Source organism: Ruminococcus sp. RTP21204st1_B2_RTP21204_210225 (assembly GCF_040914135.1).
In the GTDB taxonomy this organism is placed as follows: Bacteria; Bacillota; Clostridia; order Oscillospirales; family Ruminococcaceae; genus Hominimerdicola; species Hominimerdicola aceti.
Genome location: NZ_JBCPGA010000006.1, coordinates 57,672 through 115,342 on the forward strand (window position 1 = coordinate 57,672; position 57,671 = coordinate 115,342).

50 protein-coding genes and 2 pseudogenes (2 of these 52 cut by a window edge) are annotated in these 57,671 nt (G+C 43.0%); 17 read left to right on the forward strand and 35 right to left on the reverse strand.

Annotation, left to right across the window (positions count from 1 at the left end; all coding sequences use genetic code 11):
• A pseudogene (locus AB5123_RS03880) lies at positions 1 to 250 on the reverse strand (type I restriction-modification system subunit M) (it extends 2,249 nt beyond the left edge of the window).
• A gap of 117 nt (positions 251 to 367) precedes the next feature.
• Between AB5123_RS03880 and AB5123_RS03885 the strand changes: the two are divergent.
• The 3 genes and pseudogenes from AB5123_RS03885 to AB5123_RS03895 all read left to right on the forward strand — a co-directional run.
• Positions 368 to 931 (forward strand): annotated as a pseudogene (locus tag AB5123_RS03885) (restriction endonuclease subunit S); the annotation flags it as partial.
• A gap of 101 nt (positions 932 to 1,032) precedes the next feature.
• Complete coding sequence (locus AB5123_RS03890; RefSeq protein WP_022126699.1) at positions 1,033 to 3,402, forward strand: type I restriction endonuclease subunit R; 2,370 nt, start codon at positions 1,033 to 1,035, stop codon at positions 3,400 to 3,402.
• Positions 3,350 to 4,183 (forward strand): type I site-specific deoxyribonuclease HsdR family protein, encoded by an 834-nt coding sequence (locus tag AB5123_RS03895; protein ID WP_022126698.1) that lies wholly within the window; start codon positions 3,350 to 3,352, stop codon positions 4,181 to 4,183. Before AB5123_RS03890 ends, AB5123_RS03895 begins: the two co-directional genes overlap by 53 nt.
• Before the next feature lie 31 nt (positions 4,184 to 4,214).
• Here the strand turns inward: AB5123_RS03895 and AB5123_RS03900 are convergent, their stop codons facing one another.
• A complete protein-coding gene (locus tag AB5123_RS03900; protein WP_337812274.1) occupies positions 4,215 to 4,703 on the reverse strand; it encodes a restriction endonuclease subunit S in 489 nt (162 codons plus the stop codon).
• Positions 4,704 to 4,763: 60 nt separating this feature from the next.
• On the opposite strand from AB5123_RS03900, the gene AB5123_RS03905 reads away from it, so the two are divergent.
• The 10 genes from AB5123_RS03905 to AB5123_RS03950 all read left to right on the forward strand — a co-directional run bounded on the left by AB5123_RS03905 (position 4,764) and on the right by AB5123_RS03950 (position 12,499).
• A complete protein-coding gene (locus AB5123_RS03905) occupies positions 4,764 to 5,696 on the forward strand; it encodes a site-specific integrase (protein ID WP_022126623.1) in 933 nt (310 codons plus the stop codon).
• A 651-nt stretch (positions 5,697 to 6,347) separates the two neighbouring features.
• A complete protein-coding gene (locus tag AB5123_RS03910) occupies positions 6,348 to 7,073 on the forward strand; it encodes a DUF6076 domain-containing protein (protein WP_158455044.1) in 726 nt (241 codons plus the stop codon).
• 25 nt (positions 7,074 to 7,098) lie between these two features.
• Positions 7,099 to 7,632 carry an RNA polymerase sigma factor gene (locus AB5123_RS03915; RefSeq protein WP_022127444.1) on the forward strand — a complete coding sequence of 178 codons (534 nt, stop codon included), beginning with the start codon at positions 7,099 to 7,101 and terminating at the stop codon, positions 7,630 to 7,632.
• On the forward strand, positions 7,625 to 8,302 hold the full coding sequence (locus tag AB5123_RS03920) for a DUF4367 domain-containing protein (RefSeq protein WP_022127445.1): 678 nt from the start codon (positions 7,625 to 7,627) through the stop codon (positions 8,300 to 8,302). The genes AB5123_RS03915 and AB5123_RS03920 overlap by 8 nt, the downstream gene beginning before the upstream one ends.
• A 95-nt stretch (positions 8,303 to 8,397) precedes the next feature.
• Positions 8,398 to 8,823: a hypothetical protein gene (locus AB5123_RS03925; RefSeq protein ID WP_267301966.1), complete on the forward strand. Its 426-nt coding sequence runs from the start codon at positions 8,398 to 8,400 to the stop codon at positions 8,821 to 8,823.
• Positions 8,824 to 8,991: 168 nt separating this feature from the next.
• A complete protein-coding gene (locus AB5123_RS03930; RefSeq protein WP_022127447.1) occupies positions 8,992 to 9,396 on the forward strand; it encodes a hypothetical protein in 405 nt (134 codons plus the stop codon).
• Positions 9,397 to 9,465: 69 nt separating this feature from the next.
• A complete protein-coding gene (locus AB5123_RS03935) occupies positions 9,466 to 10,356 on the forward strand; it encodes a hypothetical protein (RefSeq protein WP_022127448.1) in 891 nt (296 codons plus the stop codon).
• A gap of 11 nt (positions 10,357 to 10,367) precedes the next feature.
• Positions 10,368 to 11,123 carry a DUF2705 family protein gene (locus AB5123_RS03940; protein WP_022127449.1) on the forward strand — a complete coding sequence of 252 codons (756 nt, stop codon included), beginning with the start codon at positions 10,368 to 10,370 and terminating at the stop codon, positions 11,121 to 11,123.
• A gap of 10 nt (positions 11,124 to 11,133) precedes the next feature.
• Positions 11,134 to 11,769: an ABC transporter ATP-binding protein gene (locus tag AB5123_RS03945; RefSeq protein WP_022127450.1), complete on the forward strand. Its 636-nt coding sequence runs from the start codon at positions 11,134 to 11,136 to the stop codon at positions 11,767 to 11,769.
• A 1-nt stretch (position 11,770) separates the two neighbouring features.
• The gene (locus tag AB5123_RS03950) at positions 11,771 to 12,499 is read left to right on the forward strand and encodes a hypothetical protein (protein ID WP_022127451.1); all 729 of its coding nucleotides are present in this window, start codon (positions 11,771 to 11,773) and stop codon (positions 12,497 to 12,499) included.
• A 645-nt stretch (positions 12,500 to 13,144) separates the two neighbouring features.
• On the opposite strand, the gene AB5123_RS03955 is transcribed toward AB5123_RS03950, so the two are convergent.
• Together AB5123_RS03955 and AB5123_RS03960 are read right to left on the reverse strand one after the other, a co-directional pair.
• Positions 13,145 to 14,122 carry a reverse transcriptase family protein gene (locus AB5123_RS03955; RefSeq protein ID WP_289148068.1) on the reverse strand — a complete coding sequence of 326 codons (978 nt, stop codon included), beginning with the start codon at positions 14,120 to 14,122 and terminating at the stop codon, positions 13,145 to 13,147.
• A 464-nt stretch (positions 14,123 to 14,586) separates the two neighbouring features.
• Positions 14,587 to 15,648, reverse strand: a complete 1,062-nt coding sequence (locus tag AB5123_RS03960; protein ID WP_368364539.1) for a hypothetical protein — start codon at positions 15,646 to 15,648, stop codon at positions 14,587 to 14,589.
• A gap of 457 nt (positions 15,649 to 16,105) precedes the next feature.
• On the opposite strand from AB5123_RS03960, the gene AB5123_RS03965 reads away from it, so the two are divergent.
• Together AB5123_RS03965 and AB5123_RS03970 are read left to right on the forward strand one after the other, a co-directional pair.
• Positions 16,106 to 17,434: an AAA family ATPase gene (locus AB5123_RS03965; RefSeq protein WP_347504075.1), complete on the forward strand. Its 1,329-nt coding sequence runs from the start codon at positions 16,106 to 16,108 to the stop codon at positions 17,432 to 17,434.
• Positions 17,382 to 17,966: an AAA family ATPase gene (locus tag AB5123_RS03970; RefSeq protein WP_256322272.1), complete on the forward strand. Its 585-nt coding sequence runs from the start codon at positions 17,382 to 17,384 to the stop codon at positions 17,964 to 17,966. Before AB5123_RS03965 ends, AB5123_RS03970 begins: the two co-directional genes overlap by 53 nt.
• Before the next feature lie 218 nt (positions 17,967 to 18,184).
• Here the strand turns inward: AB5123_RS03970 and AB5123_RS03975 are convergent, their stop codons facing one another.
• The 8 genes from AB5123_RS03975 to cls all read right to left on the reverse strand — a co-directional run bounded on the left by AB5123_RS03975 (position 18,185) and on the right by cls (position 26,628).
• Entirely contained in the window at positions 18,185 to 18,847 is a 663-nt protein-coding gene (locus AB5123_RS03975) for an ABC transporter ATP-binding protein (RefSeq protein WP_022288376.1), read from the reverse strand.
• Between the two features lie 13 nt (positions 18,848 to 18,860).
• A complete protein-coding gene (locus AB5123_RS03980; protein WP_302414072.1) occupies positions 18,861 to 20,138 on the reverse strand; it encodes a hypothetical protein in 1,278 nt (425 codons plus the stop codon).
• A 1-nt stretch (position 20,139) separates the two neighbouring features.
• Positions 20,140 to 21,351 carry an ABC transporter permease gene (locus AB5123_RS03985; protein WP_278645711.1) on the reverse strand — a complete coding sequence of 404 codons (1,212 nt, stop codon included), beginning with the start codon at positions 21,349 to 21,351 and terminating at the stop codon, positions 20,140 to 20,142.
• Between the two features lie 15 nt (positions 21,352 to 21,366).
• Complete coding sequence (locus tag AB5123_RS03990) at positions 21,367 to 21,576, reverse strand: hypothetical protein (RefSeq protein ID WP_117904097.1); 210 nt, start codon at positions 21,574 to 21,576, stop codon at positions 21,367 to 21,369.
• A gap of 39 nt (positions 21,577 to 21,615) precedes the next feature.
• Complete coding sequence (locus AB5123_RS03995) at positions 21,616 to 22,287, reverse strand: DUF4367 domain-containing protein (RefSeq protein ID WP_270759428.1); 672 nt, start codon at positions 22,285 to 22,287, stop codon at positions 21,616 to 21,618.
• A complete protein-coding gene (locus AB5123_RS04000) occupies positions 22,280 to 22,816 on the reverse strand; it encodes an RNA polymerase sigma factor (protein WP_022288371.1) in 537 nt (178 codons plus the stop codon). The genes AB5123_RS03995 and AB5123_RS04000 overlap by 8 nt, the downstream gene beginning before the upstream one ends.
• Positions 22,817 to 23,376: 560 nt before the next feature.
• Positions 23,377 to 24,807 carry a magnesium transporter gene (mgtE, locus tag AB5123_RS04005; RefSeq protein ID WP_337812380.1) on the reverse strand — a complete coding sequence of 477 codons (1,431 nt, stop codon included), beginning with the start codon at positions 24,805 to 24,807 and terminating at the stop codon, positions 23,377 to 23,379.
• A 291-nt stretch (positions 24,808 to 25,098) separates the two neighbouring features.
• A complete protein-coding gene (gene cls / locus AB5123_RS04010; RefSeq protein WP_368364540.1) occupies positions 25,099 to 26,628 on the reverse strand; it encodes a cardiolipin synthase in 1,530 nt (509 codons plus the stop codon).
• A gap of 227 nt (positions 26,629 to 26,855) precedes the next feature.
• Here cls and bsh point away from each other — a divergent pair, with 227 nt between their 5' ends.
• Positions 26,856 to 27,830, forward strand: coding sequence for a choloylglycine hydrolase (gene bsh / locus AB5123_RS04015; RefSeq protein WP_337811950.1), 975 nt, complete (start codon positions 26,856 to 26,858; stop codon positions 27,828 to 27,830).
• A gap of 37 nt (positions 27,831 to 27,867) precedes the next feature.
• Here the strand turns inward: bsh and AB5123_RS04020 are convergent, their stop codons facing one another.
• Entirely contained in the window at positions 27,868 to 31,353 is a 3,486-nt protein-coding gene (locus tag AB5123_RS04020) for a sugar-binding domain-containing protein (protein WP_347503510.1), read from the reverse strand.
• 10 nt (positions 31,354 to 31,363) lie between these two features.
• Complete coding sequence (locus AB5123_RS04025; RefSeq protein WP_368364541.1) at positions 31,364 to 34,366, reverse strand: glycoside hydrolase family 2 TIM barrel-domain containing protein; 3,003 nt, start codon at positions 34,364 to 34,366, stop codon at positions 31,364 to 31,366.
• Positions 34,367 to 34,481: 115 nt separating this feature from the next.
• Between AB5123_RS04025 and AB5123_RS04030 the strand changes: the two genes are divergently transcribed.
• The gene (locus tag AB5123_RS04030) at positions 34,482 to 35,291 is read left to right on the forward strand and encodes an AraC family transcriptional regulator (protein WP_337811953.1); all 810 of its coding nucleotides are present in this window, start codon (positions 34,482 to 34,484) and stop codon (positions 35,289 to 35,291) included.
• Positions 35,292 to 35,342: 51 nt separating this feature from the next.
• Here the strand turns inward: AB5123_RS04030 and AB5123_RS04035 are convergent, their stop codons facing one another.
• The 21 genes from AB5123_RS04035 to AB5123_RS04135 form a co-directional block, all read right to left on the reverse strand.
• The gene (locus AB5123_RS04035; RefSeq protein WP_022288363.1) at positions 35,343 to 35,621 is read right to left on the reverse strand and encodes a zinc-ribbon domain containing protein; all 279 of its coding nucleotides are present in this window, start codon (positions 35,619 to 35,621) and stop codon (positions 35,343 to 35,345) included.
• Between the two features lie 96 nt (positions 35,622 to 35,717).
• Positions 35,718 to 36,278, reverse strand: a complete 561-nt coding sequence (locus AB5123_RS04040) for a sigma-70 family RNA polymerase sigma factor (RefSeq protein ID WP_046440300.1) — start codon at positions 36,276 to 36,278, stop codon at positions 35,718 to 35,720.
• 236 nt (positions 36,279 to 36,514) lie between these two features.
• Entirely contained in the window at positions 36,515 to 37,072 is a 558-nt protein-coding gene (locus AB5123_RS04045; protein ID WP_046440302.1) for a FumA C-terminus/TtdB family hydratase beta subunit, read from the reverse strand.
• A gap of 9 nt (positions 37,073 to 37,081) precedes the next feature.
• Positions 37,082 to 38,071, reverse strand: coding sequence for a hypothetical protein (locus AB5123_RS04050; RefSeq protein ID WP_022288360.1), 990 nt, complete (start codon positions 38,069 to 38,071; stop codon positions 37,082 to 37,084).
• Between the two features lie 319 nt (positions 38,072 to 38,390).
• Positions 38,391 to 39,521 (reverse strand): cell division protein FtsZ, encoded by a 1,131-nt coding sequence (gene ftsZ / locus AB5123_RS04055; protein ID WP_022288359.1) that lies wholly within the window; start codon positions 39,519 to 39,521, stop codon positions 38,391 to 38,393.
• Between the two features lie 255 nt (positions 39,522 to 39,776).
• Entirely contained in the window at positions 39,777 to 40,880 is a 1,104-nt protein-coding gene (locus AB5123_RS04060; protein ID WP_347512603.1) for an FtsQ-type POTRA domain-containing protein, read from the reverse strand.
• Positions 40,881 to 40,898: 18 nt separating this feature from the next.
• A complete protein-coding gene (gene murA, locus AB5123_RS04065) occupies positions 40,899 to 42,158 on the reverse strand; it encodes a UDP-N-acetylglucosamine 1-carboxyvinyltransferase (protein WP_038670541.1) in 1,260 nt (419 codons plus the stop codon).
• Positions 42,159 to 42,219: 61 nt separating this feature from the next.
• A complete protein-coding gene (locus AB5123_RS04070) occupies positions 42,220 to 43,125 on the reverse strand; it encodes a hypothetical protein (protein ID WP_368364542.1) in 906 nt (301 codons plus the stop codon).
• Positions 43,126 to 43,153: 28 nt separating this feature from the next.
• The gene (gene murG / locus AB5123_RS04075; RefSeq protein WP_117892253.1) at positions 43,154 to 44,281 is read right to left on the reverse strand and encodes an undecaprenyldiphospho-muramoylpentapeptide beta-N-acetylglucosaminyltransferase; all 1,128 of its coding nucleotides are present in this window, start codon (positions 44,279 to 44,281) and stop codon (positions 43,154 to 43,156) included.
• Between the two features lie 15 nt (positions 44,282 to 44,296).
• A complete protein-coding gene (locus AB5123_RS04080) occupies positions 44,297 to 45,523 on the reverse strand; it encodes an FtsW/RodA/SpoVE family cell cycle protein (RefSeq protein WP_117892250.1) in 1,227 nt (408 codons plus the stop codon).
• A gap of 24 nt (positions 45,524 to 45,547) precedes the next feature.
• On the reverse strand, positions 45,548 to 46,591 hold the full coding sequence (locus tag AB5123_RS04085) for a hypothetical protein (RefSeq protein ID WP_195220533.1): 1,044 nt from the start codon (positions 46,589 to 46,591) through the stop codon (positions 45,548 to 45,550).
• On the reverse strand, positions 46,588 to 47,949 hold the full coding sequence (murF, locus tag AB5123_RS04090) for a UDP-N-acetylmuramoyl-tripeptide--D-alanyl-D-alanine ligase (RefSeq protein ID WP_022288352.1): 1,362 nt from the start codon (positions 47,947 to 47,949) through the stop codon (positions 46,588 to 46,590). Before murF ends, AB5123_RS04085 begins: the two co-directional genes overlap by 4 nt.
• 131 nt (positions 47,950 to 48,080) lie before the next feature.
• On the reverse strand, positions 48,081 to 49,529 hold the full coding sequence (locus tag AB5123_RS04095; protein ID WP_117859042.1) for a UDP-N-acetylmuramoyl-L-alanyl-D-glutamate--2,6-diaminopimelate ligase: 1,449 nt from the start codon (positions 49,527 to 49,529) through the stop codon (positions 48,081 to 48,083).
• A 25-nt stretch (positions 49,530 to 49,554) separates the two neighbouring features.
• Positions 49,555 to 51,888, reverse strand: coding sequence for a penicillin-binding transpeptidase domain-containing protein (locus AB5123_RS04100; protein ID WP_368364543.1), 2,334 nt, complete (start codon positions 51,886 to 51,888; stop codon positions 49,555 to 49,557).
• Positions 51,889 to 52,043: 155 nt separating this feature from the next.
• Entirely contained in the window at positions 52,044 to 52,520 is a 477-nt protein-coding gene (locus AB5123_RS04105; RefSeq protein ID WP_022288349.1) for a cell division protein FtsL, read from the reverse strand.
• A gap of 73 nt (positions 52,521 to 52,593) precedes the next feature.
• Positions 52,594 to 53,529 (reverse strand): 16S rRNA (cytosine(1402)-N(4))-methyltransferase RsmH, encoded by a 936-nt coding sequence (gene rsmH / locus AB5123_RS04110; protein ID WP_022288348.1) that lies wholly within the window; start codon positions 53,527 to 53,529, stop codon positions 52,594 to 52,596.
• Positions 53,529 to 53,948 carry a division/cell wall cluster transcriptional repressor MraZ gene (mraZ, locus tag AB5123_RS04115; RefSeq protein WP_256320806.1) on the reverse strand — a complete coding sequence of 140 codons (420 nt, stop codon included), beginning with the start codon at positions 53,946 to 53,948 and terminating at the stop codon, positions 53,529 to 53,531. The genes rsmH and mraZ overlap by 1 nt, the downstream gene beginning before the upstream one ends.
• 772 nt (positions 53,949 to 54,720) lie before the next feature.
• Entirely contained in the window at positions 54,721 to 55,251 is a 531-nt protein-coding gene (locus AB5123_RS04120) for an inorganic diphosphatase (RefSeq protein WP_117924157.1), read from the reverse strand.
• 19 nt (positions 55,252 to 55,270) lie between these two features.
• Complete coding sequence (locus AB5123_RS04125; RefSeq protein WP_022288345.1) at positions 55,271 to 55,834, reverse strand: hypothetical protein; 564 nt, start codon at positions 55,832 to 55,834, stop codon at positions 55,271 to 55,273.
• A 183-nt stretch (positions 55,835 to 56,017) separates the two neighbouring features.
• On the reverse strand, positions 56,018 to 56,263 hold the full coding sequence (locus AB5123_RS04130) for an acyl carrier protein (protein WP_022288344.1): 246 nt from the start codon (positions 56,261 to 56,263) through the stop codon (positions 56,018 to 56,020).
• A protein-coding gene (locus AB5123_RS04135) for an HAD-IIIC family phosphatase (RefSeq protein ID WP_368364544.1) crosses the window boundary here: on the reverse strand, positions 56,256 to 57,671 show its 3' portion. It continues 384 nt past the right edge of the window; only the last 1,416 of its 1,800 coding nucleotides appear in the window; its start codon lies beyond the right edge, outside the window; its stop codon occupies positions 56,256 to 56,258. Before AB5123_RS04135 ends, AB5123_RS04130 begins: the two co-directional genes overlap by 8 nt.

The window sequence follows — 57,671 nt, forward strand, 5'->3', positions numbered from 1 at the left end:
TGTTGGAAACATCGAAATCTTTGCCTTTTTTCAGCCAAGTTGAAAAAAGATTTTCATATGAAATAAAATAGCCTATATTCTTCTTGCACTGTTCGACAATGTCGGTATCTTCCTCAACGAGTTCGGACAGATCTGCATCTTCCCAGTCATTCTTTTTCAGATACTCAACTTCCTTATCGGAAAGAAATTTATAAAAAATAAAGCCAAGAATATAGTCCTTGTACTCATTCGCCTCAATTTTGGAGCGCATTTTATTTGCTTACTCCCATATTTTGTTTGCAAGTTGCTGTTTATTCATAGTTTCCTCCTAAATATATATTTTTAAGTGTTTTTATAGCCGTGCTTATTAGCTGACGCTTGGGAACAGCGTAAGTTGGGCGAGATTTCAGAATCATTTGAATATGGTCTAAACGCTGCCGCCACTGAATATGACGGCAAGCATAAATATATACGAATTACAGACATAGATGATTCGACACATCTATTCTTGCAAGATGATCTCACATCACCCGACATAGACTTTTCAACCGCAGATGATTATTTACTGCAAGAGGGCGATGTTCTATTTGCAAGAACCGGAGCGAGTGTAGGAAAAACCTATATTTATCGCCGTTCTGACGGTGATTTGTATTTTGCAGGCTTCCTTATCCGAGCAAAAATCAAAAGCGATTATGATGCGGATTTTGTGTTTCAGAATACTTTGACAGACAGTTATGATAGCTATATTCGTATCACTTCTCAGCGTTCCGGACAGCCTGGTGTCAATGCTCAGGAGTATGCTAATTTTGCATTATCTGTTCCAAGTCTTGCTGAACAGAAGAAAATCGGAGCTTATTTCTCTCATCTCGACTCCCTTATCACCCTTCATCAGCGTAAGCTTGAAAAACTTAAAAATATCAAAAAATCTTGCCTTGAAAAGATGTTTGTGTAAGGAAAATCGATTAAATTGAAGATGCATACGACAATATTGATCGCATGATAGAAAATAAAAAAGAAAAGCAGTAATTATGCTGCATAAGGGAGTGACTACTAATGGGATTTGACAGTGAGACAGCGTTTGAAAGTGCCTTGATAAAATGTCTTGTGGAAGAAAAGGGCTGGAAAGACGGCGTAATAAAATATCCTACCGAAAAAGATTTGCTTGATAACTGGGCAAAAATCATCTTTGAAAACAACAGAGATATTGACCGTTTGGGCGATTTCCCGATGACAGATGGTGAAATGGCACAGATTATGGGGCAGATAGCCAAGCTTCGCACGCCTTTGAATCTAAACGGATTTATTAATGGCGGAACTGTGCAGATTATCCGTGACAACGAAAATGACACGCACAATTTCAAGAAGACGATATCGCTCAAAATCTTTGACCGCAATGAAATAGCCGCAGGCAGAACTCGTTATCAGATTGCACAGCAGCCGAAATTCAAGGCGAAGAACAGCATTTATCCCAATCGCCGCGGCGATTTCTGTCTGCTGATTAACGGAATGCCTGTCATTCACGTTGAACTGAAAAAAAGCAACGTACCTGTCAGTGAAGCACAGTATCAGATTCGTAAATATCTCTACGAAGGTGTGTTTACGGGGCTGTTTTCACTTGTGCAGGTGTTTGTTGCAATGAATCCCGAAGAATGTACCTATTTTGCCAACCCAGGAAGTGATGATAAGTTCAGAAAAACTTTCTGCTTTCATTGGGCAGATAAATATAACAATCCGATTAATGATTGGAATATGATTGCCGAGCGGCTTTTGTCAATTCCTATGGCGCACGAGATGATAGGTTTCTATACGGTTGCAGATCAGACCGACAACACACTTAAAGTTATGAGAAGCTATCAGTATTATGCTGCAAGTAAGATTTCCCGTCGTGTCAGTGAGATGAAGTGGGACGATAAAAGCATTTACGGCGGTTATGTATGGCACACAACCGGTTCGGGTAAGACCATGACAAGTTTCAAATCCGCACAGCTTATTGCAAATTCCAAGGATGCCGACAAGGTAGTTTTCCTTATGGACAGAATTGAACTTGGAATGCAGTCGCTGCGTGAATACAGAGGTTTTGCCGATGAAACAGATGACGTTCAGTCAACTGAAAATACTGAAGTGCTGATTTCCAAGCTGAAAAGTGATAATGTAGGCGACACTCTGATTGTAACCTCTATTCAGAAAATGAGCCGTATCAAGGCAGAAGACGGAATAAACAATGATGATATTGAAAAAATTAATAACAAGCGTATTGTTTTCATCGTTGACGAGTGCCACAGAAGTGTATTCGGCCGTATGCTTTCATCTATAAAATACACATTCCCACGCGCGATTTTCATAGGTTTTTCGGGCACTCCGATTCTTGAAATCAACAAGAAAAAGGATTCCACCACAGCTGATGTATTCGGCGATGAACTTGAGGGCACAAGGTATACGGTTGCCGACGGTATGCGTGACGGCAATGTCCTCGGATTTGACAGCGTTCCTCAGCCTACATATAAAGACAAAGACCTGCGAAAAGCGGTTGCACTTGAAAAGGCAAAAGCACAGGATGAAACCGAAGTCTTTGCCAATGACAGCAAGAAAAAAATTTATATGCATTGGATGTATGACGTACCTATGGGAGAACAGCTTGATGATGACGGCGATTCGCTAGAAAGTATCGAGGGATGTCTTACAGATGCACAGTATAACCGTGATGAACACAGAAAAGCAGTAATTGATGATATTCTAGATAATTGGGTGAGCCAGAGCCACAACGGAAAGTTTCATGCAATACTCGCAACAAGCAGCATCCCCGAGGCAATCAAGTATTACAAATTGTTTGCCCAGCGTGACTGCGGTTTGAAAACAACTGCCGTTTTTGATCCCAGCGATGGAAACAACGAAAGCTCTATCGAAAAAATTGATGGTATAGCCCAGATGCTCGAAGACTATAACAGTCTATTCGGTACGTGCTTTAATATCTCGGGATACGCCTCATTTAAGCGTGACGTGTGTGCAAGATTGGCACATAAAACACCCTATACCGCTGTAGAAAATGAGCCGTCTAAGTGTCTTGACATTCTCATTGTTGTAGATCAGATGCTTACGGGTTACGATTCCAAGTGGCTTAACACGTTGTATATGGATAAGTTTTATAAGTGGTCAAATATCGAAATGATTATTCAGGCATTTTCGAGAACAAACCGTGTGTTCAATGATGATAAGCCCCATGGAATCATTCGTTACTATCGCAGACCATACACTATGAAAAATATTATAGAATATGCTTTCGAGCAATATTCGGGACAAAAGCCTTACGGCATTTTCGTAGCAAAGCTCATACAAAATCTTGAAAATATGAATGCTGCTTTTTCGGATATCAATGATATATTCAAGATTGCAGGAATCCCTGATTTTTTCAAGACTTCCCGATGATGTGACGGAGAAAAGAAAGTTTTCAAAACTGTTTAAGGAGCTCAACAAATTCCTTGAATCGGCAAGGGTTCAGGGCTTTGTTTGGGAGAAACGTGACTATGAATTTGAAGACGATAACGGAAACAAGGACATTGTAACGCTTTTATTTGATGAGAACATTTATAACATTCTTCTGAGGCGTTACAAAGAGCTGCGCACGGGTGGATCGGGCGGTTCCGACGATGAGCCGTATGATATTGAACCTTATCTGATGTCGCTTTCTACGGATAAAATTGATGCCGAATATATGAATTCCCGTTTCAGAAAGTATATCAAGATGATGGGTGACGGCACTGATGAACAAACACGAAATGTCATGTTAAACGAGCTGCATAAATCATTTGCCAACCTATCGCAAGATCAGCAGAAGTATGCCAACATTCTTTTGAAGGATATTCAGAATGCTGAGCTTGTTATTGATGATGACAAAACAATTCTTGATTACATCACCGAATATCAGTCAAGAGCAAAAAGTGACCAGTTCTGTAATTTTGCAAGAAACCTGGGCATTAACGAAACTGCTTTGAAGAAGTTCATGTCATTGCACGTTACGGAAGAGGATATAAATGCTTTCGGTAGATATGATAAGCTTGTTGAGCAGGTTAATATTGATGTGGCAAAAGAATATTTCGAGAAAGCAGAGAAAACCGAAATCCCCAAGCGAAAGGTTCGCTCAAAGCTGGATAAACTTTTAAGAGAGTTCATCCTGAGCGGCGGCTTTGAAATTTCAACTAATGAATAATAACATAATGTGAGCCGTATGGAGTCAAGATTCATTCTTGGCTCCTGTTTTTTTGCTTACGCTGATGAAGGGTGATAAGGCGGTCGAGGTGGGTGAAATACTGCCCGATTTTTCGTTGTTCAGTTAGTGACGGACTTTTTACATCGGTTGAATTTATATTGATTTTTGATAAACTTGGCACGCCCGTTGATTCATCTTTCTTTTTCCAATCAATATTTTGAAAAATTCCAAACACAAAATTAATGTCATACGTTTCTTTTGGAATGCAGTAAAATAACGTATCTACTGTCCAAAATGGAGCTTTTAAAACATAAGGATTATCAATAGTTCCTTTACGACCAATTCCAACTGCGTCCTTTTTATATGAAAGTGCTTTATCGACACTAATCATATATCCACCCGTTCCATAAACAGGAATATCGCCCTCGTTCAAATCTTTGTAATCCATTCCATTGCCTACAATAATCACCTCCCCCAACTCACGCTGTTCCCAAGCGTCAGTAAATTTGTTTGCAATTATTCATTCAATTAATAAAACCAGTTAAAAACGGCTATAAGCCGAAATAATAGGAGGTATAAAATGTTAAAGTCAATCACCAAGGACGCCTTATTCCATGAATATTATGCACAGTGGATAAGAGTTTACAAGGAGGGAGCAATACGCAAGGTCACGATGGACAAGTATCTTATGACGCAGTCCTGGCTTAAGCGTTTAGCACCCGATTTAAAGGTGCATGAACTCTCGAGAATCACATATCAGCAGTTGATAAATGATTATGCGGTTTACCACGAGAAACAGACTACGATGGATTTTCATCATCAGCTGAAATGTGCAATACTTGACGCGGTGGATGAGGGTTTAATCGAGCGTGATCCGACGCGCAAAGTAATTATTAAAGGCAGACCGCCCAAAGCAAAGAAGGTAAAGTACCTTAATCAGTTTGAATTGCATACACTGCTTAACACTCTTAATCTTGAGCCTGAAATTAATTGGGACTGGTTTATTCTTCTTGTTGCCAAGACAGGAATGCGTTTTTCGGAAGCGCTTGCACTTACTCCCAAAGATTTTGATTTTCCGCGTCAGACACTATCTGTCAGCAAGACATGGAATTATAAAGGTGACGGCGGTTTTCTGCCTACCAAAAATCAGTCATCCGTACGTAAGATACAGATGGACTGGATGACGGTAATTCAGTTCTCTAGATTGGTTAAGAAGTTGCCCGGAGACGAACCGATATTTGTCAAATGCGGCTCGAAAATATACAATTCAACAGTCAATGACATTTTGGAAAGACACTGTAAAAAAGCTAATGTACCTGTTATTTCGGTACACGGACTTCGTCATACCCACGCCTCGCTTTTACTTTTTGCGGGCGTTTCAATCGCAAGTGTAGCAAGACGACTTGGTCACGCAAGCATGACAACAACACAGAAAACGTATTTACATATCATACAAGAGCTCGAAAGCAAGGATATTGACCTTGTGATGAGATCACTTTCTGAACTGTCATAACAAACAAAAAGGCGGATGTTTAGTCCGCCTTTTGCTATGGATATGCCTATGAAGTACTACATCCTTCTCGCCACATAACAATGCCGAGGCGGCTCGCTCTTGTCAATCTCGCACACAAGCTTGCCCTCGTCGCATAGCTTTTAATTAAAAATTAACCGCCTGCTGTCATTACGCATACGGTACTCTTCCTGGTAGAAATGCACCACTTTCAACCACTTGTTTGCCACTTATTTGTGCTAAAAATCACCGAAATCGGCTTAAAATCACTACAATTGCATTGCTCAAAAACGTCGCAAAATCGAAGTATTTTTCTGCAAAATAAGTATGTAAATCCGAAGCTCCGACTTCAGATTTTTTGCTGTTATGAGCCGCTATTGAACTTCAAAGCGTTTGCAACAGCATCGCAAGCTTTGACCTGATACTCCTGAAACATATGACTGTAGACAGAAAGCGTTGTCGTCTTGCCAAATAGTAACACACTTTCATATGCTGGGTAAATAACGTAAATACGCCTTTAAATAGGCTTCTTTTATCTTTCAGAGGTTCGTCGAGCAGCTTGTAGTAGATGTAGATTTCACGAGGCTGCCCCTCCACATAGGCATCAAGGGTGATATACTCGATCAGCTCCAGGCACATCTCACGGGTAAGCTCATGCAAACGAAATCTGCCCTCTGTGAACTTCTTGGTGTCAACGGAATACTACTCCTCGTGGTGCTTCGCCTTTCGTACAAGAAAATAGCCAATCCAATCAATGACCCATGGATGAGCTATGATCTTACCGACAATCTCGATATGAACCTTGTTCCGAGAGAGAAGGCAGAGGGCAGCGGAGAGTATCTTATTGCCGAATATTACCACGCCAAGCGACTGCAATCGCTTCTGAAAGTTGATTTTTTCAAAGGTCTTATGGTCGGGCATCAGATACGCAGGTGTCTGAACTGCAACAGATTTTTTATTGTGAACGGCGGCTATAAGACAAAATACTGCGATATGCCTTCGCCTGAAAATCCAAACAGAACGTGCAATCAGATGGATTTTGCCAAGAAAAAGCCCAAAGAGAAAAATGCCGAGAAGCGAACACTTTTGGCTAAATCAGAGAAACTTTACCATTCCGCTATGACCTCACCGGAATTTACAAACGATGAATTTGAACAACAGTTAAGCTCTGCGAGTTTGTACAGGTTATGTGGCATGGAACCTCCAAGGAAAGGACGATCGGGTCAGGCTGACGATAGGCGCACCTGCAAGCAGGGCAAGGATATTACCCGTTATGAGTATTCCGATTGGCTGAAGAATTTACATGTGGCTAAGTCTGAGTTTTCTGTATCTTTACGCTTGAAATATTTAACTTTTAGTGATATACTTGTTATATACTAACAAATGAAGTTAAAGGGGTGATATTATGTTAGCCATTTGTCTGGCATTGATAAACGATGATGAAGATAAAAAAAGTTTTGAACAACTAGTAAAAAAGTTTGAAAAAAAGCTATATACCGAGTCGTTTAAGATTTTAAGATCACATGAATTAGCGGAAGAAGCTGTATGGGAAACATTTTATAGAATAGCCGATAATTTTCATAAAATTCACAATTTACCCGTGTACAAAATGGAAGCTTACTTGATTATAACTATTAGAAACGCTTCTTATAGACTTTATAACAAAGAAAAAAAGCATTTCTACAATGACATTCATGAAGAAATGAGAGATATTCCTTCCGCCGATGAATTTAACGATTATAATGTTGCCGATTTATCTAAGGCAATCAGCGAACTGGAAGAAAAATACAAAGTCGCAATTACATATTTTTATTATTACGGACACAATGCCGATGAAACCGCCAAACTTATGGGAGTTTCACGGAACGCTGTATATAAATATCTGAGAAAGGCTGAACAGATTTTGTTTGAAAAATTACGAGGTGATATTAGTGAATGAAAATACAGCATTGTATAGAGCTATCGAACAAGCGGTAATACTGCCGTGTGCAGGAGAAATGGAATCTATCGCAGATGTCGAATGTGATTTTTCAGAGACTTACAAAAAGAAAGTAAACAGGCTGATAAAGGACAGAAGCAGACCGTATTATCCTTTGATAAAAACAACTCTGAGGAAGACTATTTTTATTATAGCGGCAGTTTTAATGATGAGTACAATTACAGTTGCCGCTGTTCCACAGTTAAGAGAATGGTTCGTAGGTTTGTTTGTCTCGCAAAATGAAAATAACGCTGATGTGCATGCTGTTCAAGGAGCTATTCCCGCAGATGATATGAACGATGAATTTATCTATTATGAGCCGACGTTTATTCCAAAAGGATTTGTAGAAGAAAGCAGAATTAAGGATATTGCACATTTAGGCATTGATTATCGTTTCAAAAATAAAATCATTTTTTATTCTCAAAGTCCATTAACGGCAACCCATAATATTGATACTGAAAATAGGAAAACAGAATATGTTACCGTATCAGGCTGTGAAGCGTTTTTATCCTATGATGACAACTCATCTATCATTGTTTGGAATGATGGAAATTATGTATATTCCATAAACGGAGATTTGTGCAAAAATGACATAATTGAAATGGCAAATTCGGTTAATCCTACAAAATAAAATATTTTTTACGAAAAGTGTGTACAAATTTACTCAAACTTGTATCTCAGTATATAAAGGGAACAAAATTTTGAGGAAAGGAGTGCACATTTTTTATGAAGAAAATGATTTCTACGATAATGGCTATATGCATTATGATGTGTTCGCTTAGTATGAGTGTTTCGGCGAATAGCGTAATCGATTATGTAGAACCGGGTATAGAATTAATGTATCTGTACACAGACAATGTTAGTACAAGTGTATATCGTTCAGGCTCAAATATAGCTTATAAATGTGATGCTAAGGGCAAATCCACAGCAACAAAGATAAGCATTTATCTGTATCTACAGGAATATTCAAACGGTGCTTGGAGTAATGTTGATGTTGTTACAAAAGCAGTGAACGGACGCAGCGCATACGTCAGCGATACATATTCATCGGCGGTATCAGGAAGAAAATATCGTACTGAAGCTCATGTATATGTTTACAGCGGAAGTAAATACGAGTATCTGGAAGTCAACAGCGGAACGTTGATTTTCTGATACATAACTGGTGTAATAAAAATAGAAAGGTTTGGTGAATCCAATGAAGATGTGAATATTTATTTTGCACAATTATTCATTGCAATAATTGTGTGATATGATGAAATTAAAATACTCTGCAACAAAACTTAAAGAAAATTACACTTATATTGAGAAAGGACGTTTAATATGAAAAAAATCGTTAAGAGAATTGCAGCTATGGGTGCTGCTGTTATGATGATGGCATCGATGTCGGCTATAGGTGTAAACGCTTATGGTACAGCTTCGTTCAGCAATGAACTTGCACATTCTGACGACTATAACCCTATTACAACTACATCAGGCTATTCAATTGACTATGCGTATGGTGTATGGGCAACATCAATTTCAAGCGTAAGCGGCTATAGCAAAGGAACACCCCGATTTAAGGTTAAGACGGGGGGCTATTCCGATTATGTTGATGTATATAACACTAACCAGTTATATTCGTTTGATTCATCCATGTGCAGAGGTAATAAAACCTATTATGGATATGTTAAGAACAAGACTTCAGGCTGCAAATGCAAGGTGTCTGGTGAATTCAGGTTTATGTAAGGATAATACATCGGAGGAGAAGTGAATCTTCTCCTCTATGTATTAATATAAACCTACGGAGGCAAATATATGATCAAAAGTATACTTACCCAAACAAAAATAATGCTTAACAAAAAGGGCTTTATGTTCGGCTTTTCGGCAATGATGATGATATGTCTCTTAGAGGTTGTTTTCAGTTCATACGGTGTTACCGCCCTACGAATGGAAGGAGACGGCTTTCCCGGGAACGACCCATCGTCGGTCATAACTTCCTTTGAAGCATTTATCCTCTGTGTACCCTCAGGACTGCTCAGCTATCTTGAGCTGCTGTTCCCATTCCTGTGTGCTTTGCCCTTTTCTTTTTCGATACTTACCGACAAGGCAGCCAACACGGATACTCTGTTGTGTGCCTACTGCGGTAAACGAAGGTACATCATATCAAAGATCACAGCTGCATTTATCGGCTCATTTCTGATATTTTTCGTTCCGCTGATGATAAACGGCTGTCTTAATTATCTCATCTTCGATAATTCCATGGGAGCAAATCTATTCAACCCGAACTGGCGTTTTAACGGCTTCGGCGTTATGCGTGCCACAGACTACCCCAATGCTCCCTTTGGAGAACTGCTGGCGGCTGCGCCCTTTCTGTACAGTATGCTTCATGCTTTTATGTTTTCTCTGATGTCGGGAGTGTTCGGGGTGCTTGCTCTTGCCTGTTCGGTGTTTTGCAGAAGGAACAAAGTGCTGACCTTCGGGGTCGGATTTCTTATCATAAACATAATGCAGTTCCTTGAAAACTACAGCATGAATGATGATATAGATAAAAAATATACCGCACTCGATCCATTCAAATATGTTACTTACTATTACTGTGACGGCAGGAGTGGAGTGAACTATTTAGCGTTTTTCATTGCTATGGGTGCGGTGATAGTCGTGAGTTCGGCTCTGCTGCTTTTCTGTGGCAGAAAAGACTATATCTAGGGAGTGAGAGAATGAAGAAAATGCTTCTAATGATCGCATCTATTGTCCCATTGTCACTGATATTCAACGGTCGTAATTTTTTCAACATTCTCGCAGAGCGCAGTCTGGGAGAATACGATGAGAGTTTTGATCTTTTGTTTATCGGAAACGCTTTCGGTTTTACAGCACTTCGTGATGCAAGCCTGCCCTTTATGCTGTACACATTGACTGTGGCTGTTGTCTATCTTTTTATGTTCGGACATACCATGTCTGATAACCTGAACGTCAGCGATATTTATGTTTTTATCCGAGAGAACAAGAGAACAAAATGGTTCGTCAAAAACTCGGCTCGTATATATTTGCAGAGCGCTGTTATAGTCCTTGTCAACGTGGTTGTGATATGGTTAATGACTGCCAAAATGGGCGTTGCAAATCAGCCCGGGGATATAGGAAAAATAGTTGGGATAACCATGATGATGATACTGTACATTTGGATACTTATTACCACCACAAATCTTTTCTCGGCATTGTTCGGCAGTACTATCGGATTATCTGTCGGAGCGGCAGCACATTATGCCTTTGTTATATCTGCAAGGTACGGCTTTGAGAATACCCTCATAAAAAACATAAACCCTTTGGCTGTCATTTTTAATATGTCAGAAAACAGGCGGAGCATTGTAACGTCAGTAATAGTAATGGGAGTGATCTTATTTGCGGTGTGTGTCATATTCTGCACCTATGTGAACAGATCTGATGTTAGCCTTAACAACAAAGAGATATTAGTGTGAGGGGATAGAAATGTCAACGATAACAGTTAAAAATGCAGTTAAAAAATTCAAAAACAGCACAGTGATCGACAATGTGTCTCTTACACTGGAGGGCGGAAATATCTACGGATTTGTAGGGCGAAACGGCAGCGGTAAGACCATGCTTTTCCGTGCGATATCGGGGCTTATACATCTTACAAGCGGCAGCATTGAGATAGACGGCAAGGTGCTGCACAAGGACATTGACGCTCTGCCCAGTGTGGGTATTGCTATTGAAAATGCAGGACTATTTCCGGACTTGTCGGGATATAAAAATCTGAAGCTGCTGGCAGGGATAAAAAAGAAGATAAGCAAAGACAAAATTCGTGAGACTATCTCGGAGGTAGGGCTTGATCCCGACGATAAGCGCCCGATCAGAAAATATTCCCTCGGTATGCGGCAGAGGATACTTATTGCACAGGCTATTATGGAGGAACCCGATGTGCTGCTCCTCGATGAACCTACAAATGGTCTTGATGACAGCGGTGTTGACGAAATCAGAAAGCTGATCTCTGCACAGGCAAAGCGAGGGGCAATAGTCTGTGTTGCAAGTCACAACAAGGAGGATATCGCCCTTCTGAGCGATAAGATATTCAGAGTTGACAATGGCGCTGTCCGGGAGGAATGATATGAAAGTATTTTTGACCTTACAGGCGGCTTTGATTGCAGTCACCCTTCTGCTTTGCTTACATGCAAGGGGCTTGTCAGAGGATGTAGGAATAACCCGCATGGACACTATCGAGAAGATACATAACAGCAATTGTGACTATATTGCTGTGATCCATGATACAGAGGAACTGTATGATCGCTTTTCTCAGTTTGACAGTGAGAATGCAGACTACGGCATTGGGCTTTACGGAACAGCCATATTTGTAGGAACTCCACAGGACAGCTTTTCCTTTTCAAAGGGCAGTACCTTCTGCACCCTTGATGTGGATAAGGTCATAAAGGGTAATATCAAAACAGACAGCATTGATGTTGAAATCAAAGGCGGCTTTCACTACGAAACAGAGGCTGAGTTCAAAGAGCGGTTAATGAATGCTGAGGACATGGAGATAGAGACACCTTCTGAAAAACTATTCTCGCTGGATTTTGGCGGCATGAATTTTATGGTACCAGGGAAGAAATATCTCATAATTGCGCAGACTCTTGATTTTAAAGAAAAAACTGTTTACAGGATAAACGGTTATCAGATAAGCTGGCTGTGTCTTGATGAAACGGAGAGCAAGATTATGAAAGAAGAATATGTTTATTCAGAATGTTGCAATAATGAGATATTTTCGCCGGATCATAGTATTATCGAAGCATTTTACGCTAAAAAGGACGATATACTTAAAACTTATAATATAGTACTGTGATTTATTCAGTGATTCCTTAATATGTGGTCATCTCTAAATTCTGTTGGCTTATCTGCGGCAAATCTTTATCCGTCATATTGTCCAAAATTCCCATGACATACGCTAGTATGCCTGCGAAAATTTAGTACAATCTGCCGAATAAATCTGCACCGCATCCAAACGACATATGAAGTTTATGCATTCACACGGGATGATGTGATTAAAAGTTTTGAATTATGACATAGTTTTATACTTGATAAATTAAAGTGTGATCGTGAAGCTATTGCTATGGAATTATTTGAAGAAGAGAAAGAAGATGGAAAACAATTGGTTTCTGATCTCACAAAAAAGCAGTATTAATAAAAAAACGACCGCCTGCTGTCATTACGCATACGGTACTCTTCCTGGTAGAAATGCGCCACTTTCAACCACTTGTTTGCCACTTATTTGTGCTAAAAATCACCGAAATCGGCTTAAAATCACTACAATTGCATTGCTCAAAAACGCCGCAAAATCGGGCTTTTTCGCATTTTACTAAAGACCACATCAGGTGTGCGGTTTAATTCAATTCCCGTACGGATCACCAAAGTTTAAAGCTCGGAGATAGCACATTGTGCTGTTTCCGAGCTTTTGTTATCTGAAGTTTCATACCTTCCATGTTCTGCCCTACTTTCCCCCGCACACCTCACTCTTGAGTTTTTTCGCCGCCTTGAAATACTCTCGCATTTTCACGTCCGCAGGGTCTATCTGCAATGCAAAGGATATCCTGCCCAGCAGCGAATTTATGTACTTCTCAGGCGTAATGTCAGCACCTTTGAAAAACAGGCTTTGGGAAACTCCGTATTTCTCACAGTAATATATTTCCTGACGTATCTCCCGACGCTGTTTCGACGAGATCTGCGCCTTTTCGTTGACTACTATCCCCGTTACCTGCTGACGTTGCGATGAACCGATAAGCGTCGTTTTTTTCATGTTCAGCTTAAAACCCATTTTCCACAACGCCCTGCTCACAAGTTGCGTTATCTCTTTGGCGTTAAGCACAGCTTTTCCACCTGAAAATGTCATATCATCACAGTATCTTGTGTAATTTATGCCACGCTCTCCACACCACTTGCCTATCCTCTCATCAAATCTTTTCATCACCAAATTCGATATCTGCGGAGATGTTGGCGCACCCTGTGGCAGTATGCTGTTATGAGTGCATATATTTGTCAGCAGCGTTGTAGCAGGCTTAGAAAATCCAAGCTCGCACATGACCCCATAGACCTTGCCAAAATCAATGCTGTCAAAAAAGCCTGAAACATCAAGTTTAAGCACTCTCTGTTGACCAATATGCGGCTCTGCATTTTTCAAAAGCGAAGAGTTTTTGCAATATGCAGTGGCATACTCAGATACGGACAGCGTGTAAAGATACCTTTCAAGTATCCTTCTTTGAACGAGCTTGAGATATTCGTTCGGCACTTTTAACACCCTGTTTTTATGCCCTCTGCCACGATGTATTATCACCTTGCGGTAATTTGAATAACACTTTCTCTGATTTCGTTTATGATAGCGTATTCGGTTGTTGCTAAGCATATAAAGCTTTTTCAAAGGAACATCAAGCTCCTCTGAGATCCTTATGATATCATTATCAATATCATTCATTTTGTCACCTCAAAAAAAAAAAATGACAAGCGTCAGCACAAGATTCAAATGCTTTGGAGCCGAATTTTATTTAATGGAATTAAATCCGATTCGGTGAAAAAGCTTTTGATAAAGCTACTATTTCCTGAAACTTCCACAGCGACTCGCTGTAGTTATGCGTTTTGCAATATCGCTGCTGACGCTTGCCATATTTTACTAAACCATGTTATGTACTCATGATAAAAGCACCTTGTTTATTTTATGAGATAATTATATCACGCGAAATGCACAACAATTGGTGCATCTCGCAGAGTACAACGAAAAAAACGGCTGTATATAAACACTCTGATATCATTTTACCAATTTATGCACAACACGTCAATGGGTTATCCTGACATTTTACGCCAAGCGCCAATATTTTATATGAATACACAAAAAACCACACGAAGATAGGAAAAAAAGCCGAGCCTTGCTTTTATCACCTCTCAATTCCCCCACCTCTCGAGCTTTTTCCTTTTTATCACTATCCCCACCGGGCTATCCGTTTTTTCGTCAAAAAATTCCTCGCAGACCCACCAATGATACTCTTGCCTTGGCAGGGTCGCCCACGTCATATAGCAAAAGCTCCACTGGCGAAGCAATTCCTTCTTCTTGCCGTTTTTCAGACTTTCAGGTAGATAGTCCTCCATAAGCTTCACTATCGTATCATAGCTTATAAATCTCATCTTGTTCTTTCTTTTTATTATGGACAGCCTGTGGGCAAGATAAAAATGCAAAACAACTTTCCATATGCTGCATTTGTATTCCGGGTCAAGTATTGACTCTTTTTTCATTCTCCTGATGATCTTAATACGTTCATCGGGGTCATTCAAAAGGTCGCACAGCGCTGAGATATTAGAACAATCGAAACCGTCCTGCCCACTGTCCAACTTGAAATATCTCCGCCCGTCTAGTTTGTATAAAGGCACTCGTGCTATCTGCCCCTCCTGTGTTTCCACTGCATATGTCCACAACCTCGGGCAGGATCTTATCTCGTAGACTTCTCTGCCACTGATATCCTGACCTCTCTGTACATTAAGAAATCTCTCCCCTATGTTGTCACCGACTTCCTGCGGAGCATTTTCAGTGCCTGCTATAAAAATCCTAAGCCTTTGGAGCTTTTCCACGCTTTCTCTTAGCTTGTCTTTAAGTGCATTTCGTGAAAATCTAATGTCCTCGTTTCCGCTGAGAAGTTCCCATATGGTGTTGAGATAAAACTCCTTTCTGTTATTATTCCATATAGTGCAAACAGCGTCAAAAACACACATATCAAAGTATGTCAGCGGTGCTTTTTCATAAGCCGTGCAGTCTTGATACCATAAGGTACAACAGATATCATTTCTGCGCTGACCTTTCACAAAAGCTACTCTGTAGTTATAGTCCTCTTGATCGTTTCTTTTGCCTGACAGCCCGTCATAAAGCCCTTGTATCTCTTTCTCTCCCAAAAGCCTGTTTATTTTCTTGTCTATATATAACCAACGATCCTTATTTTTCTTTATGACTATCATTTTTTCTCAGCAAGCAAAAGTCCAAACAAATGGACAGATAGTATGATATAATATAGGCATAACAACAAAAAGTGAGGTAAAATCGTTATGCCTAAAAGAAACACACTCAAAAGCAAGCTCAGCATCATAGTTTTTTAGATGAAATTGAACTCAAAAGACAAATGCCTTGAGTTTCTATTTGAATTGCGTTTTCCATAAGGTTTGGTTTGTCTGGAATGTGACTGTACAGAGTATTATCATATCAAAAAGCGTGGTCGGGGAACTACCAAAATGAAGATCATGGTGGCTGTACAGTGGGCAAAATGCTCGCCACTGTGAGGGATACTATTCCAAGCAACTGCGCATACACGATATTCGAGGAGCTGATATTAGCGCCGTTCAGCATTGCCCGTATGCGTGAAAATTTCAAAAGGCGCAGAAGACGTCAACAAAACACCAAGAAAGGAGTGGAATAAAAATGCCACAAACAGAAGATATAGAATACATCAAGAAATATGAGGCGTATGATTGTATCAACACCTCCGAGGACGATGATTTTGACCCACTGGACGAGCTTTACGAGCCTGATCCTGTGGAGATTCAAAACACGAGCCAAAATCCATTTACAGCAAAGGTATTTGACCCCGAAACAATGCTTTTCGACCTTGCCGAAACAAGGAAGACAGAAACAAAATTCAGAGAGAATATACTCTCTCTGATGATGTCTGTTCTCATAAGCTCAGACAAGCCCAACGCACTGCTCTGCGGTCCTGCGGGCTGTGGAAAAACCAAGATAGTGGAGGAGCTTGCCTACAGGCTCAAAAGCAGCGAGAACATCGTACCACAGCTCAAAGGCTATAGGATATATGCCCTCCAGCTCTCTGATATCGTGGCAGATTCAGGTCTTATGGGTGACCTTGAAAATAAGGTCAAAATGCTCATAAACTATATGAGCGACCAGGACGAGAAGCGAATTTTGTTTATCGACGAAATACATATGCTTTTTGAGGAAAAGGCATATCGGATCGTCGCTCAGATCTTGAAGCCTGCTCTGAGCCGTGGGAAAATAAAGCTCATAGGAGCGACAACGACCCAGGAAGCAAATCTCATCGACAGCGACCCTGCCTTTTGCAGGCGTATGACAAAGATAATAGTTGACGAAGCAGACCATGAGCAGACAGTGGAGATCCTTCTCAGCATGAACGAGCATTTTGCCAAACACTATAACATCTCGTTCGCTTTGAGCCGAAACAAGGCAGAGCACATTGTGGATATCGCAGACGAATTTTGCTACTCAGGCTCACACCGCCCTGACAATGCCATAACGCTACTTGACCGCTCCATAGCTTCCGCCGTGGTGAAGAACGCTTCTGACAAGAAGATGAAAATTACTCTCACCGACCGCCATATAAAAGAAACGGCTTTCCGCATGACATCAGGTCACAGCACGCCCCACGCCTTTAACGAGAGAGACTTTCACCGTGACCTCTCAGCCGTCTGCGGTCAGGAAGCTGTCATAGACGACCTTGTCAATGTGCTTAAGCTCCATTCTCTCCACATCAGGCCGACCAAAAAGCCTTTTACAATGCTTTTTATCGGACCAAGCGGAGTGGGCAAAACAGAGGTCGCAAAGATAATAGCCAAAAACTGTGCAGGCGAGAAACCTATCACACTGAATATGTCGGAATTCTATTATGACGCAGGCATAAACCGCATTATAGGCTCGCCTGCAGGCTATCTTGGAAGCGACAGCAATGTTGAACTGCCCTTTGATAAGCTCAAATCCCTATCAGGTGATACTCCTTGACGAGTTTGAAAAGTGCGACAGATCCGTGCAAAGACTATTCATGTCTGTCTTTGACGAGGGCATTCTCACCACAAGTCAAGGAAACGTTATAGACTTCTCAAAGTCCATAATAATAGCCACCACCAACGCAGGCTGTACCGCAAAGAGCAGAAGCATTGGATTCAACTCAGACAGCACATCGGAAACACAACTCATAAGCGACCTTTCCGACTATTTTGACGTCGAACTTATCAACCGCTTCTCACAGAAATACACTTTCAGCGAGATATCAAGATCGGTGTACAGAAAGATAGTTGAAAAACGGCTTGCGAGCGAAATAAAAGTCATCAAAAGGCTTCACCCTGAGCTGAATATGGACTCCCTGTTCAGTGCAGATGAGCTTGCAAAGGCAGTAGATAAGATAACAGCCGACACCTACAACGTGAAATCAGGCGCAAGACCTGCCGTCACAGCAGTGAGCAAGTTCATTGACAGCAAGCTTCTTTCACACTTCTCACGCATGGCAAAAACATACAGACCAAACCAAAACTAACGCTCCGCCACAAAATACTAATGACCGCACCTTTCACGGGTGCGGCCAATTTTTTTTACTTCTGACAATTTTACTCTTATTAAACAGATATAAAGAAAAGAAAGATGAAAAAAGCTCGAATTATGTTATTAGGATATGTCACACCCACAAAATATCACGCTAAACAGCCGATATCAAAATGTGATTTTTGCATTTGATGTGCGGAAATTGGATTTTTTCTATATGATCTTACCGTCAGACACTTCGATAACACGACTGCATTGTTCTGCGACTTTTGGATCGTGAGTAACGATAACGACTGTTTTTCCCTCTTTGTTAAGGCGTTTGAAAAGCTCCATTATCTCGGCCGAGGTCTTTGTGTCCAGCGCTCCTGTAGGCTCGTCCGCAAGTATCATGGCAGGCTCGTTGACAATTGCTCTGGCTATAGCAACACGCTGCTTCTGTCCTCCCGAAAGCTTGTTGCAAGGCTTCTTAGAAAGATCCCCCATACCAACAGCTTTTAATGCTTCAAGAGCTTTTTCTTTTTTATTCTTTATCTTTTTCTTTGCAAAATCCAATGGGATCAATACGTTTTCAAGGGCAGAAAAATCCTCAACAAGTGCAAAGTCCTGCATTACAATGCCTATCTTTTCATTTCTTATCTGTGCATACTGCCCCTCCGATAAATTTTTTACCAAAGTGCCGTCAATTGTGTACTCACCGCTCTGATAGCTGTCTATGCAGGCAAGGATATGCAAAAGCGTGGATTTTCCTGCGCCTGATTTTCCAATTATCGCTACCATTTCACCGTCTGATATCTCGCATGATACCCCATGCAAAGCCTCATATTCATTGGCTTTCTTTGGATTATATATCTTTATTATTTTATCAAGCTTTATCATTATAATGCCTCTCTTATTCATTTATCATCAAGATCTCATTTGGTGTATTTCGTCTCATTATAACGCCCGGTATCAAAAGTGAGATCAGAATGTTCAAGATAACGATACTTACACAGCCGATCAAGTGCAGCCAACCAAAACTTATCACTGTATTTCCCATAAATTTGCTCATAGTAAGAACATTTGAAATACACACTGCAATGGCGGCTGCCATAACTGCGGTCATAAGATCACACACAAGATCTATCTTGATATATGCGTTCCACTTTGCTCCGCAGAGATAATAGATACCATAATCTCCAAGTCTCTTTTTTATGTTCACTGCCGAAGCCGAAACTGAGCTTACAATAACAAGAACTATCACGCATATAAGCATTGGAACAAGCTTGATAAGCTGACCATTAATATAGACAAGCGAATTTTCTCTGAAATCCTCAAAGTCAAAAACCCTGCCATAATCCCTCAGATATAATTCAAGCTCCTTAAAACGCTCATTGCTTACATTATCCTTTAACGTTACTATTTGATTGCCACAAGGATATATTTTACAGTTTATATCTTTAAGACAGTCTGTCGGAACTATCAGCATCATGTTGCCATGCTTATTGACATTAGCATAAAGATCTCTGAAATCAGGCTTTTCTTTTATACTATCCTCAGTGCCTAAATATGCAGATGAAAACCCCAGCAACTGTGAGCCGTCAGCTATGACACCGACAATTTCCACCTTGTTCTTAACATACTCATACTTATAAGGATCAGCATAGTCAAAATCCTCATCATCAGGGGACATCTCCCCTACTTTCTCTTTGTGCATAATGGTAACTATGTCACCCGTTTTGTAGTTGCTGTTTTCAGTCACAACAGCAGGTATCAGATCTCCGTTAGCCGACGCATTAGACAGCCATTTTCCCGAACTCATCTGCGGCGTAAATGACTTTATCATATCTTCAGATAAAGCATTAACGCTCATTCTATCGTCACCAAGTCCATTAGATAGATCTTTTGATGACGGAGAATAATACAAGCTTGTATCATATCCGCTTGTCACCGACTCCACATCATCAATATTTTTAAGCTCACTGTCAAGAGGAGCAGTATCATATATATTACATATATATAGTCCCTTGCCATCAGGAAAGTATTTCTTTACAGGAGTATACATCTCTATTCTTGAAAGAACAGAAGAAACAGCCGCCGTCATTATAATAAATGCAATGGCGAGCTGAACAGCGATAAAAATATTGCTGTAGATATTTCTTGCAAATTCTTTTAAACCATATTTTATCATATTATTTTCCCCTCTCTTTCATCATTTTCACAGGGGATCTTTTATTGGTAAACAATATCACAATGTTAAGGAACAAATAAATAGAAATAATATATATTCCAAATATGGTCATATATACCCTGAAATTATATGCGACCTTGATATACTCAAAAAACAAAGTAAGCTTAGGAAGCAGCGCATAATTGAATACCAATGCAAATATCACATATATCGTCACTGATATCATACCTATCTCGGCTATATACATCCGTCTTATTTTATTTGACGTGCAGCCACACAGCATGAATATAGCAGTCTGTTTAGCACGGGATCTTATTATGTATCTGAAAAGCATTGCAAGATTTATTGCAGAAGCTATCGCAACGGCTACGGACATAAATATAACGGAATTGTAGAATTTTATTTCAGTCATATCGATCGTGTCTATCGGAGGAAAATTAACATTACACGTTAGAACTTCGCTGAAAGCTTTTTTCAGCTTAAAAAAGCTTTCTGTATCTAGAGCATTGTCATCAAGAAAACTTATGCTTGAAATAGTGCAGTTATCACCCAACGTTTTAAATGGCACCTGAAATTCCTCTTGTACAGTATTACCGAATATGCCTATGACCTTATAGCTTTTGCCAAGCAGTTCAACATTCTTGCCGATCATATCGTCTTTTGCGCCGCTAGGCAGCACGACCAGATTTTCGTCTGAAGCATATTCTTCCTTAGTAAAATATCTGCCTTTGCGTATACTCATGTTGTCGACATACGATTCGTATAAACTATAATCATTCAGCTCCTCATCATATTGAATGCGCACCGCAGACATAAGATACGGTTGACCGCCGTCAAAACACTCATCAATTTTAAGCTCGTCTTGATCAAACATTAAACCAAAATACATACCCGGCATTGACGCTTTAGAATTATCATCAAGCTTGTCAAGCACCTCCCGAAGCTGAACAGGAGTTATAGAATCTGTTCCAAAATAAGACAAGATCCTGCCATCACTGTCTTCCTGAGTATCTATTATATCGCCAAATGAAAAAGTATAGTTAAATACATACTTCTTTTGCTTTTCAAAATCCTTGCTTGCTTTAAAATTCTGAAATGCACCATGTGAAAACAATATTATAAGCACATCAGTAACGGCGCAAACAATAAATAGAATAAAGATAAGTACATTCTTTACGGCAAAATTTTTCAGGTTAATAAAAACGTATTTCATTTAGTCCTCTTAATATTACTTATTTTGATTTATACGATAATAAACATCGTCTATAGTATACTGATTATCCTTATCGGTTTTAACTTTTACACGATGGATATAATAAGCATATGACTGACCATATACCTCTTTGGTTGCTGACGTAGTTGCTAATGCAGTAGTAACAGCCATAGTGCTTACAATAGCCAATGCAACAATTCCCGTAACAATTTTCTTAATAATCATACTTATTTCCTTTCTCGTTTCGCAATAAATCACAAATTTTTAATTCGTAGACTTAACTGAATTTGCCATACGAATTATGTCATCTTTGCACAAATTACCGTCTATTTCAAAAGCATAAGTTCCATCTGTCCATGCAATTATTGTATATTCACTGTCATATGAAATGAATGCTTTTTTGCCATTAATATCTACCCATTCAGTCTTCATATTTTCGGTATCTACCTGATTAGACACTGTCAAAGAACTTTGCGAATAGTTTATGTATTTATCGCCTGATATATAATGTATTTCATGCCTTGTATCGGTAGTGACAACAGATTTGATTTCAAATTCGCTAGGTACGAATGTCGGTACATACTTAACAAAATTATAAATGCTAAAATCGTCCAAAGAATTATCTTTTATATGCGTTATTTCAGCGTTTCTATTATTATCCTGTACAAAAACTCCAACAAACCATTCACGCAGCGGCGGTACGGCGGCGACTGTCACAGAGCCGACTGCAAGCACCGCAGCTATTATCGCCGCAGCAAATCTTAGAGTGATCTTTATATGTCTGTGACCGCTTTTTCTGTTAGTTTTTATCAGCTCGCCAATTCTCTGCTCATATTTTTCCGAAAAATCATGTGGAATTTTCTCAACAGCCAAATAATCCTTATAGTCTTCATCAATTATGCCTGTTTTTATTGCCCGTCTTAACTTATCATTCAAAACGATCACCACCGATCAAATCTAAAATTTGTCTTTTGGCTTTGTTCAGATAATTAAATACCGTTCTCTTAGAAATGCCCATGATCTGTGCGATCTCATCAGCAGTCAGATCATAATAAACCTTATATGCTATCACAGACTTTAGTTTATCATCCAGCTTTCTTACCGCATCTATAAGCAGATCTAAGTCAATATCATCATAAAAATCCTCACTCGGCTCATCTTCCACCTTAAGATCAAATATAGACGATGTTGGATTTTGATTTTCCTTATTGTAGATCGCATAACAGGCGTTTCTAATAGTTCTAATAAGATATGCGTCCATATCGTGCAAAGAATAATTGTGAATTTTTTTAAAACATTTTGCGATGCTGAAAAAAGCATTTGCACAAGCCTCTTCTGCCAGCGCAGAATTATTCAAGATCTTGTATGCAAAAGCATAGGCTATCTGACGATTTCTGTAATAAAAATCTTCAAAAGACGTCTGATCCTTATCGTTGTCTATCAAGGTCATACATACAGCTAACATTTGATTCCCCCCTGAGTTACTTATGTTACTAAGCATAACACATATTGACATACTTTTCAAGATACCAACAAATAAACTTATAACCCGAAATTATAATACATTTTGCGATTTATACTTGTATAAAACTAACATGATTGAGCCATTCAATTTAGTTAAAGCTACAAAAATTCAAATATAAATCAACAATATGATGCACGAAACGACTACTTTCGCTATTATTTATAGTGTAAGACTAAAATAAATTGGTATTAGCAAACATATTAATATCCGCTATTTTCTTTGTAACGTATGGTTCACTCTTGCTTTTCAACCATAAGATCTATGGCATTTATCAATTCAAAAAAATTGAGAATAACAAATTAGTTTTGGTCAAAGAAATAAGGAAGTCATACTATGATTCAATAATCGATCAAAAAAGGTCTTTTCAGAAATTGAAGAAAACTCCAAATGCAAAATTATTCAATAAGATAGACATTACCTTGTATCTAATAGCCAAACCTGAAAAAGCCAACCGCACCCAAATGGATGCGATCGGCTTTTTTATCTTATTCTATTTTTTTCTACCCCAGCTTCAAAACATTCAGCAGGAATATCCAGCTAGTTCCATAGTAAGCCACAACTGCCACCAGATCGTTCAGCGTGGTTATCATAGGGCCTGACGCAACGGCAGGGTCTATCTTTATTTTCTTGAAGAAAAGCGGTGTGAGCGTTCCCACTGCACTGGATACTATTATGGCAAGTATAAGTGAAATGCCTATACAGCCCGACATTGCAAAAGAGTATACCAGCCCCTTGCCCTTGAAGAAGAAAATATACAGCCCCACTGCTATGAACGACAGCACGCCTATAAGAGTGCCGTTTAGAAGTCCAACTCGCATTTCTTTTGACACAAGGTGAAGCTTCTGCTTTGCAGTAAGGCCTCCGTCTGTAAGCACACGGATAGTCACTGCAAGGGATTGTGTACCAACATTTCCTGCCATGTCAAGTATCAGCGATTGGAACGCCACAATAAGAGTGAGCTGTGCAACAACTTTCTCAAACGCTCCCACCACTGTGGACACCACCATGCCAAGTCCCAACAGCACAAGCAGCCAAGGCAATCTCTTTTTCACACTCTGCAACACAGGCTCGTTAAGATCTTCCTCTGCAGAAAGACCACCAAGCTTTGCATAATCCTCGCCCATTTCATCATCTGATGCCTCGATGATGTTTTGCGCTGTGATAACTCCCAGCAGCCTGTTTGAATCGTCAAGCACAGGTATGATATACTCTGAATAATCCTTCAGCTTTTCGATACAATCGGCAGTCTGCTCGTTGGCGTAAACATATGGAAAAGAAGTTGCCGTTATGCTCTCAAGCTCCACCTCGCTGTCAGCCGTGATAAGATCCTTCAGATCTATAGCTCCGCTGAAAACCTTATTTTCGTCCACCACGAACAGCGTTGAGATGTTGTCATTTTTTCTCGCCTGACTAACAAGAGCATTCATTGCCTGCTTTACAGTCATGTCTTCGTCAATGATAATGCAGTTCGTAGTCATTCTGCTTCCTATCTCTTCCTCATCAAATGAAGCGATAAGCTTGAGTTCACTGCGTACATCAGGTGCAACAGCGTCTATAATAAGGCTTCTCCTGTCCTTATCTGTTTCAGACAGAATATTCACCGCTGTATCAGTGTCCAGCTCCGATATAAGCTCCGAAGCCTTGTGGATATCCATTTCTCTCAGATACTCCCCTGCCTGCTTTTCGTCAAGATATTCAAATATCTCTGCCAGCATTTCAAGACTGCACACACGGTAGAATTTCTTTCTGTTGAGAACAGAAAACGTACTTATTACCTCTGCGATATCACTGCCATGATAATCGTCAAGCTTGTTCATCATGGCTTTCGGGGAATCATTGCTGTTGATGACAGCGGTTATCTCGTCGCAGTGAATGTTCTTTACTGCGTCCTCGTTTAAAATTACATTTTTGTTCAGTTCATTTTTCTTCATTTGCTTGTCCTCCGTTTCATTTTTTTATGACGTGAGGGACAAACAGGCATAAAAATGCCCGTGCATGACAGGTCACACACGGGCAGATATATCAGATCACAACGAATAAAACGGCAACGCAAAGCGAAGCCCGTCGGCTGTGTTCACATATATACATAATCGCCCGTTAGACCCGCAACTGTCGCTGTTTGCCACTTTATTCACCTCCGTATTATATTAGTCCTTCGACATTATACCATTTTAGCAAAGATCTATCAACACCCAAAATCTTATTTTAATATTAAAAAGCTGTTAAAGCAACGGTGCAAATATCCTTAGCACGCCGTCAATGAGCCGTCCAAAGAAACCACGCTTTGTGTCCTCAAGCGTGCGCTGTCTGCACTTGCTCTGAGTGTCCAGAATGTCCGCCTTAAAGGTCTTTATTATAGATGAATCAAAGAATATGGAGCTGCACTCAAAATGCAGGAAAAGACTTCTATAGTCAAGATTTACCGAACCAAGCACCGCAAGCTTGTCATCGCATATACAGCCCTTTGCATGAACAAATCCCGGCGTGTATTCATATATCTTTACCCCTGCCTCGATAAGCTGACGATAATAGCTTCTCGAAAGCCTGAAAACCACCTTTTTGTCAGCGATACCGGGCATTATGATACGCACGTCGACCCCACGTTTAGCCGCCCTTATAAAAGCGTCAAAAAGGCTGTCACCAAGCATAAGATACGGTGTGTAGAACCACACATAATCGCTTGCGGCATAGAGCATCTCAGAAAAAAACGTGTTGCTCACATTTTCGTCCACCATAGGGGAATCATAATAAGGCAAAACATAGCCGTCGCCACCCTTGCCCTCTTTTTCAAAGCTCTCTCCCACAAGTTCATGAGGTATCATGTCATTTGAAAAAGCGTTCCAGAACTCCATAAACATATAGGTGTAGCTTTTTACGCCCTCGCCTGTTATCTTAAAGCCGATATCTTTCCAGTGACCATATTTCGAGCCTATGTTTATATACTCGTCCGAAAGATTTATTCCGCCGCTGTATGCAACTCTGCCGTCCACCACCATTATTTTTCTGTGGTCACGGTTGTTGAGCTGTGATTTTATAAAAAGGAACGGATTGAAAGGCACACATTTTATACCTTTCTCACCAAGCTTCAAAGCGTCTGCAAGAGAATATGTTGCGATACTTCCAAGGTCGTCATACATTATCCTGACGTCAACGCCCTGAGCCGCCTTTTTCGCCATGATATCCACAACAGTGTTAAGGAACTTGCCGTTTTGCAAAATAAAATACTCCGCAAAAATATATTTCTCAGCCTTTTCAAGCTCCTTGCACATATCAGCGAACATTTCCTCGCCCACGGAAAAATACTCTGCGCTGTCAAGCTTCACCATAGGAAATCCCGTTGCGTCGCTTATCCTTTTCACCGATTGAGCAAGCCTTTTGTCCTCACGTTCAAGCTCCCCTATGCACTTTTCCCCGTCAGAAAGCTCATAGTCCATGTGAAGCCTTGCCTTTGTGATATTCTTTTCAAGCTTTTTCGCAGTATTGTTATTGCCAAAAATTATATACATAACTGCACCAAGCACGGGAAAAGTAAGTATCACAATAAGCCAAAGGGTCTTGTAGCTGCTCTCCTCACGCTTTGTGTTGATATAAAGCACAAACAGAAATGACAGCACAGTAAGCACGATGCTGAGAAGCCCTGCCGCCTTGCTGAGCCATTTAAGTATGAGAAGATACCACAAAAACTGCATCGCCACAGGAACTATCACCGCCACCACTCTGCCTGCTATTTTCTTTACATTGTTCCACGTCAACTCCGTTTCGCTCCTTTCATTTATCATCTTAGGACAACAAAACACTATCATTATGCGTTGTTACCATTATTATAACAATTTTTTTAACATAAGTCAACGCCATTGATTTTATTATTAAAAAGTGTTATATTAAATATGAGATATGTCCTGCTGATAGCTTTGTCTGTAGGCGGGCGAACAGTGTTCGCCCCTACAAAAATAATATAATTGATAACGGAGGTAACAAAATGTGTACTGCGGCAACTTATAAAACGAACGATTTTTACTTTGGAAGAACTCTTGACTATGAAAGCTCCTACGGCGAGGAAATAGTCATAATGCCAAGAAACTTTCCCCTTAACTTTGTTAATATGGGCAGGATAGCTACCCATTATGCGGTAATAGGCACAGCTCATGTTGCTCAGGATTATCCTCTTTTCTATGACGCCGCCAACGAAAAGGGTCTTGCCATGGCAGGTCTTAACTTTGTTGGCAATGCCTTTTACCGTGATGATATCGACGGCAGGGACAACGTTGCACAGTTCGAGTTTATCCCATGGATACTCTGTCAGTGTGCAAACGTGACAGAAGCAAGGACGCTTATAGAAAAGATAAACATAACCAAAACTCAGTTCAGCCCGCAAATGCCGTCAGGTCAGCTCCATTGGATAATAGCAGACAAGAACGATTGTATCGTAGTGGAATCTGTAAAAGAAAGCATAAACGTCTATAACGATCCCGTGGGAGTGCTGACGAACAATCCACCGTTTGATATGCAGATGTTCAGGCTCAACGATTTCCGTGGACTTTCCCCTAAACAGCCTGAAAACACATTCTCTGATAAGCTGGACCTTACTTCCTACAGCCGTGGCATGGGTGCAATGGGACTTCCGGGTGACCTGTCCTCGCAGTCAAGATTTATAAGAGTAGCATTTGTGAAAATGAACTCACGCTCCGCCCCTGACGAGCAAAGCAGTGTGAGCCAGTTCTTCCACATTTTAAACTCAGTTGACCAGCAAAGAGGCTGCTGCGAGGTGGCAGAGAGCAAGTATGAGATAACCATTTATACAAGCTGCTGCAATACTGAAAAGGGCATTTACTATTATACCACCTACAACGGACATCAGATATCCGCTGTTGATATGCACAAAGAAGACCTTGACTCCGCCAAGCTTATTGCCTACCCTATGATAACCAACGAGATAATAAACTTTCAGAACTAGCAAACGCTCCGTACAAAATCTGTACGGAGCGTTTTTATTACTCAAATCTGAAATATTCAAAGTCAAAGTTGCTTCCCGGCAGGAACGCAAATGAGACCTTCTGTTTGCCGCTGATACCTGAGATATCAAAGCTCTTCTGAGCATAATTTTCGCTGTCATCTGTCCTGAACTCGCAGAGTATTCGGTTTTCGCCATCACTGCCGTTCAGGATAAGATGTATGCTGTTGAGGGCAAGCGGTGACTTTCCGCTTATAACGAGCCTGCTCGGCTGTTTTTCAGAGAAATCGAACTCGCCGAAATCAAGCATAACGTTGTTGCCTATCTCGGTCACACACTTTTCGCCCTTTGTGAACTTGTCACCATAAATGTTGTCAGCATCAGCCGCATTATTCACCGCAAATTCACGGCTCTCCTTTTCAAAGTTAAAACCGCCCACTTGGAAACCGTCCTCAGTAAGGATACAAAGGGTCTCAATACCCTTGAGCTTTCTTGAAAGCTTGAAAGTTTCAGGCTTGAAGATCATCCACTCAGGCTCTTTGTGATAACAAAACGTGCCAAGAAGCTTGCCGCCCTCGTCAGGTATTCCGTCATAGAAGCTTATTTTAACAGGGTCAAGGGTGTTCGCCCATATCTGCACCGTAACAGTGTCAGAGCCTGCACTGCCGAAGTCAAGATTATCATATGCCGCCCATGATGTTACCTTGCCCATGGCAAAGCCTACACCCTTCTTCATGCCGCTTGAAACGTTGTCGCTCGCCCTTGTGAATAGTCCGCCGATAACAAACTGATATGGGTCGGTAAGTGCGTTTCCAAGACCCTCAGCAGTGAATTTGAGCATAGATATGATGTGATAACGCTCAGTGCCGTTTTTGCACATTGCACGAAGCCAGAAGCTTCCGTCACCCTTTGCTTTCACCTTAATGCTGTCTGCTGTTACCTCGCACTCTGCAAGATTAGATGTTATGCCCTTTTCATTTGTCACCCTGAACTCTATATCCTCAGCATAATCCGAATTGGCAGGAAGCGCCTTATATCTCACTGTTATCTCAGGGTTATCCTTGTCAAGAGTAAAAGTATCAGTATAAAGCTCTATCTTTCTCACAGGTATCTCGTCTGTCCTGCCGCATTCGGTAGGAGCAAAGCCCACGTTTTCAAGCGATGATGTGCCGCTGTCATATTCCGCCTTAACAGCATCAAGGGTAACAACACAGTCAGGCAGACCCTTTGATGCGAGCGTTACCTTTATCTCGCCGGTCTTGTCAGTCGAACCAATAACAGCAAGCATTTTTCCTGAGAAAAGTCTGCGTGATGTGCCTTTATACTGGTCATAGTCAGTGCTGTCGCCGTTATCAAGACCCATAAGCCTTGCCGCACCCTCAACGCTGACGTTCACACGGTTGTTGGCATTTGCGCAGAAAGTGCCGTCCTTATCAAATGCGGATATTTCAATATATACAAGGTCAGAGCCGTCTGCAAGTATCTCTGTCTTGTCAGGGACAGCTTCTATTCTAACAGCGTCCCCGAATGAACGCTGGATATCCTCTGCGATGATATTTCCATTCTCGTCATATGCAACGGCTTTAAGCTCGCCCTTTTCATATGGTATGACATAGTTCGCTGTCAGCTCCTTGCCATGCTTGTGGTCTATATCATATGCCCCCATTGAAACGCCGTCCTTGAAAAGCTCAACTCTCGGAGCATTTGAGCAAACTCTCACGTCACAAGGCAGTCCGTCGCTGAAATCCCAGTATGGGAAAATATGCACGAATGGCTCAGCCTTATAGTCTGTCCACTCTGCACGGAAAACATATGCGCTGTCTTTTGCAAAGCCTGCTGTGTCGAACTGACCAAAGTATGAGTTTTTCGTGCTGTATGGAGTAGGCTCGCCTATGTAGTCAAAGCCTGTCCAAATGAACTGACCTGCACAATATTCTGCGTCACGGTCAGGGATAATGCAAGCCTCCGTGTTTTTTGCTCCCCAGCCTGTGCAGCTATTGCCCAAAGATGAACACTGCTCGTCATCGTCAGTTAGCAAGGTTTCAGACAACGGAAAATGATAAATTCCACGGCTCTGAACAACAGAAGCCGTTTCGCTTCCGTATATCATCCAGTCAGGGTGAGCGGCGTGGTGTTCCTCGTAAAGTCTTTCACCGTAGTTATAGCCTGCAAGCTTGAGAATATCAGCGCATTTCTGACCGTTCTCCCACTGCATATAGTTCGAGCCGAATGTAACATAGCCGTTGCCCTCAGGGTCATGAAGTTTCACAAGCCTTTTGAGCCATGCCGTTACCTCCTGACCTCTCTCGTCAGCGTGAGTGTCAAAAATCTCATTTCCCACACTCCAGCCTATAATAGAAGGGCGGTTTCTGTCACGGCGCACCCATGAAGCAACGTCCTTTTCCACCCACTCATCAAAAAATCTAGCATAGTCATAGTCGGTCTTTGACCTCTCCCACATATCAAAGCCCTCAGAGAGAATGAGCATACCTGTTTCGTCAGCGATGTCCATAAACTCCTCCGCAGGCATATTGTGAGAAGTTCTGATAGCGTTGATGCCCATTTTGCGTAGTTTTTTAAATCTTCTCCTTATAGCCGCAGGATTGGAAACTGCCCCAAGACAGCCGTTGTCATGGTGTTCACATGAGCCGTGGAGCTTAACGTGTCTGCCATTGAGATAAAAACCGCTGTCACACTTGAATTTGATAGTCCTGAAGCCGAATTTCTGACTTACACGCTGAACACAGCCGCCGTCCACAAGAATTTCCGACACCATGGTGTAAAGCACAGGGGAAGTGATATCCCAAAGCTCAGGGTCTTTCACTGTCATGGTCTGAGCGGTGAGAGAATAGCTCACGCCTTTCACACGCACCGCCTCAGGTATGCAGGAAATATCCGCCCCACAAGCGTCAGACTCATAGCTTGCCACCTCTTTGCCGTTCTTGTCAAAAATAGTGTTCCTGATGCGGATTCCCCCAAGAGGTGCGCCCTCCGGTCGGAGCATCTCAGCCTTCACAGTCACCTGCCAGCCGTCCTCTTGCTTTGACGTGGTGATATAAATACCGTCATTGCCGAAGCGTATCTCAGGGCTTTCGCAAAGCCAAACCTTTCTGAAAATACCTGCTCCCGAATACCACCTGGAGTTTGGCGAGTGGTGATCCACACGGACAGTAATAATGTTCTCTCCGTCCTTGACAAGGTCGGTGATATCGAACATAAATGCCGAGTAGCCGTATTTCCACTCCCCTGCCAAAGCACCGTTCACATACACCTTGCTGTCCATGTAAACTCCGTCAAAGCGGATAAAAGTGCGTATGCCATCTTTCTTTTGGTAAGAAAAAGCCTTTCTGTACCAGCCTGTAGAAGTTTCATATAGGTCATTTGTATTATAAATAAGCCAATCATGAGGAATGTCCACAGGCTTGAAAGCAAAGTCCTCTGAGTAGTCAGAGCCGAAAGCCGCCTTGTAAAATTCCCAATCGTTGCAAAAAAGCTTTCTGTCTGAGTATGTTTCACAGATATCCATAAAAACTCCTTTATATTTTACTTATCTGAATATGAAAATGTGCATTTATCAAAGGCTTTTCAAGCTGATATTTCTCCGCAAGCCTTGGTCCGCAGGAGTTAGAACCTACCCCTGCCATTGCATAGTCAACGCAGATAACATTGCTCTCGCACCTTTCAAGCTCATTGTTATGTGCCTTTGCCGCAAGCTCCTCCTGTGAAAACTGAGAAGCGTTGAATGAAAACTCCTTGTCAGCGGTAAACTTCACCTTAGTGTCCCCACCGCACACAGTGAGATATCGACAGCCATAGTGTGATGAATTTTCCTGCGGTCTTATATAATCCTCGTGCATATCCCCGATATCAGCCGCAAATTTGCCCACATAGCAAGCCTGACGCTTGTCAATGTAGCTTTCTGTAGGACCATATCCGAAATATTCCGCCCTTGAAAAATCTTTTGGCATGAAAAGCCTTATACCAAACCTTGGAAGCATATCTATCTTATTTGAAAACTCCGCTTCGCATTTTATGTCAAGCCCACTGCCGTCAATAACATAAACTGCTTTCAGCCTGCAAAACGGCTGTTGTATAGACCAGCCAAAAGACTGTGTGACGCTTATCTCCGCTCTGTTCTCGCTCGCTGAAAGCTCACAGCCGTAGCTTTTCACATCAAAGTCATTAAGATGCACCTTGTACCAATTGTACTTCATGACATCATTATCCGTAGGCGCACGGAAGAAGTTATACTGCAAAGGTCTGTCAAGAAGTTCTCTGCCGCCGAATTTCACAGAAACAAATGCCGACTTACGCTTGTCAAAGCGGTAAACAACATCTCCCACTGTCACAGTGATACAAAGTGGAGTTTCCTCTGCCTTTACCTTAGCTTTCGCCTTTTCCACAACCGCTTTCCTGCCATCAGCTATTTTCAGTTGGTCAAAGCATACCTCATAGCCTTTCTCACAGTATTCGGTATCCTCTTTAGCAGTGAAAATAAACCTTATGAATGTTTCATTTTCATACTCCGCTGTATCATCGGGAACATTCACCACAGTGCTTCCCATAGGCTCGATGTCAAAATCCACCCTGCCAATATGTATAATACCGTTTTTGTCCGTTATCTCATAGCGGCAATCGAGAATATCCCCAGCGTTCACAAACTCCAGCGTGCTTGAAAAAACAAAGCTTCCCTCGCTTTCCCCTTTTGTTACTCGCACAGGTCTGTATACCTGCTTTACCTCAAGCAGTCCCGTGTGTGGCGTTCTGTCAGGATAAACAAGACCGTCCATGCAGAAATTGCTGTCATTGTGTCTTTCCCCAAAATCTCCGCCGTAGCCGTATTTTATCTTACCCTCAGCCGTTTTACCAAGCGGTACAGAATGGTCGCACCACTCCCACACAAAGCCACCGCAGAAACGCTCGTTGGAATAGAACACATTGTGATAATCCTCCAGATCTCCCGGACCATTTCCCATGGCGTGGCAGTATTCACACTGCACAAGAGGTCTGTTTTCCTCAGGCTTTTCAAGATAGCCTTTCAGCCCGTTTAAATCCCAGTACATACCCGAAACTACGTCAAGCACGCTGTCGGAAGTTCCGTCAAGGCAGTGTGTGCTTTCATAATGCACAAGCCTTGTATCATCAAGCCTCTTTATAAGCTCAGCTTCATCGAGCATATTTTTGCCATATCCGCTCTCATTACCCAGCGACCAGAACACCACGCAAGGGCGGTTGATGTCACGCTTTACAAGACATTCCGCACGATCTTTTATGGCATTGCCAAACCTCTCATCGCAAGCAAGCATCGCAATGCCGTTGTAATCTGAATAGTCCCACTTGTAGTCATAATAGACCTCCACACAGCCATGTGACTCCAGATCCGCTTCATCAATAACATAAAGCCCCAGCCTGTCGCAAAGCTGATAAAACACAGGGGAGTTAGGATAATGTGACGTTCTCACAGCGTTTATGTTGTGCTTCTTCATAAGCACAAGGTCAGCCTTCATCTGCTCATAAGAAGCATAATATCCCGTGTCAGGATAGCTGTCATGACGATTTACACCCTTGAACTTCACTGCCCTGCCGTTTATCTTAACAACGCCCTTATCCACCTTTACATCTCTGAAGCCAACCTCTTCGCCGATGACCTCGTCGCCTGCATTGATAGTAAGCCTGTAAAGATACGGCGTTTCAGCACTCCAAAGCTTGACATTCTCTAAATTTATCTCAACGCTCTCACCGTCATAAGCCGAAAACTGAGCCATTGTAACACCATCATCATCGCAAAGCTTTGCCGAAACATCACAGCCGAAAGCCGTAAACTCCAGCCTTGCAGAGCCATTCTCACCGAGAATAGTTTTCACGATATAATTTTCAAGACGCATTTTCGGTCTTGACAGCACATAAACATCTCTGAAAATTCCCGAAAGCCTTATCTTGTCCTGATCTTCAAGATAAGTTCCGTCGCACCATTTCAGCACAGCGGCAGTAATGATATTCCTGCCCTCAGCGAGATATGGTGTAATATTAAACTCAGCCGTAGCGTGAGAAACCTGTGAATATCCCACAAAGCTGTCGTTCACATACAAATAAACACAGCTATCCACGCCCTCGAACACAAGCACCCTGTCCATGCCGTCAGGGGAATAATCATATTCACGCTGATAAACTCCCACAGGTATATCGTCAGGCACAAAAGGCGGGTCAAATGGTATTGGATAGCACACGTTCGTATACTGCGGCTTGTCATAGCCGTAAAGCTGCCAGTTTGACGGCACCGGGATAGTGTTCTCAAACTTTTCGTGAATAAAATCGTCCTCTAGGTCTATTATGCTGTCATAATAACGAAAACCCCAGTTGCCGTTTAAAAGCTCCATTCGCTGAGAATTTTTACGGTCCTCAAAAGGATCCTGCCCCTTTGCAAACGGCACAAAATAGCAGTGCTTATCAAGCGTGCCAATGTGCAGCGCCTGAGTATCCTCATGATATATCATTTTCGATCTTGGCGAATTTTCCGCCGCAAGCTTTAAAATATCCATAGATGTTCTCCTTTACAAGTTTATAAATTACTGTAATTATTTTATCAGCTATTGACAGGCAAGTCAATGAATGATATTATTAATTTATAACAATATGAATATGGAGTTGATATTTTTGTTCTTTGCCGATTATCCTATCCTGGGAAACGAAAAGTCCCTGCCACTATATCTGCAAAATATGGGTCATCATCACTGTCAGGATCACCTTATAAGACCCGAGGGCTATCACTATGACCAGATACTCTACTGCACCAAAGGAAGCGGCACGCTTATCTTTGAGAATAAAGTCATTCCCATACCACATGATACCGCCATATTCATTCCCGCTGAGACGCCCCACGAATACTATCCAGAAGAGGATATATGGGATATCCACTGGATAGTCCCCTGCGGATATGCCGCCAAGGATATCCTTACCCAGTTCGGCCTTACCGAGCTTAAAACCTTTCACCTCAGCGACACGAAAATGCTCGAGCATATTTTCCGCAAAATGCACAATGCTCTGCGAACCGACAGTATTTTCGGCAATTACAAAGCCTCTGGCTATTTGTATGATTTTCTTATGGAGTTTTACCGCCTTATCGCCTACAAAGACCCTGCCACGGCAGTGTCCTCCGCCCTTATGAAAGCACTGGACTACATAAACTACAACTATTTTTCCCCTATCACAATGGACGAGCTTTGCAGTGTGTCAGGAGTAACTAAACAGCACCTTTGTCTGCTTTTTCGCAAAAAACTCAGTATGCGTCCAATGGAATACATCGCAAAACGTCGTATCCAAGAAGCCAAAGCCCTGCTCACCGGTACAGAAAAAAGCATCGAGCAGGTAGCAGAGGAAACAGGCTTTTGCTCAGAAAGCTATTTCTGCAAGCTTTTCAAAAGATACGAGGGCATGACCCCCTCCGCTTTCCGCCAGATCAAATAACAACAAACAAAAAAAAGAGCCGCCCAAAGGCAGCTCAATTATGCAGAAAAATTAGCCCTGCTCCTTCATCTTAGCGAAACACTCGCTGCAGTAAACAGGTCTGTCCTCTCTTGGCTTGAAAGGAATAACAGCCTCGCCGCCGCAAGAAGCACAAGTTGCTGTGTAAGTCTGTCTTTCAGACTTTGTAGCAGCCTTTCTTGCATCTCTGCAAGCTTTACATCTCTGTGGCTCGTTTACGAAACCTTTCTCAGCATAGAACTCCTGCTCGCCTGCTGTGAAAACGAACTCGTTTCCGCACTCCTTACATACTAATGTCTTGTCTTCGTACATGGTTCTTACCTCATTACATAAAATTGTGCCTAGTCGGATTTGCACCGACACCTTTGAATAAACAACGCTCTGCTATTAAGCTATACGGCCATATTCCTATCTCAACAGTGATCTCAATTTCCGTCTGACTCTCTGCATTGCATTGTCTACCGCCTTTTCCGACGTACCCAAGCCTAATGCTATCTGATTGTATGACATTCCTCTCAAAAACGATTGAAATACCTGCCACTCCTGCTCCGAAAGTGCAGAAGTGATCTTATCATAAAGCTCATTCAGCTCCTCACGCTCCACTACGACCTCCTCAGGTACAGTGCCACCGCCGCCAAGAATAGCCTCAAGGTCAGCTTCCTCGCCGCCTGAAAGAAGTGCATTTCTGTGAACAGACGAAATGATCTTATTTTTTATACATTTTGTAGCGTAAGTTGAAAACTTCGCATTTTTGTCTTCACGATAGGTCCTAACCGCACCCAGAAGCCCCATAAGCCCCTCTTGGACAAGATCCTCGTGAACCTCAGCGCCATATTTTTTTGCCAGAAACTCCACCGTACAGATATATCTCGCAATAAGCTCACCGATAGCCGTTTTGTCACTCTGTGCATTTAGCACAAGCTGCTCATCTGAAAGCTTTTTCTGCTGATCCTGCCGATCGCCTCTCAAAAAATACCGCCCACCTAATCGTAGAAATTACCGCAAAGCCCCATTCTGACGCCACTGCGTAATGTTATAATACCATTTTAGACCATAAAAGTCAAGAGAATTGACGAAATCCGCCGTCCCTGTCAAAATATTTGTAACATACCACAGTTTTAAGAATGTATTCTTGTGATTTTCAACAAACAAAAAGTCAGCCGTGTCGAAATACACGGCTGACCGCAATTTACGCAACTTTGATGTTATACACGGCAGTATTTTGCTCTGCCATCGCTGAAAATATCCCCTCCGTGGCAATCGTCAGCCACAACAAGAGGAAAATCCTCAACGTAAAGTTTTTTCACAGATTCACAGCCCAGTTCCTCAAAAGCCACTACCTCACAAGACTTTATGCAGTTGCAGGCAAGTGCGCCCGCACCGCCTATAGCACAGAGATAGACCGCACCATTTCTTATCACGGCGTCCCTTACCTCTTGTGATCTCTCGCCCTTGCCGATCATTCCGCCCAATCCAAGATCAAGCAGCCTCGGAGCAAACCTGTCCATTCTTCCTGAAGTGGTCGGTCCGCATGAACCGATAGGCTTTCCCTCAGGTGCAGGAGTAGGTCCGGCATAGTAGATAACAGCGTCTTTCAAAGGGATAGGAAGCTCCTTTCCCTGGTCAAGCAAAGCATTGAATCTTTTATGTGCAGCGTCCCTTGCAGTGTACACAACGCCCGAAAGCAATATCTTGTCACCGCATTTAAGCTCTCCGCTCACCGCTTTAAGCTCCTCGGAACGCACCTTTCTTATTTCCGACATGACAAACTATTATTCAGCGTCATCATCGCTTACAAGAGAAAGACCATCGTCAATAAGATCTCTTGCAGTGTTTACAGCACCGATACTATTGCCATACAGATCGTTAAGTGATGTAACGAGCTGCTGAACAGTTTCGCTCAGACTTGTGAACTGTGTCTTAACAGACTCTCTCAGATCAGCAGACTGTGCTCTGATGTTCTTAGCTTCGTTCTTAGCGTCGCTTACTACCTTTGCAGCCTCAGCATTTGCCTTTGATGTTACGTCAGCGGCTTCTGCGTTAGCCTTAGATGTAACAGCCTCAGCTTCAGCGTTAGCCTTAGAAGTTACCTCGGCAGCCTGCTTGTTTGCAGCGCTTGTAACAGCTTCAGCCTCCTGCTTAGCGGCAGCCGTCATTGCAGCAGCGCTTGACTTAGCTGTCTGAAGTGTAGTATCAGCCTCTGTCTGAGCATTTGTAACAAGCTTCTGTGCCTGTGCGTTTGCGTCAGCAAGAACCTGATCCTGAAGCTGCTTAGCTTCATCTTCCATCTGCTTAGCTGCCTTCTTAGCTTCCTGAACGACCTTATTAGCTGTGTTCTGAGCTTCCATGAACACGCTTCCAAGATCGAATGCAGGAGTGGCTGTGCCGGCATTAGCCTCAGCAGTTTCGAGCTTCTCTTTAAGATCCTCGATCTCCTGCTTCTGCTTTTCAAGCTCAGCGTCCTTTTCGGTTACCTGCTGCTCATAGTCAGCGATACGAACCTTCATTGTATCAGTATTAGCCATAAGCTCGGCTATCTTGTTTTTAGCCTCTTCTACCTTTTTCTCAAGTTCTTTCTTGCCCTCGAAGTCCTGCTTCTGAGCGCCGCCCTGCTTCTCAAGACGTTCGATAGTTTCGTTCTGGTCATTGACCTGAGCCTCAAGAGTATAAATTTTAGAAGTAAGGTCGTCTACATAAGCAAGAACGTCCTGCTTATCAAATCCGCCGACTCTAACCGTTCTTAAATAACCATTACTAGCCATTTCAATCCCTCCACATTAGTGATTATCTCTATTATACAATAAACCACGTTATTTTTCAACTGATTTAAGCCGTTTTCAAAAATTTCATTATTCCATACAAAATAGCAACTGAAATTTATACAAAATGTCTTAAAATCATATTTATCACAGAATAATTATATCAAATTTTCCGTAAGATTTCAAGTGCTTTTGCGAAAATTTTTCAATATCATGATAATTTTCTGAGAATACGAAAACCTCTTCGATTATGTAAACGTTTTCCGATTTTGGTTCAAACAAGGCGGACAGCGTAAACGCCGATCCGCCTTTGAAAGCATTATTACTTGTTCTTGAAGATATTGAAGATATCGTCGTAATAATTTGGATTATCAGCAGCCTTAACGCCAGCCTTGTGCATCGCTTCAGCGTCAGCCTTTGCGTCGTCAGCCTTCTGAGTAAAATTTGCAGTATATGTTGTCGCAGCCTTTGGTGCAGCAGCCTCAGGAACGTCATCTCTGTCAACAAAGTCAGCAGCGATAACAGTAACGTCCATAGCGTCCTTGGTATCAGGATTTGTACCGTTACCGAAGATGATCTCAACGTTATCGTCAGCAGCGTCTGCTATAGCAGCAGTAAGCTCGTCCATATCGCTGATAAGGAGATCCTCGCTCATTGTAACGTTTACGATAAGTCTTCTCGCACCCTTGATAGAAGTTTCAAGAAGGTCAGAAGAAATTACCTGATTGATGATATCCTGTACCTTATCCTTGCCCTCGCCGTGACCGATAGCAATATGCGCTCTGCCTGCGCCCTTAAGAATAGTAGTAACGTCAGCGAAGTCAACGTTGATCTCATCATGTCTTGTAATGATCTCAGCGATAGCGATAACGTCTGTCTTAAGAACTTCATCAGCGATAGCATAAGACTGCTTCATAGTGAGGCGCATCTCGTTTGTGATAAGGTTCTGGTTAGGGATAACGATAAGAGCGTCAACGTGCTTGATAAGAGCCTCGATACCCTTCTCTGCTCTCTCCATCTTCTTAGCGCCCTCAAATTTGAAAGGCTTTGTAACAACTGCGATAGTGAGCTTGTCAAGTGACTGTGCGATCTCAGCAACTACAGGTGCAGCACCAGTACCTGTTCCACCGCCCATACCTGCTGTGATGAATACCATATCAGCGTCCTTGATAGCGTTCTCGATCTCGTCCTTGCTTTCCTGAGCGGAAGCCTCGCCGATCTCAGGCTTTGCACCTGCGCCCAGACCGTGAGTAAGCTTCTCACCTATCTGGATCTGTGTGTGTGCAGCTGACTTATGCAGTGCCTGGATATCAGTATTAACAGCGATATATTCAACATTTCCCTCGATACCGGCCTGTGCGATACAGTTAAGTGCGTTTCCACCGCCGCCACCGACACCGATTACCTTGATCTTTGCGCCTACGACTGGCTCTTCAACATACTCGTAACCCATAATAGAACTCCTCCTAAAAGCGAATTTTCATACTTCTCCGTATTTTTACATATCAATTTATCAAATCAAAAATAAAATGCAAAAAAGCCTATGTGCCGAATATGCACATAAATAGATACAATAATATATTATCATACTTTTGTCAAAAAGTAAAGAACTTAAATGAAACCATTATAAACTTTTTATTAATTATCAATAAAACGACTGATTTTTCAGTTTCATTTGTGTATACTATACAATTAGTTATCCTGACCCTTACCAATCTGTGTTCGTCTGATCGTCCACATAGCCGTTGTCAGCATATCCATTGTCGGTATAGCCCTGATCACCGCCGTTATCATATCCCCAGTCGGTGTTTCCGTTCTCGTTTGTCCACTGATCTGTGCCTGCATTGTCAGCATCATCATTGCCGTCCCATGCGTTGGTATCGTCGCTGTAGTCTTGGCTATCGTCCCCTGACCATGAGTTATCACCGTCCCATGTGTTGCCGTCATCAATATTAGTATCAGCCGATACCGCACTGCTGCTGTCATCTGGCTTTGCAGAGCTTGTGTCGTCAGGCTTTGACGACTCGTCCTGCGATTTCGGAATAGCCGAAATGCCGCTGTCAGCACCGTTGTAAATAAGCGTACCCTCGTAATCGTCAGTAATGCTCTTGTCAATTACCGCCTTAAGATATGTAAGCTTGTATTCCATATCCACCGAGCTTCCAAGCTTTATTTCAAGCCTGCCGTCATACATAAGCTTGATATCCGAACGGGTGGTCAGGTCAATAGAATCTATATTTTTAAATTTCAGGTCATGTAGTTCATTCAGAAGCTCTTTAAGGATATCCGCCTTAAATGAATCCTCCGAGGCAAGCTTGTCGCCCTGACTAAGGCTTTTAAGCTCAAAGCCCTTTACAACAGGTATATCCCCTGTCGGAGCTGGATTTTTCGTTTCAAGTATCTTTCCCGAAGCAGACAGCACATAGTATGAATTTTTATACTTGATATCAGCCGCCTTTTCGGCCTCTGTGCAGGTTATAACAAGTGTTGACGGAAATTTCTTTGTGACCTTGACATCATCAAGATACACAAGAGTATCTTTCAAACGCTTTTCAACTATATCCGTATTCGTCCTCACAAGGTTCTGTCCCGTTGAAACGCCGCCCACGCCAAGGATCTGATCCTGCTCGTAAAGGGTAACGCCCTCTATTTTTATCTCCGACACATTAAAAAACAAAAACATACTCAGCACCAGCAGCAGCGCCGCAGCCGCAAAAAAGCTGGCAACATACACATTGCGCATATTCACTGTCTGCCGACGTGCCGCAGGCCGCTGTGAGTTCATTCTGTTTTCCTTGTAAGTTCCGTTCATTTTTCTCTTTCCTAACTGCTAGTAATTTACACGTTTTATGTTTCCGCCCAGAAGCGTAAAAGCATTTTCAATGCAGTCATAGCCCCTGTCCATAAGCTTTATATTAGTGAGAGATGTTTCTCCCTCTGCCGAAAGCGCCGCCACAGCTAACGCCGCACCGCCTCTAAGGTCAGGCGCACGGACTTTTGCTCCGTAAAGCTCCTTCACGCCCTCGATAACAGCCACTTTTCCCTCTGTCTTTATATCCGCACCCATTCTCACAAGCTCGTCAACATGGCGGTAGCGGTTTTCAAAAATATTTTCCACCACCACACTGGTGCCTTTTGCCTTAGCAAGTGCCGCCGTGACTATCGCCTGAGCGTCCGTAGGGAATCCCGGGTAAGGCATAGTCCTCACCGTCCGCACAGCTTTTAGCTGTTTAGGTGCTTTTATAAATATCCTGTCCTCATATAGAAATACCTGACAGCCCATTTGCTCAAATATAGGTATGACCGCACGGATATCCCCTGCCCTTGCCCCAAGCAGACCTATCTCACCGCCTGTTGCCGCCGCCGCACTCATAAAAGTCGCCGCAACTATCCTGTCGGGCATGACAGAGTATTCACAGCCGTGTAGCTTTTCCACACCGCTTATTGTTATCGTTCCGCCCCCTGCGCCACTTATCCTTGCACCGCAGCAGTTCAGAAACTCCGCAAGATCGCATATCTCAGGCTCTCTTGCCGCATTGTATATCACCGTGTCGCCCTTTGCCAGAACAGCCGCAAGCATGATGTTCTCAGTTGCTCCCACAGAGGGGAACGAAAGGTCTACCCTAGCCCCTCTAAGCCCTCTCGGGCAGGTGCAGCTAAGCACGCCATACTCCTCGTTTATCCTGACGCCCATTTTTCTAAGTGCGCACAGGTGCATATCTATAGGTCTCGGACCAAGCTCACACCCTCCCGGGAATGACAGCCTGCATTCACCTGTTCTTCCAAGAACAGCTCCCAGAAAAACGATAGACGAACGCATCTCTCTCATAAGCTCATCTGGCACAAAGGTCTTTACAGCGCCCCTTGCGTCCACAGTAACACAGCCGTCCTCACGGCTGCACCTTGCCCCAAGCACCGACAGAATGCGACAAGCCGCAAATACGTCCGAAAGTGCAGGACAGTTATGTAGCCTGATCTCTCCGTTTATAAGAACACACCCTGCCAGCAGCGGCAGAGCTGCGTTTTTTGCTCCCTGAACGGTTATCTCTCCGTTCAGCCTGCTTCCTCCCTGAATGATAAGCCGTTGCATAAGCGTCGCTCCTTTTAAGGTTTTGACTTATCTTATGCAGGACCGCCCATATAGGTTAAAGCTATCTGTTGATATATATCTCTGTAGCGTTTGAAACAGGCATAAAAGCAGGCAAACAAGGCAGATAGGAGTCCTTGCCTATCTTCTTTTTCATATCCTTAGTTGAAAGTATCATGCCAGTAACGCAATCGTCAAACGTACTATCGTCCATATCAGTGATATTCACAAGTATCCTTACAGTGACCTCCTTGCTGGAAAACGGAGGAACAGTGTCGCCTATGACCTCGCCGTCACTGTTTGTTGTAACGCTGGTCGCATAGCATACCGCATTGTCATATTCAGAAGAAACATGGCTGATCTCATACTGCGGTATCTTTATCTCAAAAGGAGACGGGTTTTTGATATTGAACACTATATCTGCAAAACGGTAGCTTGAACTCAACTCAGAACCAAAAGCTTCTTCGTTGTATACAGAATAATTTGACAGCGCATATGTTTTAAAATCCGTCATACCCATTGTTTTGAACACGTTGTCGTCATATCTCACCACGCTCTTGTCTGCGTCGTTGAAAAAAAGCGGTGGGAAGAAGAACACCATAAGCGCAAGCACGATAATAACAGCCACAACTGTCTTTATTATCTTGCTACGCTTTACATATGAATCTCCCACCTTTACTCCCTTGCTAAGACCTTTCGCCGCCTGCGCAGGCATAGCCGCAGCGTCCTCAAGGAAATCGTCCTCGTCGTCCTCTTCCTTGTGCTTAGTAGGGTCATCGTAAGTCTTTGTGGCACGGTCGAACTCCCCTGCCTTGTTGAACTTTTCTCCGTCAAAAATCTCGTCGGCAGTGCGGTTCACTCCGCTGCCCTTGAACTTTTTATCTGACAGCTTTTTTATCTTGTCAACATCAGGCACTTCAATGCTGTCCATTGAAGCCCTCTTGTTATACTGTCTGTAATTCTTATCCATTATTTTATCCCCTTAAATTTTACGTTCCTTATCCCTTAATAAGTGGCTCTAAAGCCTTGAATATCCTGTCCTCAGTATCGGCAACATGAAGCTTTGCAGCGTTTTCCGAGCACTGTCTGAGCTTCTCAGGGTCTTCTATAAGCCCCTTTACAGTATCAATGAAAAGCTTTTCCGTTAAGTCTTTTTCTTCGATAACAAAGCCTGCTCCTGCGTTTTGCAATACCATGCCGTTATAATACTGATGATTTTCAGCCACCATAGGCGACGGGATAAGCACAGAAGCTCTGCCCATTGCTTCAAGCTCCGCCAGCGAAGCTGCTCCGCACCTTGATATAACAAGGTCAGCCGCAGCCATTGCCACAGGCATATTGATATAATCCTTTATGATACGTCTGCTGTTGTTGATATCTATACCCATAGCCCTGAGCTTTTCAGGATAATCCTTATATCCCTGATAAGTGCCGTAGGAATGTATATGACACACCTTAACATCATTGTCCTGATACCATTTCAAAAGCTTTGCGATATTCTCATTAAGCACTCTCGCACCCAGACTTCCGCCTGTTGAAAGCACACATATTTCATTTTCATCAAAGCCAAGCTGTTTTTTAGCCTCCGACTTTGACATGGTGTTGAAAGCTCCCCTTACAGGCAGACCTGTCACCACCGTCTTAGCATTTTCGGGCATATACTTTTCTGCCTCTTTTACAGTGAGCATAACAACGTCCGCAGACTTTGCAAGTATCTTGTTTGTCACGCCCGGAAAAGCGTTCTGCTCGTGAATAGCCGTCTTTATGCCCATCTTAGCGGCTTTTCTAACTATAGGTCCTGAAACATATCCTCCGGTTCCTATAACAAGATCAGGCTTTGCTTCCTTTATTATCTTCTTTGCAGTGCTTCCTGACTTTACAAGACACCCTGCCGCATGGATATTTCTTTTGAGATTTACCCAGTTAGGCTTTCTCTGAAAGCCCTCTATCTTTATAGGATAGAACTTATATCCTGCCGCAGGCACGAGCCTGGCCTCAAGCTTTTCAGGATTTCCCGCAAAGCTTATCTCAGCGTCAGGATAATGTTTTTTTATGATCTCCGCAATGGCAAGAGCAGGATTTACATGACCTGCCGTACCTCCGCCTGCAAGTAAAACTCTGAGCATAGAACTAATACCTCTTTACTTTTTTTTGATGCACTGACGTGAAACGTTGAGCATGATACCCATTTCTGCAAGCTGTATCATCAGTGCAGTACCACCGTAGCTGAAAAACGGCAGTGAAATACCCGTGTTAGGGAAAGCGTTGCAGGCTACCATAATATTGAAAAGCGCCTGCGAGCCTATCTGTATTGTTATACCAGCCGCAAGAAGCATACCAAAACGATCCTTGCTTCTTGAAGCGATCATGAAGCCCTCGATTATAAAAAGCACAAACAGCAGTACCACTACCATTGCACCCACGAAGCCAAGCTCCTCACAGATAATAGCGAAAACGAAGTCATTTTGCGACTCAGGCAGATAGTATTTTTGCCTTGACTCTCCAAATCCCAGTCCGAACCAGCCGCCCGAACCTATAGACAATAGAGATTCATAGGTCTGGAAGGTCTTTCCGCTAGGGTCAGATTCAGGATTTTTCCAGCTCTGTATACGATCTGAAATATAAGAAAAGCCTGAGCCTGACGCCATTTTATATATCAGCAGCAGCACCCCGAAAACAGCACACACACCGATAAATTTCCAGAAGGTTTTTTTCGGCATACCACTTATGAACATCATAGACACGCCTATGATACCCACCAGCATTACCGCCGACATATGCCTTTGCAAAACAAGCACCAGTGCCACCGCACCCATTATCACAGTAAACGGTATAACACAGAATTTCCAATCCTTGAACTTAGGATAATTCACCGACATTATGTATGCGAAAATAATAATGAACGTTACCTTCAGAAGCTCCGACGGCTGAAAGCTGATCGGACCTATTTGTATCCAACGCCTTGCACCGGCAACGTCTATTCCGAAAAAAGCTGTATAAAACGTAAGAAGATATGTGGCGATAAACGCAATATATGCTATCTTAGTGTTCTGAAAGAAGTGATAATCAAGATAGCTCGTGGCAAACATGAGAAGAAGACCAAGTCCGGCAGACTTGAGCTGGCTCACCAGATAATAATATCCATCGTTATATTCACTCAGACCCCACGCATAGCTTGCAGAAAACATCATCAGAAGTCCGAATACAAGCAATACCATTACAAGAATGAAAAACGGCTTGTCTATCTCCGTAAGTATAAATCTGAATCTATGTTTTCTTTTTGCCTGTGCCACAGGTTGTTTAAGAGGAACGTGACTATTATACACTATGCTTCCGTCACGTTCACGTCTAGGACCTCTTATAGCCAAACAAACAACCTCCCAACAAAATCTCTATATGAAAAACTTTCCCGAATATATCAAAAACGCTATCGCCGCCGCAGCCCCTGCCACAGATATCACAGCGAATATCCCGATCACGGCGTGATCCCCATGACCCTTTTTCTGCAAATGCTCATGAAGCGTGTAACCTTTCATAAGCAGCTTTTTTCTTATCTTAAAAACAATATACTGCAAAAGCCCGCAAGCTCCGTCAACGACCACCGCCGCACCAGCCAGCAGGAAAACGAAATATTCTCCCGAAAGCAGCACCGCCATAGTCATAAGACCACCAATCGCCAACGCACCTGACTCGCCCAAATAAAGCTTCGCAGGACTGCACCCCCAAAAGAGAAAGCCTCCTGCCGCACCCATTGTGCAAACAGCAAAAAGCTGAGCGGCGTCAGAGCCTGCCCCTGCCGCAAGACCGCTTGACAGCCCTGCCGAAAATATCAAAGCCGTTACAGCACACAGCCCGTCAGTACCCGTGTCGGTCTTACCGCCTGCGCAATCGTGTATCTTTACCATGTTTATCCCCACTGTCATAAACAACGGAAAAAGCGGATAAAAAAGCCTGCCGAACTGCACATAGCCCAAGTGAAAAGGCATAAGCACAGCCGTCTGCACTCCTCCGCAGTATCTAAGCCCCACGCATACACCAAGACATATAAGATACTCCATACATATCTTGTAAAAAGGCTTCATGCCTATGCCAAGCTTTTTCTCCTTAACATAATCCTCCGAAAGCCCGATAGCCGTGAGCATCAAAACTCCGCCCAAAGCGATAAACACACGCCTTGAAAACTCTCCGTTCTCAAAACTCAGCACCGCCTGCGAGTCATAAAATATAACTCCCGTAACAATGCCAAATATAACGCAGAGCATTATGACAACTCCGCCGAATTTTGGCTCAGAGCCGTCCTTTGCGAACCTGTCGCCTATATAAAAATCGAATTTGCCTGTTTTTATCCTGCGGAAATATGGTATGAACACTCTGCCGAGAACATATCCCAGCACCATTTCACACCCCAGTATCACCGCCTGCACGCTCCAACTCATTTTGTCAGCGCATTGAACACTTCTTCAAGCTTCATTCCTCTGCTTCCCTTGAAAAGCACAGCGTCGCCCTTTGCAACTACCTCTTTCAAAGCCGCCGCAAGGTCATCTCTGCTTTCAAAGTGCCTGCAATTTTCCTTTGCAAAGCCCTTTTTCTCAGCACCCTCTATATAGCATTTTGAGTCCTCGCCAAAGCAGTAAAGCAGGTCAGCCTTTGAAGCCGCAACATACTCTCCCACATTTCTGTGATAGGTCTTTGAGTTCTTGCCAAGCTCCAGCATATCTCCAAGCACGCAAATGCGCTTGCCCTCCGCCTGTGCCTGTGAAAGCACCGAAAGGCTCGCTTTCATTGAGTCAGGCGCAGCATTGTAGCAGTCAACTATATATGTAACTCCGTCAATGACGGTAACATTCTGTCTTAAACCCTCCGGTTTGAACTGAGCAATACCCTTTACGATATCCTCAGGCGGTATATCCAGCGCAAGACCCACGCAGAACGCCGCAAGAGCGTTCTTTACATTATGCTCGCCCAAGCAGTTTATCTGGGCGGCTATCTTTCCGCCCTCATAGTTTATAGTAAATGTTATGCTGTTGTCAACAGTCTTAACACCGCTTGCATAAACATCGCAGTCCTTCTTTGATACAGAATAGTAATAAACCTTTCTGTCAGAATGTAACTGCACCCCTGCAAGCAATTTATCATCACGGCAAAGTATCAGCGGAGCGTCATAAGCCGCACCGTCAAGTATCTCAAGCTTCGCCTTGAGAATGTTTTCCTGCGTGCCGAGATTTTCAATATGTGAAATGCCGATGTTGGTTATAACAGCCACGTCAGGCTGACATGACATTGACATTCTCGATATCTCGCCCTGATGTGACATACCCATTTCGATAACAGCCGCCTCATAGCTGCTGTCAAGACCGAAAAGCGTCTGCGGCATACCTATCTCATTGTTGTGGTTGCCCTGAGTTTTCAGCGTCTTGTATTTCTGCGCCACAACAAGGGCTATCATATCCTTAGTGGTGGTCTTTCCCACGCTTCCTGTTACGCCAACTACCTTAACATCGAATTTAGACCTGTAGTATCCCGCAATGTCGAGCAATGCCCTTGCAGTGGAGTCAACGATCATACATCTTGCACCCTCCACAGGTCTTTCCGTGACAACAGCCTCCGCACCAAGCTCCATAGCCTTTGCGGCAAAGTTGTGTCCGTCAAAATTCTCACCCTTTAGTGCAATAAAAAGCGAGCCTGGCTTTATTGTTCTCGTATCGGTGGAGATATCGGAAATTTCAACGTCAGCAGGATAGCCGTAGCTTCCGTGAACCGCCGATATTATCTCCTGTAAGCTTAATTTTTCCATTTTAATTCTTATCCGCCAATTTCTCGGCAGTATCTCCTTTCCCTTTTCTTATAAATATATCTTTATCGCAAAACCGCCCACAGCCGCTTTGCATATCACGGGCGAACACTGTTCGCCCCTACATTTTTCTCTTATCTGCCCTCAGCTTCAAGCTCTTTAAGAGCGTCCGCAACGACTTCTCTCTCGTCAAAATGTATCTTCACACCACCTGCAAGTATCTGATAATCCTCATGACCCTTGCCGGCAAGCACGATGATATCGTCCTTTTCCGCATGATGTATAGCCCAGTGGATAGCCTCACGCCTGTCAACGATAGTTATGTAAGGGGTCGTCTTGCCCTCCAGACCTACCAGAACATCGTTTATGATATCCTGCGGATCTTCATTCCTCGGGTTGTCGGAAGTGACGATAAGAAAATCAGCATTGTCCGCCGCAGCCGCAGCCATAAGGCTTCTCTTTGAAGCGTCTCTGTTTCCGCCACAGCCGAAAAGGCATTTTACCTTTCCGCTTGCACTGTTCTTTATAGCCGAAAGCACGTTCACAAGTGCGTCAGGAGTGTGAGCATAGTCGCATATAACAGTGAAATCTCTGCCCGTCGGAACTATCTCCGCTCTTCCTCTTACGCCCTGCATAGTGCCCAAAGCTCTGATAGTCTTGTCAACGTCAAATCCAAGGGTCTCACAGCAGGCTATAACAGCCAGTGAGTTTGAAACGTTGAAAAGTCCGGGCATATTGAATGAAACATTGTGCTTTATCTTTCCGTCAGTGAAAACATACTTCACACCGCTTGCTGAAAGCAGGATATCCTCTGCTCTGAAATCAGCCTTTGTACAGCATGAATAAGTTTTCGCAGGACAGCTTATCTCTTTGAGATACCTTCTGCCGTATTCATCGTCTATATTGATGATTGCGTTGTCAGATATAGTGAAAAGTATCTTCTTAGCCTGATAGTAGTTCTCCATAGTGCCGTGAACGTCAAGATGATCCTGCGTCAGGTTAGTGAAAACGCCTACCTTATAATGACAGCCTGAAAGTCTTTTCTGTTCCAAGCCCTGCGAGGAAGCTTCCATAACAACATAGTCGCACTTCTCATCAGCCATTTTTCTGAAAAGCTCATAAAGGTCATAAGGCTCAGGAGTCGTTCTTGCAGTAGGATAAACGTCGTCGCCTATCTCGTTCTGACAAGTGCCGATAAGACCAACCTTACAGCCGAATGAAGAAAGCACCTTCTTTATAACAGTTGTGATAGTCGTCTTTCCGTTAGTGCCTGTTACACCGATAAGAGTAAGCTCCTTTTCAGGGTGACCGAAAAATGCCGCACACAGCAGAGGGAAAGCCTCTCTTGTGTTCTCCACGATTATCTGACAGTCAAGCCCCAGATCTCTTTCGCAGACTACAACTGTACAGCCCTTTTCTATCATGTCCTTAGCAGCGTCATGTCCGTCAAAGGTCTTTCCTTTTATGCACACGAACATCGAGCCTGCCTTGACAGCCTTTCTTGTGTCGCTCGTAACGTCGCTTATCTCCATATCAGGCAGAGAAGTTTTCGCAACGTCCTTTATGATATCATATAGTTTCATAATTATCATTCCTTATCATGGTTTCTTACTGTGAGCCTACCGAGGTCACTGCAAATGTTACCGACACAGCTGTTCCCATTGGAACGCTCTGTCCTGCTCCCACGCTCTGATCGGACTGTGCAACTGCACCCTCCTCCTCATAGCCTGAGCCTTCTGCCGTCAAGTTAAGACCATACATATCAAGCGTAGCCCTTGCCTGCTCCTTTGTAAGTCCTTTAAGTTCAGGCACCGTAACAGTTTCTTCCTTGGCGTTTGCTTCTGTGTAAAGCACAACCGATCCGCCATGCTCTATCTTTGCGGCAACAGGCGTCTGCTTAACAACAGTGTCGCCCTCGCCCTTGACCTTGACCTCAAGCCCAAGATCTTCAAGTGTCTTTTTGGCTTCCTCAACAGTATAATACTGAACGCTAGGTACTGATACCTGCAAGTCTGCAAGCTCGCTTTCGTCATACTCAGGGAAGATACCCACATAAGGCAGAACGTCTGAAAGCACGTTCACGCATATAGGTGCTGCCACCTGGCTTCCGTAGAATTTCTCGCCCGTCGGGTGGTCTACCATTACGAGCATTACTATCTCCGGATCGTCAGCAGGAGCGAATGCACAGTATGAAGAAACATACGTCTGACCGGTCGAGTCCTCGTCCATTTTCTGTGAAGTACCCGACTTACCGCCTATCCTGTATCCCTTTATATAGCAGTTAGAGCCAGGCTGACCTTCAACAACGCCCTCGAGTATCTCTCTCATAGAAGCGGAGGTGTCCTCAGAAATGGCCTGACGTCTTACAACAGTGTCCATTTTCTTTACAATGTTGCCGTTCTCATCAGTTATACTGTTCACTACCTGCGGTGTAACAAGATAACCGCCGTTTATAGCCGCCGAGTAAGCTGTTATCATCTGTATCGGCGTTACCTTATTTGTCTGACCGAATGAAGATGAAGCAAGCTGAACAGGGCCCATGTTGCTAAGTGGCATACTGATAGAATTTGATTCCGCAGGCAGGTCGATACCTGTCAGCTCGTTGAAACCGAACGCATTGTAATACTGACAGAACTTTTCAGAGCCAAGCTTCATGCCTATCTGAATGAATACAGGGTTACATGAGTTTAGCATTGCCTGGGCAAGATCCTGCGAACCGTGGTCGGTAGTTGACCAGCAGTGGAAAGTCGTGTCCTCCACCTGTATCTGAGTGCCGCAGCCAAAAGTATCATTAAGAGTGATAGCCTTTTCTTCCAAAGCCGAAGCACCTGTTATGACTTTGAATACAGAACCCGGATTGTATGTTTCTGAAACCGCCTTGTTCTTCCACTGAAGCGACCATGCGTCAAGCTGTTTCTGCTTGTAATCGTTTGAATCTTCATCAAGCCCCGCAAGCTCCGCCGCCGTCTTTTCATCGGAGATAGCCGCAGGCTCGTTAGGGTCATAAGGATCAGAAGTCGCCATTGCGTATATCTGACCTGTCTTAGGATTCATTATGATACCGCAGGCTCTGTCAGTAGGCTGATTTTCCTCAACAGCCTTTGCAAGCTCTTTTTCAAGGATATACTGAATGTTGGCGTCGATATTCAGATTAAGATCGTCGCCGTCCTGAGCGTCATAGCTCTGCTTGTATCTGTATGGTATCTCAGTTCCGTCGCTTGCCTTTGCAGTGATTATTCTGCCGTCAATGCCGCTGAGATAATCGTCATAGTAAGCTTCAAGACCATATATGCCGTTGCCCTCATAGTCCGTGTGACCAAGCACAACAGAAGCAAGAGTATTCTGTGGATAAAGTCGCCTTGTGGTAGGGTCGCACCTTACGCCGTCAATGCCAAGCTCCGTTAGCTTATCCTCGATAGCCGTGGAAACGGTCTTTTCCACCTCTTTTTTCAGCACGATGTACTGAGTATCCGTCTTAGTGAGTTTTTCTCTCACAGTGTTAGTGTCTATCTCAAGATTGAGTGCCAAAAACTCCACAAGCTCGTCAAGACATTCGTCCCCTGATTTCGTTGCGTCAAGTCTTTGCTGATATGTAGCCTTCTTGGACGCGTCGTCCTCTTTGGCTATATATCCTTTAAGCTCCTCTATCTTCTTGTCGTTGTCATCAAGCTTTTCTTTGAGCATAAGAGGGTCTGCATAAACAGTATAGACCGTTGCGCTCTGAGAAAGCACCGTTCCGTTTGAATCATAGATAGTGCCTCTTGACGCTGAAACAGCCGTGCTTTTAAGCTGCTGAGCGTTTGCAAGGGACTGCCACTTCTTGCCGTCCTTTATGGACACCGAAAAGATGGTCGCAACCGTATATATAAGTATCGCCGCCACAGGCAGGCTCAGCCAAATATTCAGACGTTGTTTCATTCTGGCACTTGGTCTGTCGGTCATAAATATCTCCTCTCAGGACATCACCGCACATACAAAATCTTCAATAATTTAGCATGATACGGCAAATATCGTATTTTCACACATACAAATTAATAGAACAAGAAAGCTAAGCACAAATATCTTGTCCCTAACTTTCCCCATAATTATTTTATTCACTAAGCCCCGATATATTCCAGAACAGAGCTGAACCAGTGTTTTATCTTAACGAACACATTGTCGTCCTCGGCCTTTACCACCTTTGCCACCGAGTCTGACTCCACAGTAACATACTCTATCTGAGATTTATCCAGCTTTTTAAGTCCCAGCTCATTCTCAGCATACTCCTCGACCTTTGACATATTGGTCTTCTGAGCAAGCTCTGACTGTAAGCTTACATTCTCACCCTGAAGCTGAGCAAGCTGTTCCTCCTGTCTGGTCTGCTCCGAACATAGGCTTGATATTTCGACTCTGCCGTATATCATCGTTCCAAGAACAACGGCCACCAGCAGACAAATGCCTATCACAGCTACTACCGATATGGTTTTCTGCTTTAGTGCAGGGTTTTTCTTATATTTTATGGCTCTCTGAGCCTCCGCCTCCTGAGCGTTGTCATAGGCACTGTAATCAAATGCCAAGTTATGTACCTTTGCCATTGCGGTAAAACACCTCTCACGATCCACGGGCAAGCCCGTTATTTACACATTCCCAATTTCACACAAATTTCACTCAGTCCTTGATCTTCTCGATCACCCTGAGCTTAGCGCTGCGGCTTCTGTTATTCTCCGCAAGCTCCTTTTCATCAGCTTCTATAGGCTTTCTGTTCACAAGCTTTCCCCTAGGCGTTCTTCCGCATATGCACTGAGGAAAATCAGGCGGACATATACAGCCCTTGCAGAAGCTCTGAAATCTCTGCTTTACCAATCTGTCCTCCAGCGAGTGGAAAGTGATTATGCAAAGCCTGCCGCCCACGTTAAGACAATCGAACGCCTTGTCAAGAGCGATATTCAAATGTTCAAGCTCCTTATTTACCTCTATCCTGATAGCCTGAAAAGTCTTTTTGCAAGGGTTTTTCTCACGCCTTGCCTTCTGCGGAACTGCGCTTTTTATTATCTCGGCAAGCTCCATAGTTGTCTCTATCGGTTTTTGTTCTCTGTATTTTACTATCTTAGAAGCAATGCTTCTTGAAAACTTTTCTTCGCCGTACTCGAAAATTATCCTCGCAAGGCTCTGATAATCATATCCGTTAACAACGTCCTTGGCGGAAAGTCCCTCCCCTGACATCCTCATGTCAAGAGGTGCGTCATTGTGATAGGAAAAACCTCTCTCCGCATTGTCAAGCTGATAAGAGGAAACGCCCAGATCCATAAGAATGCCGTCAGCACCGCTTATGCCAAGCCTTTCAAATATCTCGTCTATCTCAGAGTAATTCCCTCTCACAACAGTCGCAGGATAGCCTGCCAACCGCTCAGTCGCAGTTTTCACCGCCTCGGGATCTCTGTCTATAGCCACAAGCCTGCCGCCCTTTTCGCCGTCAAGCCTTTTAGCGATCTCTCTCGAATGTCCTGCTCCTCCGGCAGTGCCGTCGCAGTAAATGCCGTCAGGTCGAATGTTCAGACCCTCCAAGCACTCATCAAGCAGTACGGGAATGTGGTTAAATTCCATTAAAAATCAAGCCCTTCCAGAGCTTCCATAAGCTCGTTATCATCAATGCTGCTGTTGAAATCATCCCAACGCTTTTTATCCCATATCTCACATCTGTCAGATACTCCGGCCACAACGATCTCCTTTTCAAGCCCTGCCACCTCTCTCAGTGACTGCGGAACAAGTATCCTGCCCTGCTTGTCAGGCTCGACCTCGCACGCCCACGCCATAAAGCTTCGCTGTAAAGCTCTCGCCTTAGCCATAGGCAGACTTCTGATCTTTTCGGCTCTTTTCTCAAAATCCTCAAGGGAATAAACGAACAGACAGCCGTCTATACCTTTAGTTACAATGAACCGCTCGCCGATAAGCTCTCTGAGCTTAGTAGGAAAAGTCATTCTTCCCTTAGCGTCCATAGTCTGATTGTAAGTTCCTTTAAGCAAGCACGCCAGCAAGCCGTTCACCTCCCTTGACCGAGTTAAGCAATGAAATGCCACTTTTGAAGCACTCATCACCACTTTTTTGCACTTTTAACCACCGTACAATAATTATACACTATATTATAGAAAATTGCAACAGTAATATTTCCCAAAGTGAATTTTTGCAAGGGATTTTTCTTGGACACTTGGTCAATTTAAGAGAGATTTTAGGGGGATTTTGTAACTTTCACCTTTTAATTTGTCACCGTCTTGTAATTTGTAAACTTTTAATTAATTTTACGTCATACGATATCTTGTGGTACTTTAAACATTTGCGCCTGTATAAAGATAGCAGATATTTCCGCGAAACTCACACACATTCACATCGTATTGACCTTATAAAGTTATTGTAACACAACATATAGTATACGTCAATAGGTTTTGCGAAAAAAAGCACAATTATTTCTGACGCTGTGACAGAAAAAGCAAGAAGGGTGATGAACGGTAGAATATAGTGTCGCAAAAAGGTTAAAATTCGGTAACAAGGAAATTTGTTTTCTAATTTAATTATTACACTATCCGATTTTGTAAATTTTCATTGCTTAGATAAAGAAAATAAAGTTTGAAGAGGAATGGAGCATGAGAGAGGGTTTTTAACGTTAAAACAGCCAAAAATAATAGTAAAATTGCACAAAACCGCAAAATAAAGTGGCAAAAAAGGCAACTGCAAGGGTAGAAATACAATATGCAGTAAAAAAGCGGACGCACCGGGGTGCGTCCGCCAAGCCTCAGTTATTTACTTGCAAAAATTCTCAATGTATCTGTCGATACACTGTGCCACGATCTCAGTAGCGTGTTCACGATCCTTAACATCATCGACCACAGTGTCCTTGTGTTCAAGTGCCTTGTATACCGAGAAGAAATGACACATCTCATCAAAAATGTGCTTAGGCAGCTCTGAAATGTCCTTATATATGTTGTATGTAGGATCATTGAGCGGAATGCAGATTATCTTCTCGTCAGCCGCACCATTGTCAAGCATGGAGATAACGCCTATAGGATAACAGTCAACCAAAGACAAAGGTGCAAGCGTTTCCGAGCAAAGCACAAGTACGTCCAACGGGTCGCCGTCCTCTGCATACGTCCTGGGGATAAAACCATAGTTTGCAGGATAGTGGGTCGATGTGTAAAGTATCCTGTCCATTCTCAGAAGACCCGTGTTCTTGTCAAGCTCGTATTTTACCTTTGAGCCTTTTGGTATCTCTATTACCGCCGTGAATTTTTCCTTTGTTATCACCTTTGGTGAAATATCGTGCCAGATGTTCATGTACATTCCTCCTGTATTTTCATTCAGCTTCGTACATACCCTCAGACTTTAGATTTTCAGGTATGTCAAAAACCGTTTCGCCGTCCGCCTCAACGCATGAGATACAACCGGCGTTGTCCTCGTTTATCAAGTCCCACAGTGTTACAACTTCATCTTCACCCACAACGTCTATCCCAAGTCTGTCAAAAAGCTTCTCAAGCTTCTTTGGATTGCGTGAGTATATCTGAAATTCCTGATAGTCTGTGAAATATATCTCCTCGTCATTCTTGTGCGAGCCAAATCCAAATCTCGATACTCCGTCATTTACAAGCACAGTGCCGTAACGCTTCATTATGGCAAGGGCGACCTCTTTCGTGCAGTTATCAAGATAATAAGTCTTGTATCCATCTCTCTCGCTGTCAGGAAGCTCCAGAAAGAAGAATATAGGCTCAGCGAGCTTCTCTATCACACCGCAGGCGACCTTCGCCATGATGTCACAACTCAGCACACCCCTTATATTATCCCCCTGAATGTGACAACAAGACCGCAGTTTTTCCGCTCCGCCCACAGATACGCCCTGACAGAGGGTAAAATTATCTTCCATAATATCCTCCGTAAAATAGTTTTATTACCAATAGTATAAACCATTTTCGCAGATATTTCAAGTATAACCTATGAATTTACATTAAAAGTTTACGGCAGTACAGCCTTTCAGCCATACCGCCGCTAGAATTCACAAAATTCAAAAAAAGAACAGCGTTCTCACGCATATTTCGCAAACAGCCTGTTACTTGCCTCTCTGCTCAATAATGCCGATCATCTCGCCCACATCTTTCATACCCGAAACTTCGCCCATTTTGAACCTCATCTTGAACTCGTCCTCCACCGCACCGATAAGAGTGATATGCTCGATAGAGTCCCAATCCTCGATATCATCAGCCGTGGTGTTCTCGTCCACCTCCAAAGTATCATCATCAAAAACATCTCTGAAAACATCATCAAGTCTTTCAATTATCTCGTCCTTGCTAAGCATAATGCTCCTCCTCCACCTTTATAACAGTATTTTTATCCTCATACCCCTCAACTAAAAGCCGCCAAGCCGTGTTGCCCTCTTCGTCCTGAGATATCTTCTCAAAGCCGAAGCTTTCATAAAGCCCTGCCACCATTTTATTTTTCGCCGTAGGGTAATAATGCCCGTATATCTCTCTTATGCCACGTTTTTTTGCTTGTTCCACAAGACTATCCAGCATAGCAAGTTCCATATCCCTTTTCAGCACACGGCATGACATCAGCCAAAGCTCGATATCAAGCCTGCCCTTGTCCTCGCTGTCTGTCTTTCCGATAGTCACCGCCACAACGCCGTTATCGCCGAATTTGTCATAAAGCTTTCCATACAGCCTTATGTATTCATCAGAGTTATAGACCGTCTCCATTTGCTCCGCAGTGTATCTCTTTGTGGTGAGATTGAACTGATTGCTCTTGTTGGTGAGCTGAGTTATCCTTTGCAGATACAAAGGCGAAAAATCCCCTATCTCTGCCGTCATTTCAAGACTCAAAAGATAATCATGATAATCCGCAAACCTGCTCTGCGCCTTTGCACGCTGAGCGTTCGCCCTGTACATATCATTGCGTTTGAGATCGTCCTCCGACAGCGTAACAGTTTCAAAATATCCCGAACGGTCAAGCACTCTTATGTAGTCCGTGACCTCCCCTATCTCAGGCACAGCCGTTCCCCCAAGCTGTCCCCTGACTATTTCCCTCTCCGCAGGGTTATCGTCCACAAAAACAAACGCCTCAGAAAGAATGTTAAGCTCCTCCGCTGTGTCAACGATATTTTTGTTCTTTGGCAGCCAGTTGGCTTTTATCGCCACAAAATCATCAGGCCTTAGCACACCCTCAGGGTGGGAAAGCCCAGCCAAAGCGTTCTCTTCCTCGTTTTTGGAGCATACCGTCAAAAGCACGCCCAGGTCCTTGTGCGCCTTAACATACTGCTGAAACTCAAAATAAGCCATTGCCTCAGCCGTTTCCTTGCCTATCTCCAGATTTTCCACACCGTCGTCACCAACGATTCCGCCCCAAAGAGTGTTGTCAAGGTCAAGAGCCAGCGCCTTTTTGTTCTTGCCAAATATAGCCTTTATAATATTCGCCACCTGAAAAGCCAGCTCAGGTATAGCCTCGATATTTAGCGCATATTTGTAGAGATACCAATATTTCGGCTCGCTCCACTTTTCAAGCCCATATGCCGCTGACAGCCAGTTTATATCATTGAGATAAACCTCAGGCCTCCGGGATATCCTGTCATACAAAGCCGAATTGAGCCTTGTGACGAAGTTCACCTTTCCACGCCTGTCGGAAGCGTCCATGTTTCCCATAAGGCGGAAAAACGGAAGTTCAAAATTGTTCTGTATCACAGGACAGCCGAAATGCTCTTTCACTCCGTC

Coding starts and splice junctions, on each gene's coding strand:
- AB5123_RS03890 (WP_022126699.1), top strand. CDS start 1,033: ATGGGATTTGACAGTGAGACAGCGTTTGAAAGTGCCTTGATAAAATGT.
- AB5123_RS03895 (WP_022126698.1), top strand. CDS start 3,350: ATGATATATTCAAGATTGCAGGAATCCCTGATTTTTTCAAGACTTCCC.
- AB5123_RS03905 (WP_022126623.1), top strand. CDS start 4,764: ATGTTAAAGTCAATCACCAAGGACGCCTTATTCCATGAATATTATGCA.
- AB5123_RS03910 (WP_158455044.1), top strand. CDS start 6,348: ATGCAAACGAAATCTGCCCTCTGTGAACTTCTTGGTGTCAACGGAATA.
- AB5123_RS03915 (WP_022127444.1), top strand. CDS start 7,099: ATGTTAGCCATTTGTCTGGCATTGATAAACGATGATGAAGATAAAAAA.
- AB5123_RS03925 (WP_267301966.1), top strand. CDS start 8,398: ATGAAGAAAATGATTTCTACGATAATGGCTATATGCATTATGATGTGT.
- AB5123_RS03930 (WP_022127447.1), top strand. CDS start 8,992: ATGAAAAAAATCGTTAAGAGAATTGCAGCTATGGGTGCTGCTGTTATG.
- AB5123_RS03935 (WP_022127448.1), top strand. CDS start 9,466: ATGATCAAAAGTATACTTACCCAAACAAAAATAATGCTTAACAAAAAG.
- AB5123_RS03940 (WP_022127449.1), top strand. CDS start 10,368: ATGAAGAAAATGCTTCTAATGATCGCATCTATTGTCCCATTGTCACTG.
- AB5123_RS03945 (WP_022127450.1), top strand. CDS start 11,134: ATGTCAACGATAACAGTTAAAAATGCAGTTAAAAAATTCAAAAACAGC.
- AB5123_RS03950 (WP_022127451.1), top strand. CDS start 11,771: ATGAAAGTATTTTTGACCTTACAGGCGGCTTTGATTGCAGTCACCCTT.
- AB5123_RS03955 (WP_289148068.1), bottom strand. CDS start 14,122: ATGAATGATATTGATAATGATATCATAAGGATCTCAGAGGAGCTTGAT.
- AB5123_RS03960 (WP_368364539.1), bottom strand. CDS start 15,648: ATGATAGTCATAAAGAAAAATAAGGATCGTTGGTTATATATAGACAAG.
- AB5123_RS03965 (WP_347504075.1), top strand. CDS start 16,106: ATGCCACAAACAGAAGATATAGAATACATCAAGAAATATGAGGCGTAT.
- AB5123_RS03970 (WP_256322272.1), top strand. CDS start 17,382: ATGTTGAACTGCCCTTTGATAAGCTCAAATCCCTATCAGGTGATACTC.
- AB5123_RS03975 (WP_022288376.1), bottom strand. CDS start 18,847: ATGATAAAGCTTGATAAAATAATAAAGATATATAATCCAAAGAAAGCC.
- AB5123_RS03980 (WP_302414072.1), bottom strand. CDS start 20,138: ATGATAAAATATGGTTTAAAAGAATTTGCAAGAAATATCTACAGCAAT.
- AB5123_RS03985 (WP_278645711.1), bottom strand. CDS start 21,351: ATGAAATACGTTTTTATTAACCTGAAAAATTTTGCCGTAAAGAATGTA.
- AB5123_RS03990 (WP_117904097.1), bottom strand. CDS start 21,576: ATGATTATTAAGAAAATTGTTACGGGAATTGTTGCATTGGCTATTGTA.
- AB5123_RS04000 (WP_022288371.1), bottom strand. CDS start 22,816: ATGTTAGCTGTATGTATGACCTTGATAGACAACGATAAGGATCAGACG.
- mgtE (WP_337812380.1), bottom strand. CDS start 24,807: ATGAAGAAAAATGAACTGAACAAAAATGTAATTTTAAACGAGGACGCA.
- bsh (WP_337811950.1), top strand. CDS start 26,856: ATGTGTACTGCGGCAACTTATAAAACGAACGATTTTTACTTTGGAAGA.
- AB5123_RS04020 (WP_347503510.1), bottom strand. CDS start 31,353: ATGGATATCTGTGAAACATACTCAGACAGAAAGCTTTTTTGCAACGAT.
- AB5123_RS04025 (WP_368364541.1), bottom strand. CDS start 34,366: ATGGATATTTTAAAGCTTGCGGCGGAAAATTCGCCAAGATCGAAAATG.
- AB5123_RS04035 (WP_022288363.1), bottom strand. CDS start 35,621: ATGTACGAAGACAAGACATTAGTATGTAAGGAGTGCGGAAACGAGTTC.
- AB5123_RS04045 (WP_046440302.1), bottom strand. CDS start 37,072: ATGTCGGAAATAAGAAAGGTGCGTTCCGAGGAGCTTAAAGCGGTGAGC.
- AB5123_RS04050 (WP_022288360.1), bottom strand. CDS start 38,071: ATGGCTAGTAATGGTTATTTAAGAACGGTTAGAGTCGGCGGATTTGAT.
- ftsZ (WP_022288359.1), bottom strand. CDS start 39,521: ATGGGTTACGAGTATGTTGAAGAGCCAGTCGTAGGCGCAAAGATCAAG.
- AB5123_RS04060 (WP_347512603.1), bottom strand. CDS start 40,880: ATGAACGGAACTTACAAGGAAAACAGAATGAACTCACAGCGGCCTGCG.
- murA (WP_038670541.1), bottom strand. CDS start 42,158: ATGCAACGGCTTATCATTCAGGGAGGAAGCAGGCTGAACGGAGAGATA.
- AB5123_RS04070 (WP_368364542.1), bottom strand. CDS start 43,125: ATGGATAAGAATTACAGACAGTATAACAAGAGGGCTTCAATGGACAGC.
- murG (WP_117892253.1), bottom strand. CDS start 44,281: ATGCTCAGAGTTTTACTTGCAGGCGGAGGTACGGCAGGTCATGTAAAT.
- AB5123_RS04085 (WP_195220533.1), bottom strand. CDS start 46,591: ATGAGTTGGAGCGTGCAGGCGGTGATACTGGGGTGTGAAATGGTGCTG.
- murF (WP_022288352.1), bottom strand. CDS start 47,949: ATGGAAAAATTAAGCTTACAGGAGATAATATCGGCGGTTCACGGAAGC.
- AB5123_RS04095 (WP_117859042.1), bottom strand. CDS start 49,529: ATGAAACTATATGATATCATAAAGGACGTTGCGAAAACTTCTCTGCCT.
- AB5123_RS04100 (WP_368364543.1), bottom strand. CDS start 51,888: ATGACCGACAGACCAAGTGCCAGAATGAAACAACGTCTGAATATTTGG.
- AB5123_RS04105 (WP_022288349.1), bottom strand. CDS start 52,520: ATGGCAAAGGTACATAACTTGGCATTTGATTACAGTGCCTATGACAAC.
- rsmH (WP_022288348.1), bottom strand. CDS start 53,529: ATGGAATTTAACCACATTCCCGTACTGCTTGATGAGTGCTTGGAGGGT.
- AB5123_RS04120 (WP_117924157.1), bottom strand. CDS start 55,251: ATGAACATCTGGCACGATATTTCACCAAAGGTGATAACAAAGGAAAAA.
- AB5123_RS04125 (WP_022288345.1), bottom strand. CDS start 55,834: ATGGAAGATAATTTTACCCTCTGTCAGGGCGTATCTGTGGGCGGAGCG.
- AB5123_RS04130 (WP_022288344.1), bottom strand. CDS start 56,263: ATGCTTAGCAAGGACGAGATAATTGAAAGACTTGATGATGTTTTCAGA.